Annotated in this window: 47 protein-coding genes (2 of these 47 running past the window's edge); 31 read left to right on the forward strand and 16 right to left on the reverse strand. The window is 64.0% G+C overall.

Annotation, left to right across the window (positions count from 1 at the left end; genetic code table 11):
• Together ACYQ01_RS17095 and ACYQ01_RS17100 are read right to left on the reverse strand one after the other, a co-directional pair.
• Positions 1-2,238, reverse strand: partial view of a pyruvate carboxylase gene (locus tag ACYQ01_RS17095; protein WP_459935026.1) — the 5' portion only. Its footprint begins 1,458 nt before the window's first position; only the first 2,238 of its 3,696 coding nucleotides appear in the window; its start codon is at positions 2,236-2,238; the stop codon falls past the left edge of the window.
• Positions 2,239-2,271: 33 nt separating this feature from the next.
• Positions 2,272-3,255, reverse strand: a complete 984-nt coding sequence (locus ACYQ01_RS17100; RefSeq protein ID WP_459935027.1) for a biotin--[acetyl-CoA-carboxylase] ligase — start codon at positions 3,253-3,255, stop codon at positions 2,272-2,274.
• Between ACYQ01_RS17100 and ACYQ01_RS17105 the strand changes: the two genes are divergently transcribed.
• From ACYQ01_RS17105 to ACYQ01_RS17170, 14 genes are all read left to right on the forward strand, one after another.
• Positions 3,254-4,465: a tRNA nucleotidyltransferase/poly(A) polymerase-related protein gene (locus tag ACYQ01_RS17105; protein ID WP_459935028.1), complete on the forward strand. Its 1,212-nt coding sequence runs from the start codon at positions 3,254-3,256 to the stop codon at positions 4,463-4,465. The genes ACYQ01_RS17100 and ACYQ01_RS17105 overlap by 2 nt on opposite strands.
• Before the next feature lie 358 nt (positions 4,466-4,823).
• Positions 4,824-5,585 (forward strand): tRNA lysidine(34) synthetase, encoded by a 762-nt coding sequence (locus ACYQ01_RS17110; protein ID WP_459935029.1) that lies wholly within the window; start codon positions 4,824-4,826, stop codon positions 5,583-5,585.
• A gap of 12 nt (positions 5,586-5,597) precedes the next feature.
• The gene (locus ACYQ01_RS17115; protein WP_459935030.1) at positions 5,598-6,482 is read left to right on the forward strand and encodes a M23 family metallopeptidase; all 885 of its coding nucleotides are present in this window, start codon (positions 5,598-5,600) and stop codon (positions 6,480-6,482) included.
• 345 nt (positions 6,483-6,827) lie between these two features.
• On the forward strand, positions 6,828-7,601 hold the full coding sequence (gene fliR, locus ACYQ01_RS17120; protein WP_459935031.1) for a flagellar biosynthetic protein FliR: 774 nt from the start codon (positions 6,828-6,830) through the stop codon (positions 7,599-7,601).
• A 10-nt stretch (positions 7,602-7,611) separates the two neighbouring features.
• On the forward strand, positions 7,612-8,682 hold the full coding sequence (gene flhB / locus ACYQ01_RS17125) for a flagellar type III secretion system protein FlhB (protein ID WP_459935032.1): 1,071 nt from the start codon (positions 7,612-7,614) through the stop codon (positions 8,680-8,682).
• A gap of 17 nt (positions 8,683-8,699) precedes the next feature.
• Positions 8,700-10,799 carry a flagellar biosynthesis protein FlhA gene (gene flhA, locus ACYQ01_RS17130; protein WP_459935033.1) on the forward strand — a complete coding sequence of 700 codons (2,100 nt, stop codon included), beginning with the start codon at positions 8,700-8,702 and terminating at the stop codon, positions 10,797-10,799.
• On the forward strand, positions 10,789-11,883 hold the full coding sequence (locus ACYQ01_RS17135) for a flagellar biosynthesis protein FlhF (protein ID WP_459935034.1): 1,095 nt from the start codon (positions 10,789-10,791) through the stop codon (positions 11,881-11,883). Before flhA ends, ACYQ01_RS17135 begins: the two co-directional genes overlap by 11 nt.
• Positions 11,884-11,898: 15 nt before the next feature.
• Positions 11,899-12,726 carry a MinD/ParA family protein gene (locus tag ACYQ01_RS17140; protein WP_459935035.1) on the forward strand — a complete coding sequence of 276 codons (828 nt, stop codon included), beginning with the start codon at positions 11,899-11,901 and terminating at the stop codon, positions 12,724-12,726.
• On the forward strand, positions 12,668-13,462 hold the full coding sequence (locus tag ACYQ01_RS17145) for a FliA/WhiG family RNA polymerase sigma factor (protein ID WP_459935036.1): 795 nt from the start codon (positions 12,668-12,670) through the stop codon (positions 13,460-13,462). The genes ACYQ01_RS17140 and ACYQ01_RS17145 overlap by 59 nt, the downstream gene beginning before the upstream one ends.
• Positions 13,463-13,514: 52 nt before the next feature.
• Positions 13,515-13,898 (forward strand): chemotaxis response regulator CheY, encoded by a 384-nt coding sequence (locus ACYQ01_RS17150; RefSeq protein WP_459935037.1) that lies wholly within the window; start codon positions 13,515-13,517, stop codon positions 13,896-13,898.
• A gap of 28 nt (positions 13,899-13,926) precedes the next feature.
• Entirely contained in the window at positions 13,927-14,676 is a 750-nt protein-coding gene (locus tag ACYQ01_RS17155) for a flagellar basal body-associated FliL family protein (protein WP_459935038.1), read from the forward strand.
• 21 nt (positions 14,677-14,697) lie between these two features.
• The gene (locus ACYQ01_RS17160; protein ID WP_459935039.1) at positions 14,698-15,027 is read left to right on the forward strand and encodes a hypothetical protein; all 330 of its coding nucleotides are present in this window, start codon (positions 14,698-14,700) and stop codon (positions 15,025-15,027) included.
• 4 nt (positions 15,028-15,031) lie between these two features.
• Complete coding sequence (locus ACYQ01_RS17165) at positions 15,032-15,451, forward strand: hypothetical protein (RefSeq protein WP_459935040.1); 420 nt, start codon at positions 15,032-15,034, stop codon at positions 15,449-15,451.
• 111 nt (positions 15,452-15,562) lie between these two features.
• Entirely contained in the window at positions 15,563-15,757 is a 195-nt protein-coding gene (locus ACYQ01_RS17170; RefSeq protein WP_459935041.1) for a hypothetical protein, read from the forward strand.
• A 483-nt stretch (positions 15,758-16,240) separates the two neighbouring features.
• Here ACYQ01_RS17170 and ACYQ01_RS17175 read toward each other — a convergent pair whose 3' ends face one another.
• From ACYQ01_RS17175 to ACYQ01_RS17195, 5 genes are all read right to left on the reverse strand, one after another.
• Complete coding sequence (locus tag ACYQ01_RS17175) at positions 16,241-16,765, reverse strand: single-stranded DNA-binding protein (protein ID WP_459935042.1); 525 nt, start codon at positions 16,763-16,765, stop codon at positions 16,241-16,243.
• A 376-nt stretch (positions 16,766-17,141) separates the two neighbouring features.
• A complete protein-coding gene (locus tag ACYQ01_RS17180) occupies positions 17,142-17,492 on the reverse strand; it encodes a hypothetical protein (protein WP_459935043.1) in 351 nt (116 codons plus the stop codon).
• Positions 17,492-18,142 (reverse strand): biotin attachment protein, encoded by a 651-nt coding sequence (locus ACYQ01_RS17185; protein WP_459935044.1) that lies wholly within the window; start codon positions 18,140-18,142, stop codon positions 17,492-17,494. The genes ACYQ01_RS17180 and ACYQ01_RS17185 overlap by 1 nt, the downstream gene beginning before the upstream one ends.
• Before the next feature lie 11 nt (positions 18,143-18,153).
• Positions 18,154-20,412 carry an acetyl-CoA carboxylase carboxyl transferase subunit alpha/beta gene (locus ACYQ01_RS17190; protein ID WP_459935045.1) on the reverse strand — a complete coding sequence of 753 codons (2,259 nt, stop codon included), beginning with the start codon at positions 20,410-20,412 and terminating at the stop codon, positions 18,154-18,156.
• 38 nt (positions 20,413-20,450) lie between these two features.
• Entirely contained in the window at positions 20,451-21,857 is a 1,407-nt protein-coding gene (locus ACYQ01_RS17195) for an ATP-binding protein (protein WP_459935046.1), read from the reverse strand.
• A 235-nt stretch (positions 21,858-22,092) separates the two neighbouring features.
• Here ACYQ01_RS17195 and ACYQ01_RS17200 point away from each other — a divergent pair, with 235 nt between their 5' ends.
• Positions 22,093-22,914 (forward strand): purine-nucleoside phosphorylase, encoded by an 822-nt coding sequence (locus ACYQ01_RS17200; protein ID WP_459935047.1) that lies wholly within the window; start codon positions 22,093-22,095, stop codon positions 22,912-22,914.
• A gap of 40 nt (positions 22,915-22,954) precedes the next feature.
• Here ACYQ01_RS17200 and ACYQ01_RS17205 read toward each other — a convergent pair whose 3' ends face one another.
• On the reverse strand, positions 22,955-24,313 hold the full coding sequence (locus ACYQ01_RS17205; RefSeq protein WP_459935048.1) for a chromosomal replication initiator protein DnaA: 1,359 nt from the start codon (positions 24,311-24,313) through the stop codon (positions 22,955-22,957).
• A gap of 526 nt (positions 24,314-24,839) precedes the next feature.
• Positions 24,840-25,862, reverse strand: coding sequence for a glycosyltransferase family 2 protein (locus ACYQ01_RS17210; RefSeq protein ID WP_459935049.1), 1,023 nt, complete (start codon positions 25,860-25,862; stop codon positions 24,840-24,842).
• Between the two features lie 102 nt (positions 25,863-25,964).
• Here ACYQ01_RS17210 and ACYQ01_RS17215 point away from each other — a divergent pair, with 102 nt between their 5' ends.
• Positions 25,965-27,665: a bacteriohemerythrin gene (locus ACYQ01_RS17215; protein ID WP_459935050.1), complete on the forward strand. Its 1,701-nt coding sequence runs from the start codon at positions 25,965-25,967 to the stop codon at positions 27,663-27,665.
• A gap of 37 nt (positions 27,666-27,702) precedes the next feature.
• Here ACYQ01_RS17215 and ACYQ01_RS17220 read toward each other — a convergent pair whose 3' ends face one another.
• Positions 27,703-27,966 (reverse strand): hypothetical protein, encoded by a 264-nt coding sequence (locus tag ACYQ01_RS17220; protein WP_459935051.1) that lies wholly within the window; start codon positions 27,964-27,966, stop codon positions 27,703-27,705.
• Between the two features lie 290 nt (positions 27,967-28,256).
• Between ACYQ01_RS17220 and ACYQ01_RS17225 the strand changes: the two genes are divergently transcribed.
• Positions 28,257-29,717: a beta-barrel assembly-enhancing protease gene (locus tag ACYQ01_RS17225; RefSeq protein WP_459935052.1), complete on the forward strand. Its 1,461-nt coding sequence runs from the start codon at positions 28,257-28,259 to the stop codon at positions 29,715-29,717.
• Positions 29,718-29,722: 5 nt separating this feature from the next.
• On the opposite strand, the gene ACYQ01_RS17230 is transcribed toward ACYQ01_RS17225, so the two are convergent.
• Both ACYQ01_RS17230 and ACYQ01_RS17235 read right to left on the reverse strand, forming a co-directional pair.
• Positions 29,723-31,141, reverse strand: a complete 1,419-nt coding sequence (locus tag ACYQ01_RS17230) for a sensor histidine kinase (protein ID WP_459935053.1) — start codon at positions 31,139-31,141, stop codon at positions 29,723-29,725.
• Positions 31,113-31,796, reverse strand: a complete 684-nt coding sequence (locus ACYQ01_RS17235) for a response regulator (RefSeq protein ID WP_459935054.1) — start codon at positions 31,794-31,796, stop codon at positions 31,113-31,115. The genes ACYQ01_RS17230 and ACYQ01_RS17235 overlap by 29 nt, the downstream gene beginning before the upstream one ends.
• Before the next feature lie 314 nt (positions 31,797-32,110).
• On the opposite strand from ACYQ01_RS17235, the gene ACYQ01_RS17240 reads away from it, so the two are divergent.
• The 5 genes from ACYQ01_RS17240 (at position 32,111) to ACYQ01_RS17260 (ending at position 40,179) form a co-directional block, all read left to right on the forward strand.
• The gene (locus ACYQ01_RS17240; protein WP_459935055.1) at positions 32,111-32,290 is read left to right on the forward strand and encodes a hypothetical protein; all 180 of its coding nucleotides are present in this window, start codon (positions 32,111-32,113) and stop codon (positions 32,288-32,290) included.
• Between the two features lie 464 nt (positions 32,291-32,754).
• A complete protein-coding gene (locus tag ACYQ01_RS17245; RefSeq protein WP_459935056.1) occupies positions 32,755-33,894 on the forward strand; it encodes a M20/M25/M40 family metallo-hydrolase in 1,140 nt (379 codons plus the stop codon).
• A 702-nt stretch (positions 33,895-34,596) separates the two neighbouring features.
• The gene (gene treS, locus ACYQ01_RS17250; RefSeq protein WP_459935057.1) at positions 34,597-37,851 is read left to right on the forward strand and encodes a maltose alpha-D-glucosyltransferase; all 3,255 of its coding nucleotides are present in this window, start codon (positions 34,597-34,599) and stop codon (positions 37,849-37,851) included.
• Complete coding sequence (otsB, locus tag ACYQ01_RS17255; protein ID WP_459935058.1) at positions 37,848-38,660, forward strand: trehalose-phosphatase; 813 nt, start codon at positions 37,848-37,850, stop codon at positions 38,658-38,660. Before treS ends, otsB begins: the two co-directional genes overlap by 4 nt.
• Complete coding sequence (locus ACYQ01_RS17260) at positions 38,650-40,179, forward strand: alpha,alpha-trehalose-phosphate synthase (UDP-forming) (RefSeq protein ID WP_459935059.1); 1,530 nt, start codon at positions 38,650-38,652, stop codon at positions 40,177-40,179. The genes otsB and ACYQ01_RS17260 overlap by 11 nt, the downstream gene beginning before the upstream one ends.
• 340 nt (positions 40,180-40,519) lie before the next feature.
• On the opposite strand, the gene ACYQ01_RS17265 is transcribed toward ACYQ01_RS17260, so the two are convergent.
• Positions 40,520-40,906, reverse strand: coding sequence for an SEL1-like repeat protein (locus ACYQ01_RS17265; protein ID WP_459935060.1), 387 nt, complete (start codon positions 40,904-40,906; stop codon positions 40,520-40,522).
• Entirely contained in the window at positions 40,903-43,845 is a 2,943-nt protein-coding gene (locus tag ACYQ01_RS17270) for a glycosyltransferase family 39 protein (RefSeq protein ID WP_459935061.1), read from the reverse strand. The genes ACYQ01_RS17265 and ACYQ01_RS17270 overlap by 4 nt, the downstream gene beginning before the upstream one ends.
• Before the next feature lie 284 nt (positions 43,846-44,129).
• Here ACYQ01_RS17270 and ACYQ01_RS17275 point away from each other — a divergent pair, with 284 nt between their 5' ends.
• The 3 genes from ACYQ01_RS17275 to dsdA all read left to right on the forward strand — a co-directional run bounded on the left by ACYQ01_RS17275 (position 44,130) and on the right by dsdA (position 49,465).
• On the forward strand, positions 44,130-45,599 hold the full coding sequence (locus ACYQ01_RS17275) for a glycosyltransferase family protein (RefSeq protein ID WP_459935062.1): 1,470 nt from the start codon (positions 44,130-44,132) through the stop codon (positions 45,597-45,599).
• A gap of 126 nt (positions 45,600-45,725) precedes the next feature.
• Positions 45,726-47,894 carry a hybrid sensor histidine kinase/response regulator gene (locus ACYQ01_RS17280; RefSeq protein WP_459935063.1) on the forward strand — a complete coding sequence of 723 codons (2,169 nt, stop codon included), beginning with the start codon at positions 45,726-45,728 and terminating at the stop codon, positions 47,892-47,894.
• A gap of 170 nt (positions 47,895-48,064) precedes the next feature.
• Entirely contained in the window at positions 48,065-49,465 is a 1,401-nt protein-coding gene (dsdA, locus tag ACYQ01_RS17285; RefSeq protein WP_459935064.1) for a D-serine ammonia-lyase, read from the forward strand.
• Positions 49,466-49,717: 252 nt separating this feature from the next.
• Here dsdA and ACYQ01_RS17290 read toward each other — a convergent pair whose 3' ends face one another.
• The gene (locus ACYQ01_RS17290) at positions 49,718-50,359 is read right to left on the reverse strand and encodes a lactate utilization protein (RefSeq protein ID WP_459935065.1); all 642 of its coding nucleotides are present in this window, start codon (positions 50,357-50,359) and stop codon (positions 49,718-49,720) included.
• A 279-nt stretch (positions 50,360-50,638) separates the two neighbouring features.
• On the opposite strand from ACYQ01_RS17290, the gene ACYQ01_RS17295 reads away from it, so the two are divergent.
• The 5 genes from ACYQ01_RS17295 (at position 50,639) to ACYQ01_RS17315 (ending at position 56,464) form a co-directional block, all read left to right on the forward strand.
• Positions 50,639-52,051, forward strand: coding sequence for an MFS transporter (locus tag ACYQ01_RS17295; RefSeq protein WP_459935066.1), 1,413 nt, complete (start codon positions 50,639-50,641; stop codon positions 52,049-52,051).
• Positions 52,052-52,204: 153 nt separating this feature from the next.
• The gene (locus ACYQ01_RS17300; RefSeq protein ID WP_459935067.1) at positions 52,205-52,927 is read left to right on the forward strand and encodes a cysteine peptidase family C39 domain-containing protein; all 723 of its coding nucleotides are present in this window, start codon (positions 52,205-52,207) and stop codon (positions 52,925-52,927) included.
• Positions 52,928-52,931: 4 nt separating this feature from the next.
• The gene (locus ACYQ01_RS17305; protein ID WP_459935068.1) at positions 52,932-54,401 is read left to right on the forward strand and encodes a RimK family ATP-grasp domain-containing protein; all 1,470 of its coding nucleotides are present in this window, start codon (positions 52,932-52,934) and stop codon (positions 54,399-54,401) included.
• Positions 54,398-55,639, forward strand: a complete 1,242-nt coding sequence (locus ACYQ01_RS17310) for a carboxylate-amine ligase (RefSeq protein WP_459935069.1) — start codon at positions 54,398-54,400, stop codon at positions 55,637-55,639. The genes ACYQ01_RS17305 and ACYQ01_RS17310 overlap by 4 nt, the downstream gene beginning before the upstream one ends.
• 42 nt (positions 55,640-55,681) lie before the next feature.
• On the forward strand, positions 55,682-56,464 hold the full coding sequence (locus ACYQ01_RS17315) for an N-formylglutamate amidohydrolase (RefSeq protein ID WP_459935070.1): 783 nt from the start codon (positions 55,682-55,684) through the stop codon (positions 56,462-56,464).
• A gap of 86 nt (positions 56,465-56,550) precedes the next feature.
• Here the strand turns inward: ACYQ01_RS17315 and ACYQ01_RS17320 are convergent, their stop codons facing one another.
• Complete coding sequence (locus ACYQ01_RS17320) at positions 56,551-57,075, reverse strand: putative molybdenum carrier protein (protein ID WP_459935071.1); 525 nt, start codon at positions 57,073-57,075, stop codon at positions 56,551-56,553.
• 514 nt (positions 57,076-57,589) lie between these two features.
• On the opposite strand from ACYQ01_RS17320, the gene ACYQ01_RS17325 reads away from it, so the two are divergent.
• Positions 57,590-57,671: the start of a molybdopterin-dependent oxidoreductase gene (locus ACYQ01_RS17325; RefSeq protein WP_459935072.1), read on the forward strand. It continues 2,624 nt past the right edge of the window; the window shows 82 of its 2,706 coding nt (coding positions 1-82); it begins with the start codon at positions 57,590-57,592; its stop codon lies off the right edge, out of view.

Raw genomic sequence — 57,671 nt, forward strand, 5'->3', positions numbered from 1 at the left:
GTCGGGATATTTCTTGCGGATCGCGGTCACCAGGGCGCTGATGAACCGGGGCGGACACACGCCGGCCATGTCCTTGAGACCCAGCATGATGACCTTGCACACCTTCCTCTTCGACATGCCCGAGGTCTTGGAGCAGTTGTCCAGGATGGCTTCCAGGACGCCCATGTAGTGCGCAACATCAAACCCCTTGGCCCAGGAGACCGAAATGGCCGGCTGGTAGACGACGCCGGGGTTGGCCAGGGCCACCTCGGTGAACGGGGTCATATTGTCGATGTCGTTCAGGAAGTCGAAGTTGCGGATGATGTCGAAGTGTTCGCAGATCATCTCGCCGGTCAGGCGCATGAGGTTCTTGGGCTGGGGCTTGTAGCCCAGCACGTTGGTGGAGCGGATGAGGATCTGCTTGCAGGTCTTGGGCGCGAAGCGGTTCCACTCCTGGGCTTCGGTGAAGGGGTAGGTCATGTTGGCCATCATGGCCACGTGGAAGTGCGCCCCGCCGCCGGTTTCCAGGGAGAAGAAGCCGCAGTTGTCCAAATAGGGCCCCACGAGCTGGTCTTCCGCCAGGCGGAAGCGGTTGCCCGAGTTGGACTGGGTGATGTCGCGGGTGGTGGTGTCGGCGAAATGCACGATGCCGGAGTCGCGCACCTGGTCGAGCAGGGCCAGCCTGTCGCCCCGGGGATAGGGCGGGGTCCAGGCCTTCTGGTCGAGCACGGGCATGACCACCTTGAAGCGGCCCAGGCGTTTGTCGGCCCGGCTGCGGTATTCACCGAGCTGGACGTAGTTGTTGTAGCCCTTGGCCGCGATCTCGCCCACCAAGCGGCCCAGACGGAAGCTCTCGGGCTCCACGTCCTGGTAGCGCAGAAGCTCGGGCGAGTTGGCGATGAAGTTGGTGTCGTAGGTGCCGGCCCTGAACAGCGGGTGGCGGACCACCTGCAAGTGGAAGGGGATGGTGGTCTTGACGCCGGACACCACGTATTCGCGGAGCGCCCGGTCCATGACGCCCATGGTCTTGTCCCAACTGCGGCCGTAGCTCATGAGCAGGGCGCCGGCGGAGTCGTACTGCGACGGGAAGTCGTAGCCGGCCGACAGGCAGGAGTCCAGGCGCACGCCCTGGCCGCCGGGAGAAATGTAGCGGGTGATGACCCCGGCGTTGGGCGAAAAGCCCATCTGCGGGTCTTCGCAGTTGATGCGCACCTGCATGGCCCAGTACGAGGGCTTGCAGTTGGTCTTGTTGAAACGCAGCTTGGACCCGAAAGCGATGGCGATTTGCTCTTCCACCAGGTCGATTCCGTAGCGACATTCCGTGATCCCGTGTTCGACCTGCAGGCGGGTGTTGACCTCGATGAGATAGGGAGTGCCGTTGGGCTCCACCAGGAATTCCACGGTGGCCAACGAGTGGTAGCCCACGTGCTTGACCAGCTTTTCGGACCAGGCTTTGAGCTTGTCGCGCAACTGGTCGTTCATGCCCGGCCAGGGAGACGGCGTGATCTCGACGAGCTTCTGGTGGTTGCGCTGCACGGTGCAGTCGCGTTCGTCAAGGGCCAACACGTTGCCGTGCTTGTCGGCCACCACCTGCACCTCGATATGGCGCACGCTGCCCAGATATTTCTCCACGAACAGGCGCGGGTTGCCGAACGAGGCCAAAGCCAGGGCCGAAGCCTTGGAGAACGCCTCTTCGAGCTGCCTGGACTCATGCACCACGTAGATGCCGCGCCCGCCGCCGCCGCCTTCGGCCTTGAGCATGATGGGAAAACCGATCTCCCGGGCGACCTCGCGCGCTTCGGGAATGCTCACCGACCCGCCGGAGCCGGGCACCACGGGCACGTCGAGTTGCCTGGCCAGCTTGCGCACCTCGACCTTGTTGCCGAGCAGACGCATGGCTTCCGCCGTGGGTCCTATGAAGAGAAGCCCGGCCTTGGCGCATTTCTCGGGAAACGTATGGTCTTCGGAGGCGAAACCCCAACCGGGATGAATGGCCGCGACCTTGGCGGCTTTGGCTTCCCGGATGATGAGATCAAGATCGAGGTAGGCCCTGGGGTCCTCGCCCAGAAGAATCAACTCGTGGGCGCCGCCCACCGCGGGGGAGCTCATGTCCACCTTGGTGGCGGTGAGCACCGGCACGGCCTGCAGACGCTCCCGGATGGAACGCAGGACGCGCCGGGCGGAAACACCCCGGTTTGCCACGAGAATCTTCTTGCCGTTGATTTCTTCGAGAACGTCCTGAAAGGTCTTGACGCCCATGAGGGCTCCTTTATGTGGTGGAAGTGAAAAAAATCATTCCGGCCCAAGCGGCCATATGCTCCCGGACACGAGTCGTATTGCCGTGCCGTAGCCGTCCTCTGGCACCAGACGCAACGCGCCGTCCGGATCGATTCCCGACAGCCGGCCCCGTCGCGGGGGATCGCCCCCGTCGAGGACCTCGACAAGCTCTCCCCGCCAGGCGAGAGATTGTTCTATTGTATAGGCCAAGCTTTCGGCCGTGTCGATCTGGAGGCATTTTTGGTAACAGTTTCTCACGAAATTCACAAGCTCCAGCCAGAGCCCCAGAGGGGTCGGTTCGGAGATTGTCGTGGAAAGCACTCCGGCCGGTATGGCGAAGCCTTCGCGAAGACGCGCGGCGGGGGGGGCGCTGACCAGATTTATTCCAATGCCGGCAAGCAGATGGCCCCTTCTCTCCTCCACCAGCACGCCAGCCACCTTGGCGTTGTTTTGCAGGATGTCGTTGGGCCACTTGAGCGCCACGCCGCTCCCCCGGGAACGGAAGTATTCGGCCAGACAATGCCCCACAAGCAGGGGAACAAGCGTGTCGAAACGTTCCGGCGGCTTGGGAAGCACCATGGCGGCGTAAAGATTGCCGGCGGGAGACTCCCATCGGCGACGCAGTTGCCCCCGGCCGGCCCACTGTTTGACGCCGAGCACCGAGTCCCAGGCGAAGCAGGCCCCGCACTCGGCCAGGGGCCGAATCACGTCGAGAACCGAGGAGCACGGACCGCACACCACCACGCTCGAACGCACGAGCCGGGCGCTGGTCGGGGAGATCCACCACGATTCGGCCGAACACCCTTCGGGCCACGGGCGCAAAATTTCTTGCCAAGGGGCCAAGGCGTGAGCATCCTTGGCCCAGGCGAGATGAAAAGCCGCCAAGGATTCGGGGTCCACCGGTTCGGCCAGACCTTCGCGGCCGCCGGCCCACAAAATGACCCCAGGGCCGGGAACCAACTGGTTGCCCAGCACATGAGAGGAACACGCAAACGACATGCACATCTACCTGGTTGGAGGGGCGCTTCGGGATATGCTGCTCGGCAGGCCGCAGGGCGATCGGGATTATCTGGTCGTCGACGCTACCGCTGAACAGTTTTTGGCGCGCTACCCCGGCGCTCGTCAAGTGGGAAAGTCCTTTCCCGTATTTATTTTGGACGGCTGCGAATACGCTTGGCCCCGGGGCGGCACCCTGGACGCGGACCTGGCCCTGCGCGACCTGACCGTGAACGCCCTGGCCATGGGCGGCGACAACGGTGCGCAAGCCGGGCTCATCCACGCCCATCCCCGGGCTTTCGCGGATTTGCAGGCCCGGATACTGCGTCCGGCTTCGCCAACGGCCATGGCCGACGATCCGGTTCGGGTGTTTCGGGCGGCGCGCTTCGCGGCCCAGTTGCCGGACTTTTCCGCAAGCCCCGAACTTCTCGCCCAGATGCGGGCCGTGGCCGCTTCCGGGGCGCTGGCCGAACCCGCGGCGGAACGCATGGGCGCGGAGGTGCGCAAGGCCCTGGCGGCTCCCAAGCCCTCGCGCTTTCTCGAACTGCTCCACCGGGCCGGATGCCTTTCCCCCTGGCTTGGCGAACTGGCCGGAGCCGGCGAAATTCCCGGCGGTCCGCCCCAATACCACGACAAAAGCGTGCTCGGGCACACCTGCGAGGTCATGGACAAGCTGGCCGGCGATCCCCTGGCCGTGTGGATGGCCCTGGTCCACGACCTGGGCAAGACCCTGACCCCGCGCGAAGTTTGGCCCAAGCACCACGGACACGACACCGCCGGCGAACCCCTGGCCCTGGAGATGGGCTGGCGTCTGCGCCTGCCGCGCACCTTCATAGACGCGGGAGAGCTGGGCTGCCGCTACCACATGCGCACCAAGGAATATCCCACCCTGCGCCCCCATACCGTGGTGGACATGCTCATGGCCCTGGAAGCCAAGCGCCTGACCTCGAAGCTCTTCAAGCTGGGCCTGGCCGACTCCCGCTGGGACCGCTGGCCCCAGGCCCGGCACGAACTCAAGGTCATCAAGGCCGTGCGCCTGCCCGAGGAAAAAATGAACCAGGGCGAAGACTCCGGCCGCCTGCTGCGCCAACTGCGCTGCGACGCCCTGGCCGCCGACCGACAGGCTCGCGCCGAAATCAACGCCGAACTGGACCGGAAGGCGGATCGGCAAGGAGAAGGACGCCCCATAGCGGCGGGCAAAGAGGAAGAATGAAGAGGAAGACGGGGGCGCCGCTCCCCGCCCCCCGCCCGAGGGGGTGACCCCCTCGGGCCGCCCCGGGTGCCTGCGCGGGCGAGGACGACCGCGTGCGAGCCCGGTCAGGCGCGGGCGAAGGGAACAAAAATATCGGGGCCTGTCTCCGGCCTTGCCGGAGACAGGCCCCGCTTATTCCTCCAATTCTCCCAGGCTTGTACATTACTTCGCGCCGTCGCATCGCGTCCGCCCGCATGTGCGGGGGTCGGGGGGCGGGCTCCGCCCCCAGCGGGGTCCAGGGGCGGCGCCCCTGGGGCCTTTCCGACGCCCCCTGTCCACTGTGCTTGTCTCCGGTCGCGCCTCGGGCTATGCCCAGCGCATGGAATACAAACGCGTCAAGGACGAGCGGTCCACCTACGCCCAGAAGATGTGCGTCGGGCGGGCGGGCAAGCTCATGCGCACCCTGGGCATGCTCCACGCCGGAGCCCGCGTGGGGGTGGCGGTTTCCGGCGGGGCGGACAGTTTCGTTTTGCTCAACGTGCTCAGGCTTCGCCAGCGCATCAATCCCTTCGCCTTCGATATCATGGCCCTGCACATCAACGCGGGTTTTGCTCCGCTGGGACACGCTCCATTGATCCAGTGGTGCGCGGACCACGGCGTGGCCCTGCACGCCGAAACCACCGACCACGGACCGCGCGCCCATTCCGACGAGAACCGCAAACGTTCGGCATGCTTCTTTTGCGCCATGCTCCGGCGCAACCGCCTTTTTGACTTGTGCCGGTTCTACGGGCTGACCCATCTGGCCATGGGCCACAACGCCGACGACCTGAACGTCACTTTTTTCATGAACATTTTCCAAACCGGCAAGGTGAGCGGACTCTCCCCGGACGAACCCTTCTTCGAAGGCAAACTGCGCATGATCCGTCCGCTCCTCGGGTTGGAAAAGACCCACATCAACCGGGCGGCCAAGCAGTGGGGCCTGCCGGTGTGGAAAAACCCCTGCCCTTCCGCCGGCCATACCCGCCGGGCCGACTTCGAGGACTGGCTGGGCGAACTCTACGCCCGGGACAAACGGTTCCGAGCCAACACCCTGGGGGCCATCGGACGCTGGCAACTTGACCCGAACGCGCGCCGGCCGTAGGAAGCCCCCTCCATGCCCCACTCCTCGGGTTTCGAAATCTTCCGCGACGAAGCGAACCGCTTTCACCGCGCCACGGTCAAACGCTGGCCGGTGGCCGTTTTTCTGGCCGCCCTCGTGTTCGTGGGCGCGGCCAACATCTGGTGGTACGCGTCCGTCTCCTCCCTGCCGGCCATGGAAGAGGAAGTGGCCGGATCGGACAAGTCCAAGGCGCGCCTGGCCCAGAACGTGGAACGCCTGGACGAAATGAGCCAAGAAATCGCCACCGGCGTGAAGCGCCTGCACGACGCGGACGCCAAGCTGCGCGAAATGATCAGCCTGGACAAGGAAGCCAAAACCGCCGCCCAAAGCGACGACGCCGTGTCGGAGGTCAAACGCGAAAGCGACCTGCAACTCACCCGACTGGAAGTCCAGGAAGCCTACAGCCGCCTGCTCTCCGAATCGACCCGAGCCGAAAGGCTCGACGCCGCGCAGGCCCGTCTCCTGGGCGCCGACCCCGGACTTCTTCTGGGAGAAGCCCCGGACGCCTGGCCCGTGGAAGGCGTGATCTCCTCGGGATTCGGGGTCAGGCTCTCCCCCTTCGCCAACCGGGAGGAATTCCACAAGGGCGTGGACATCATGGCCCCGTCGGGCTCCCCCGTACGCTCTCCCGCCCCGGGACGCGTGATTTTCGCCGGACAGGACGCCGAAGGCGAACTCGCCGTCATGCTGGATCACGGCGGAGGATACGTCACGAGTTTTTCCCATATCCAAGATCTGGCCGTGCGGTACGGAGACAAAATCGAACGCGGACGCACGCTGGGCCTCGTCGGACAAGACGGCCGCTCCACCGGCCCCCACCTGCACTACGAAGTCCGACTGCGCGGCGCGCCCGTGGACCCGCGCGTCTACCTGCCGTAAAAGGCGAGGGAGAAGAAGAGGAGAGAAGAGCCTCCGGCGTCTGGGGGCGGAGCCCGCCCCCAGCCCCCCGCGCGTGCGGACGGACGCGATGCGACGGCGCGAAGCAATGTACAAGCCTGGGAGAGTTGGAGAAATAAGCGGGGCCTGTCTCCGGCAAGGCCGGAGACAGGCCCCGGTATTTTTCGCCCCTCCCGCGCCTGACCGGGCTCGCGCGCGGTCGTCCTCGCCCGCGCAGGCACCCGGGGAGCCCCGAGGGGGTCACCCCCTCGGGCCGCCGGAGGCGATTTGTCTTCCCTCCCCCTCCCCCGTCATGGGCGCTGGCCCGCGTTTTGCTAGGAACGAGGCATGGAGCTTTTCAATATCAGCGCCCCGGTCTTCTTCAGCTTTTTTCTGACGCTCGTGCGCATAAGCCTGGTGGTGTTCATGCTGCCTTTTTTCGGGGCCGGAGCCATTCCCAACTCGATCAAGGGAGCCTTGTGCATGGTCATGAGTTTGGCGCTCTTTCCCAAGCTCAGCTTTCCGCCTTCCATGCTGCCGCTCAACACCATGGGACTGACGCTCATGCTTCTGGGCGAGGTGCTCCTGGGCCTGGTGCTCAACATCCTGGTCAACTTTCTGTTCGCGGCCATCCAAACGGGCGGGTACATCATCGGCTTTTCCATGGGATTTTCCATGATGAACGTACTCGACCCCATGACCGGCACGTCCGAGTCCATGACCGCCCAATTCTTCTACCAATGTACCGTGCTCATCTTTCTGGGGCTTAACGGCCATCTCTTCATTTTGCAGGGCCTGTGCGAAAGCTTCTCCCTGGTGCCGCCCGGCGGGCTGCTCATCACGCCGGCTCTGGGCGAATCGATACTCAGGTTCGCGGCCAACATCTTCGTCATCGCCATCCGGGTCAGCGCGCCCATCATGGTTTCGCTGTTTTTGGTGGACCTTTCCTTGGCGCTCATCTCCCGGGGAGCGCCCCAGCTCAACGTGTTGACGTTCGGATTTCCCATCAAGATTCTGGTGGGGTTTCTCTTCATGACCCTGGTGTTCGCGTCCCTTTCTCAATTCGTGAACCGATACCTGGTGGACCTGGGCTCCATGTTCACTCTGGTCCTCAAGCACTGAGGGGGAAGCCATGGCGGAGCGCGATCCGAGCAGAACAGAAACTGCGACCAAACGCAGGCGAGACCAGGCCAGAAAGAAGGGCTCGGTTCCCAAGAGTCAGGAACTCACCAAGGTGGCGGTGCTGCTGGCCGGCATGCTGGCGCTCAAGTACACCATTTTCATTTTCGACGAACAGCTCACCATGCTGTTCCGCTGGTTTCTCAGCCACGGCGTGCAGACGCAGGTCACCCAGACCCGCGTGCTCTCCCTGTTAACCGACGTTTCGGTCAGCCTGGCCAAGATGCTCCTGCCGGCCCTTGTCGCCTTGTGCTGCATGAGCTGGCTCATTTTGCGCCTGCAAGTGGGCAAGCTCTGGGCCCCCAAGTTCGAGCTGAATCTGGGGCGGATGCTCAACATCATGGCCGGTCTCAAGGCCGTGCTTTTCGACGTGAAGGTGTTTGTACGGCTGGGACGCCAGATGTTGCAGGCCATCGCCATCGGCTTTGCCCCCTACATCCTGTTGCGCCAGGAATTTTCCAACATGCTGCCGCTGTTTTACGCCGACGCCCACACCCTGGCCGCCTATATCCTGAACACCAGCATGACCATGCTCTGGTACGCCATGCTGCCCATGCTCCTCATCGCCGCCGCGGACACCTGGTACAATCGGTGGGACTACGAGGAAAACCTCAAGATGACCAAGGCCGAAGTCAAGGACGAGCAGCGAAACGTCGAAGGCGACCCCGAGGTCAAGATCAAGCAGCGCCAGAAGATGTTCGCCATCATGGGCAAGCGCATGCTCAAGAACGTGCCCCAGGCCGATGTGGTCATCACCAACCCGACCCACTTCGCCGTGGCTCTGCAATACAATCCCCTGGTGGCCCCGGCCCCCATCGTGGTGGCCAAGGGCGCGGACCACATGGCCCAGCGCATCAAGGAAATCGCTCGCGAGCACGATGTTCCCATCAAGGAGAACAAGGTACTGGCACGAGCCTTGTATAAGGATGTCGAGGTCGGGGAAGTAATTCCCGAATCCTTGTTCCAGGCGGTGGCCGCGGTGCTCGCGCAGCTCAGCAAGTTCCGCTCCCGGATGCAGCGTTAAACGAAGGTGTCAATATTATGGCGACAGCGTCCAAAACGATGGAGTTCGATTACGCCAGGTTCAGCAAGCAGGGCGACATCATGCTGGCCGCCGGCGTGGTGCTCATTCTGTTCGTCATGCTGGTGCCCATGCCCACCATCATCATCGACCTCATGCTTTCGCTGTCGATCTCGGTGAGCATGGTGGTGCTGGTCACCTCGATGTTCATGAGCTCGCCCCTGGAATTTTCCATCTACCCCTCGTTGCTTCTGGTCACCACCCTCATGCGCCTGGCCTTGAACGTGGCCTCCACCCGTTTGATTCTGCTGCACGGCGACGAAGGCACCGGCGCGGCCGGTCAGGTGATACGCGCCTTCGGCGAGTTCGTGGTGGGCGGCAACTACATCATCGGCGTGGTGGTCTTTCTCATTCTCTTCTCCCTCAACAAGACCGTCATCGTCTCGGGCACCACGCGCATCGCCGAAGTGGCCGCCCGTTTCACCCTGGACGCCATGCCCGGCAAGCAGATGGCCATCGAGGCGGACTTGAACGCCGGCCTCATAGACGAACAGGAAGCCACCCTGCGCCGCAACAACATCCGCAAGGAAGCCGACTTCTACGGAGCCATGGACGGCGCGGGCAAGTTTGTTTCCGGTGACGTGAAGGCCACCATCATGATCACCGGCATCAACATCGTGGGCGGTTTTCTCATCGGCGTTCTGCAAAAGGGCATGAACTGGAAGGACGCCGCCGCCACCTACACCATCCTGACCATCGGTGACGGACTGGTTTCCATCATTCCCTCCATCATCATCTCGACCTCGGCCGGTCTCATCGTGTCGCGCGCCGCGGCCGAAGCCAAGATGGGCGAGGAATTCATCGCCCAGCTCACCAACCATCCCAAGGCCCTCAAGCTGGTCAGCGCCATCCTGCTGCTCTTCGGACTGGTGCCGGGCCTTCCCCTGGTGCCCTTCACGGTGCTGTCGGTTCTGCTCTACGCCCTGTCGCGCGTCAGCCAGAAGCAGCAGGACATCCTGGCCGAAGGCCAGAAGCCCGAAGCCGCCAAGCCGCAGGAGCTGGAAACCCCGGAAGAGGTGCAGCAGCTTCTGCCCCTGGACTCCCTGGAGCTCGAAGTGGGCTACGGCCTGATCCCCCTGGTGGACGAGGACCAGAACGGCAACCTGCTGGCGCGCATCCGCTCCATTCGCCGCCAGTTCGCTCTGGACATGGGCGTCATCATTCCGTCGCTGCACCTGCGCGACAACCTGCAACTCAAGCCCGGACAGTATACCGTGCTCATCAAGGGCAACGAGGTGGCCTCGGCCGAAATCCTCATCGACCACTTCCTGGCCATGGACCCTGGCGACGTGAAGCACCGCATCCAGGGCGTGGACACCCGCGAACCGGCCTTCAACCTGCCCGCGCTGTGGATTCCCGAAGCCAGCAAGGAAGAAGCCATGCTCGCCGGCTACACCGTGGTCGATCCCGCCACCGTGATCTCCACGCACCTTACCGAGGTGTTCAAGCGCAACCTGCACGAATTTCTGGGTCGCCAGGAAGTGCAGACACTCCTCGACAACCTGGCCAAGCGCGCCCCCAAGGTGGTGGAAGAACTGGTGCCCGGCATCCTGAGCCTGGGCGCGGTGCAGAAGGTGCTCCAGAACCTGGTGAAGGAAGGCGTGTCCATCCGCGACATGCTCACCATCGTGGAAACCATGGCCGACTTCGGCGTCAACATTAAGGACCCCGACCAGCTCACCGAATACGTGCGGTCGCGCATGGGCCGCACCATCGTGAAGCCCTTCCTGGCGGCGGACTCCACCCTGCCCATCATGAACCTGGCGCCCCAGGTGGAAAACGCCGTACAGGAATCCATCCGCCACACCGAGCACGGCTCGTACATGGCCATGGACCCCGGCGCGGCTCAGCGCCTGATCCAGAACATCAACCAGAACCTCGAACGCGCCCAACTGGCCGACGGCCAGCCGGTCCTTCTGGTGTCGCCGGTCAGCCGGCCCCACTTGGCCCAACTCTTGAATAGGTTTCTTCCGACGCTGCCGGTGATCTCCCAGGCGGAAATCCCGGCGGAAATCCGGTTGCAATCTTTGGCCACAATAGGACTGAACAATGCGGGTTAAAACATTTCGAGGCGCGAACGCCACGGCTGTGCTGGCCCAGATCAAGAAGGAACTCGGTCCCGAGGCCGTGATCCTGTCCAACCAGACCAAGCGCGAAAACGGACGCAGCGTGTGCGAAATCATGGCCGCCGTGGAGCAGGACACCCCGGTTTCCACGCCGGACCGCGCCCCGCGCGAGACCGCACCCGCCCAGTCCCAGGGACCGGAATCGGCCCATTGGCTCCGGGAATGGTCCGAGATGAAGGAGCACTTGGGAGCGCTGCTTCGTCCGCACATGAACTACGACAGTCTGACGCCGCGTCAGAAGCTCGCCATGCAGCACCTGGAACGCGAAGGCGTGGACCAGAGCATCCTGCTCGGCCTGTACCGCGAGCTGACCCGGGGACCCAACGTGTCCCTGCTGGCGGAGCTGGGTCGCATCGCCCGGATCAAGCCCTTCGACGCCGCCTGGTCGGAAAAGCTCCACCTGGTGGTCGGTCCCAGCGGATCGGGCAAGACCACGGTGCTGGTGCGCATGGCCCTGTCCTGCAAGCGGCTCGGCAAGGATCGTCGCATCCTGCTGGTCAACTGCGACGGCCACGCCAGCAAGGGACGGGTCATGCTCAAGCGGTACGCCGACCTGGCTGGATTTTCCTACATGGAAGCCGAAGGTCCCGAAGAGTTCACGCACGTGTTGTTGCAATGCCGGAATTTTGACAATATCTACGTGGACCTTCCGAGCCTGCCCGTGGGTCAAAACCTTGACCGCTGGCTCGAGGAACGCAGCATCGCGACGCGCGACGACGTGGCCGCGCACTTGGTGTTGTCCCCCCTGTACGGGAACCGACAGTTCGAGGCCTACTGGGAGCGCTTCCGAAGCCCCCAGGTGAAGAGCCTCGTCTGGACGAAACTGGATGAAGCCTGTAGCTTCGGCGCCATGCTCAACGTGGCGGCCATGACGGGCCTGCCCGCCTCGGCCCTGGGTTTCGGCCCGGCAGTGACCGGCGGCATGGTTCGGGCGCAAGCCCAGGCCCTGTGGAAGCTGGTGTTCACCCGTCAACTTCCCGCCGCACGTTCGGCGCAAACCGTGGAAATGGCCGCGTAAACGGAACCGACCCCTATGCAAGACAAGCTTCCCCTGGTGTTTTCCGTCACTTCCGGCAAGGGTGGCGTGGGCAAAACCAACATCGCGGTCAACCTGGCCGTGTGTCTCACGGCCATGGGCAAGCGCGTGGTGCTGCTCGACGCCGACCTGGGCCTGGCCAACGTGGACGTGCTCCTGGGCATGACGCCGGAACTCAATATTTTTCATCTGTTCAACCAGGGCATGAACCTGCGGAAAGTGCTCTTCAAGACGCCCTACGGCTTTCACATTCTGCCGGCTTCCTCCGGGGTGGAGGAAATGCTGTCGCTTTCCACCGGACAAAAGCTCGACCTGCTCGAAGCCATGGACTACCTGGAAGGCAAGATAGACTACCTCATCACGGACACGGGCGCGGGCATCGGCGACAACGTGCTCTATTTCAACCTTGCCGCACGCGAAAGGCTTTTGGTTTTGACAACCGAGCCCACTTCGCTTACCGACGCCTATGCGTTGGTGAAGGTCATGCATGTCAACCACGCCGTGAACCGTTTTCGGGTGGTGGTGAACATGGCTCCGAGCGAAAAAGCGGCCAAACAGGTCTTCAGCAAGCTCTACGCCGCCTGCGACCATTTCCTCGATGGAATTTCGCTGGATTTCGTCGACTTTATCCCGCATGATACAACGGTCAGGCAGGCGGTAATCAAACAGATTCCCTTCTGCCACATGGCTCCGAATGCGCCGGCAAGCAAGAAGCTCGTGGAGATAGCGCGAAAAATCACCACCTGGGACATAGACGCGCACCTCGATGGCAATATTAAATTCTTTTGGAAAAGACTCCTCTTCCAAGAACAGCCCGTGGCTTAGCTTCGAATCGGGAGCGACCGCGTGGCAGGAGTTCAACGAATCCGACCGCAAGGAGATCGTCAGGCATTATTCGCCAAAGATCAAATTGCTGGCGCTTCGACTGAAAGCCAAGCTCCCGCCCAGTGTGGAGCTCGGGGAACTGCTCAGCGCCGGAGCGCTCGGCCTCATGGAGGCCCTGGGACGCTTTCGGCCGGAACTGGGCATCAAGTTCGAGACCTTCGCCGAGACGCGCATCAAGGGCGCCATGCTCGACGAGTTGCGCAAGCTCGACTGGTTCTCGCGCGGACAGCGCCACCGGGTGCGCGTGGTGGATGATGCGGTGCGCCGGCTGGAATCCACTCACGGACACACCCCCAGCGTGGACGCCCTGTCCGACGCCACGGGGTTTTCGCCCAAGGAAGTGTCCCAGGCCCTGGAAGCCATGCAGAGCCAACTCTGTCTGTCGCTCGACGCCATCACCGAAAATATCACTTCGTTCAAGAAGCAGCAGCTCGACAACGAACCCTACAAGTCCACGGCCCTCAAGGAAATCGTGGACAAGCTGGCGCTTCTGATCGACGAACTGACGCCCAGGGAAAAGCTGGTCCTTTCCCTGTACTACGTCGAAGAACTTAACATGCGTGAAACCAGTGAGGTCATGGGCATTACCGAAGGACGCGTCTCGCAGTTGCACTCCCAGGCGCTGTCCAAACTGCGGACCAAGTTTCACGCCCAGTACGGCATTGTGGACGCATAGTCCAAAATCGTGTAGCTCGTTTGCGAGCACTAGGCTGAAAAAGGAGACCCCCATGCCCTACAACAAAGACATGCGTGTCCTCGTGGTTGACGACTTCTCCACCATGCGCCGCATCATCAAAAACATTCTGCGCCAGCTGGGCTTCACCAATATCATCGAGGCAGACGACGGCAGCACCGCGTGGGAGACCTTGAACAAAGAACACATCGACTTCATCATCTCCGACTGGAACATGCCCCAGATGCCCGGCATCGAACTCCTGCGCAAGGTCCGCGGCAGCGAGGCCTTCGCCAGCCTGCCGTTTCTCATGGTTACCGCCGAAGCGCAGCAGGAGAACATCATCGAAGCCGTGCAGGCCAAGGTGTCCAACTACATCGTGAAGCCCTTCACCGCCGAGACGCTGGGACAGAAGATCGACAAGATATTCGACAAATAGCCGATAACCCCAAGGCAGGCAGCCAGGAATGACCCCCCCGCCCGGCCCGGACGATCCCTCCGGCCTGCCCGGCGCGCCGGGCACGCTCGATCTGGACGGCCAAGACAACGCAAAGGCCAAACTCGACGACGCCGAGCTTTCCCCGGCTTCGTCGCGGGCCATGCAGAAGGTCGAACTCGACCTGGATGACGCCCCGTTTCTTGAAGAAGAAACGGTAACCGAATCCCCGCCCGTCGAAGAAGTTCCGGCGGCCGCGCCTCCGGGCGAGCTTCTCGAACAGCCCAAGCCCCCGCTCTGGAAGCGTAAAAAATTTCTGCTGCTTCTGGGGGGGCTTGTTCTGCTTTTGGGAGCCGGGGCGGCGTGGTTTCTCCTGCGCAAACCCGCGCCCCCGCCTCCGCCGCCCGAGCCGGAACCGGCTCCCGAGCCGGCGCCGCCCCCTGAACCGGCGCCGCCCCCCGAACCGCCCAAGCCGCCGGAACTCACCACCCTGCTCGCGCCCTTTCTGGTGGAAAAGACCGATCCCTCGGGGGTCACGCGGCTGCTCACGGTGCGTATCAAGCTCGTCTACACAGACCCTTCGGTCGGCGCGGAGATCAAATTCAAGCTGTTCTCCATTCGAGACGGCCTGTATTACAACCTGAAAAATAAACCTTTCGGTCTTTTTGCCGATACGGACAATACCGATGCCCTGCGCGAAGAGTTGCGCAGCGTGGTCAACAACTACCTGACCCGGGGGCAGGTGGACAAAGTGCTTTTCGACGAAATCCTGGTCAAATGACCCCGGAACATGGTGGACGGGATGAGCGACATCAATATCACCGCCCTGATCGCCCAGATGCCCTACGTGCAAACCATGGCCAACACCCATGTGCTCATGCCCGAGGCGCAACAGTACTTCGCTTCGCACATGGCCCAGCAGGTGTTCAAGCAGCAACAGGAACAGGTGCAGAAGGCCGAAAAGCAGGACGCGTCCCAGGCCGTGCGCAACGAAAGGGAAAGCCGCCAGAACTCCGGCTCCAGGCAGCAAGCGCAAGGACGCCGCCCCGCCCCCAAGGAAATCGAGGAGGAAACCCCGTCCGATGACGCGGCCTCCCCCTGGATAGGACATCTCGTGAACAAGAAGGTTTGAGTCGATGCCCCTTCATGAATGGCTGTTGTTCGTGCTGACCGCGAGCGAGCTCGTGTTGCTCCTGCTCGTGGTGGTGTTTTTCGCCAGGCTGCGCAAATCCGAAGATCTGCTCACCAACCTGCGCGCCAACCAGGCCGGACTCATCACCAAACTCGAACAGAACGCCAGGCTCGAACGCGAACTCGTGGAGTCGTTCGAAGAACGACAAGCCGAACTGCTCGCCCTGGACGACAAACTGCAAAAACGCCGCGAGGAGCTGACCCAACTGCTCAGCCAGGCCGAAGAATATACCCGTTCGCCCGAATTCTTGCGTCATGTGATCCTCACCGGACACAAAAAAGGACAGCCCGTCAAAGCCCTGGCCCGCGCCACCGGCCTCTCCGTGGACGAAGTGGAACTCATTCTCGACCAGGAAGGAAGCTAGGCGATGCGCATAAAAGGCCAGGGAGCGTCCTCCGGAGGATTTGGGCAAAGCTCCCGCGACAACTCGCGACGACGCGAAAATTTCCGACGCTCCCACCGCGCCGGACAACGCGTGCGCGGACGCATTCTCGAATGGCGCGGACAGGACCTGGCCTGGGTCGAAATCGACGGGCACGGCCTGCTCGCCCAGGTGGCCCGCAACTCCACTCTGGGCCTGGAACGCCGCTTCCTTATCGTCAGCCTCGAACCCGAAATCGTACTGCGCGAACTCACCATGCAGGAGGGGCGGTTCGATATTCATGTGTAGAAAACATGAACATGACCAGTCGATGAACGCCATGAGCGGTTAAAAAAAGTCCTTGCCACCTACACGACGAAGATCACTGCCAGCCCGGCGGACGCCCGAAACGCCTTGATTCGCGAGGGTATCTACAACGAGGCTGGAAAACTGAACACGAACTACACCCAAAATGCGGCCGAAAAACGTTGAGCAGACTGCACACTTCTTTCGTTCTCGACTACCACGGATGCTTGAAAACGACCGGCGAAAAAATTCTCGCCGGTCGTTCTTTTTTTGAACCCAGTGAAAATGACTACGATTGGCTTGGACCAGGGGGCTACTTCTGGGAATCGGCCCCTTCGACACCGTGCGCGGGCTGTTCACCGAAGGCGGCCCACTCTTCCCTGGCAGCGGGTTTCAGGCCAAGACCCACATCCAAACCGCGGTGCGGACGCTGCCCAGCATCAAAGGGGTGTTCCGAAATTCCGGCCCACCCTTTGATGGCGCGGCCTAGAACGGCACGTCGTCCATGCCCGAGGCTTCGGAGGGAAAGGCCTCCGGGCCGGGGTCCTGGCTGGGGCGCTGTTGGCGCTGCGCGGGCGCGCCGCGTTGACCACCGCCCTGGGGACCGGAACGCGGGCCGCCATAACCGCCCTGCTCGTATTCCGAAGGCGCGGCCGAGGCCCCGCCCCGGGAATCGAGCCCCTGGATGGTGTGGCCCGGAGCGGACACCACCACCTCGGTGATGTAGCGTTTCTGGCCCTGCTGATCCTCCCAACTGCGCGTGCGCAACTGGCCTTCCACATAGACCAGGCGTCCCTTGGAAAGATAGTTGCCGCAAAACTCCGCCGAGCGCCCGAACACCTTGACCCGGTGCCACTCGGTCTGCTCCACCTTCTGCCCCTCGCGGTTCTTGTACGATTCGTCCGTAGCCAGGCTGAACTCGGCCACCGGGGCGCCCGACGGCAGATAGGTGAGCTTCGGGTCCTGCCCCAACCTCCCCACAAGTATCACCTTGTTGATGCTGCCCGCCATGTCTGCCCTCCCCCTTGGTATGGTATGCTTCAGGCTCGCGCCCGCTTGGTTCAAGACAAGAAAAAGATGAAGCCGCGCTGGGGCTCCGCCCCCGCACCCCCGCCCGAGGGGGTGACCCCCTCGGGGCTCCCCGAGGGCCTTTTGCTCGGCGGGCCAAGGGAAACCTTGGCCCGCCGAGCAAAAGGCGTCGAGAAACCTCAACAAGACACTCTCCCCTCGTCCTCTCCTCTCCCGCTAAACTCTCTTGGCCGATTCCGGCCAGGGCCGGAATCGGCCACTTGCGGGGGGCCGGGGGCGAGCTTCGCCCCCGGTGGGGTCCAGGGGCAAAGCCCCTGGCCGCCGGAGGCCTCTTGCTCCCCTTCCCCCCTCTTCTTCCCTACAATGCCCGAATGCGGCCTTCAAGCGCGTCGAGGGCGTCTTCCAGGGTATCGGAGAGACGATTGGCGGTGGAAGCGTCCCACCGGGAGAGCGCTTCTTCAAGCTGTTCCTTGAGGGTCAGGATCTTTTGGGCATCCGGCAGATAGGCCTTGCGCGCGGCTGGGGACACGTCCTGGCCGTAGCGCAGTCGTTCCTCCAGGGCGTCGACCAGTTCCAGCACGCCGCGCGGGGCCTTGGCGTAGTCGTGGGCGTGGGGCCAAGCCAGCTCCACGAGTTGCGGCCAGGCCCGTTCCGCGCCGACCAAGTCCACGGTGACGGCCGACACGCGAATTTGGAGGTAGCGTCCCATCAGGCGTGCTCTTCCCAGTCGCTCTGCACGCGGTTGACCACGTCGCGTATGACATCCATCTGGTCCTCGGGGCAGACGCTGATGAGCGGTTGTCCGGCGTCCACGTTCTGGTTGTGGGTGAAGTAGACGGCGTAGATGATGCCTTCGGGCCCGGTATAGGCCAGGGACTTTTCACGCTTCATGCGCGAAAGGATGAAGAGATCCATGCCGTCCTTGACCTTCATGCTCTGGGGCCCCGTGACCTTGATCTTCTTGTCCGCCTCGGGGCTGAAGTAGTACTTGGCCCGCTCCGGGGCATCGAAGAGATAGAGCACCCGTTTGAGAATGGCGGCGATGACTTCGTCCTTGGTAAAGAAGTGGCGCAGCACGAGCAGCGGGGTTCCGGCTTCCACGAAGGCGCCTTCCAGACTGGTATGCACGGCCTTGATCTCGCCATTGCGTTCGCAGTGGATGGGCTTGGGATTGCGTTCACGTTCGAGCACGGCCAGAAGGGTGCCGGGTTTTTCCTTGTACGTGCCCGAAGGGGCGAACACCTTGGAGCCCGGCTCGCCGCACTTGAAGCGCACCACCCCGGTGTGGGGGGCCAGCACTTCGACTTCCTCGTAGGGCGAGGCCTTGATCTCTTCAAGGATGGTTTTGACGTCCTGCACGGCGATGGTCCTTAGCGGTAATAGAGGTTGCGCCCGCCGATGGTCTGGAAGGCCTGCACCAGGTTCTTGCGTATCTCGCGCCGATCCCAGATGCCCTGGATGTGTCCACGGGCCAAGGCGTAGTAGGCCAGGTGGTACTTGGGCGGCACATCGGAGCCGGTGGTTTCGGCGATGACGCCGGGTCCGGCGAAGCCGATGTTGGCCGAGCGCACCGAGAACTGGTAGGGCGAACAGCCCAGAAAGCTGGCCACCGGTCCGGCGAAGGAGTTGGTGTCGTAGAGCACCAGGTAAAGCCCGCCGGCCTCGATGTAGCGACGCACGGCCATGGTGATGCGCGGCATCTGGATGACGCCGTTGGTGCCTTCCTGGATCCGGATGCCGGCGGTGCCGTGAACGTACGCCAGGAAGGGGTAATGCTTCTTGCGGGCCCTGGCCAGGGCTCGAATGAACTTTTCGCCCTCGGCCGCGCCCACGGTGCCGCCCCGGAAGGGAGCCACCAGCATGCCCACCACCATCTTGAGGTTCTCGATGGAGGCTTCGTAGGTCACGCAGGAACTCTTGAGCCCGGTCTTACGCTTGGCCTCGGCGATCTTTTCGTCGAATCCCGGATAGTCCAGGGGATTGCCGGCTTCCACGTTCTCGTTGAACTCGATCATGGAGTCCTTGTCCAGCACGTTGTTGAGGAACCACTGGTATTCCATGGGGAAGTGGTGTCCGCAGTACTGGCAGACTCCGGCGAAGTCGCCGTAGAGGTCGGGGGCCCAGAGATCGAGACAGCCGTGGGTGGCCGCGTTGGGGCAGGTGACGGCCTTGTCCTCGCGGGCCTTGGGGCTCACGTAGCCCTCTTCCCAGGTGCAGTCGAGGCAGGCGCCTTCCTCGGGCCGGGAAAGCTCGGTGAGCATTTGAATGGTCTCGGTGTCGACCTTCTTGACCCCGCGCCCGGAAAGGCTCTTGAGCGGGGTGAGCGCCCGCCCGGCGGCCACGCGCAGTTCGCCTTCGGCTTCCTCCATGAGGCTTTTCACCTTCTTGCCGAAGCCGCGCAGGAAGTCGTAGCGAAAATAGGCGTAGGTGGACCACGACGCCTGCTTCACCGATTCGCTCATCTTGTGGGAGAGCGAGGTCTGTTCGAGCATGGCCTGGCGCGAGATGCGCCGGAATTTCAGGTAACGCCGCCAGACCAGGCGTTCCCGGTCGCCGTCGTCCAGGGTCCAGCGCACGAGTATGGATTCCACGTCCGCCGGGCCGGCGGCCTTGTGCTTGCGCACGGCCATGGACCGGAAGAACTTGATGCCCTTTACGGCCAGCACGGCTTCGTCCGTGGCCAGGATCATCTCCTGGCGCAGGCGCTTGAAGAAATCGTAGTGGAAAGGCCTGGCGCCCATGGGCGGTTCCTGGATGACGCGATCGATGTTGCCCATGCGCAGGTTGTCGTCGGCCGTGATCTTCAGGTTCTTGGCGCAGGCCTCGGCCAGGTCGGCCGGGGCGCGCTGGCCCTGACGGATGCCCGATTCAATGGCCGCCGCGCCCTCGGGCGAGATGACCGAATAGTAGCCGTGGGAGAGCATGAGCCGGGTATCGGCCAGGGAGATGGCCTCGGCTCCGCCGGAACCGCCTTCGGAAAAACAGGCGATGACCGGCACGGTGAGTCCGGCCATTTCATAGAGGTTGCGGGCGATCTGCTGGGCCGCGCCGGGCCAGTCCTCAATGGGAAAGGCACCGGGCGTGAACACGTAGGTGTGTATGGGAATGCCTTCGGTCTGCGCGACCTTCATGTACTGCGCGGCCTTGGCGTTGCCGAACGGCTTGACCGATCCGCCGTTGCGGAACTCCTGCCCATGGCCTTTTTCCTGCCCGATGACCATGACCGGCAGGTTGTAGACCTTGTCCCCGCGCCTGCGGGTGATGTAGGCCCGGGCGATGACCATGCTGGGGTCCAGAGAGTATTCGTCCTGGCTGCCGATCTCGGTGTAGTTGTCGTAGCAGAATTCCAGGATGTCCTTGAGGGTTATGCGCTGAGGATGGCGGACGATGCGCACCTTGTCCATGGGCGTGAGCTCGGCGTCGAGCTTTTTTTCCACGAACACGAACAGGTCGATGAGCTGGGCCAGCATACGGGCCTTGATCGCCGACGGAGCGCCGGCCTCGCGCTCGCGCAGTTCCGCCAGCTTGCTTTCGAGAAGGCTTATTTCTTCCTTCTCCTTGCCGGCGAAGATGTCGCGGATGTACTGGAGCCGGTCGCCTAGCTCCTGAAGGTCTTTTTCTATATCCATCTCGGTGGGACTCGCGGGGGTGTCGGCTCGCCTGGTTTTCAGAAGACCAGGATGCCGGGGGTTTTCTCTTTCAGAAACGCGATGTTCGACTTCATGGGAGCGCCTTCCTGGTTTTGGCCGTCCAGGACCAGCCTGTCCAGAAAATCCAGGCCGCGCTGTTTGGCCTGGTCGAGGCTCTGGCCCCAGACAATGGCCAGGGCCAGGTTGGGGTCGAACTCCGTGGGAATGGTGTAGGGCTCGTGGCGCGGAACCTGCGAGTGCACGGCCAGCCAGGGCTCTTGGGGCGGGACGAACCGGTCGATGCGCCCCACCCAGGGGGTGAAGCGGTTGGCCGGATCTTCGGCGATCAGGCGGTATTCGATGCCAACGCCCTCGAACGTGATGTCGGACTGCGCGTAGCCCATGGGCTCGCCCAGGCCCAGGCGGATCTGCTCGGCCACGATGTCCACGCCGCCCTGGCCCTTGATGCGCGAGATGGCCGCGGACACGCCGTTTTCCACCTGGATGCGGGTATTGACTTCCATAAGAAAAGGCTGCCCCGCCGGGGTGACGATCCACTCCCAGGTGCCCACGTTGTCGTAGACCACCTCCTTGGCGATGGCCAGGGAATGCCGCGTGATGTCTTCGAGCACCTTGGCCGCGTCGAACTTGTAGCGGATGTCGCCCGGGGCGAAACCCGGCGCCACTTCCAGGCGCTTCTGGCGCCCCGTGGACTGGATGGAGCAGTTGCGCGTGCCGAAGTGGACGATCTGGCCGTGACGGTCGGCCACGATCTGCACTTCCAGGTGGTTGAAGGTGTTGATGCGCTGCTCGATGAGCACGCCCTCGTCCTGGAACTGGCGTTTGGAGTAGTTGCGGATGCGCCGATACACGGTCTTGAACTGGTCGATGTTCATGACCTCTTCGATGCCCATGCCCCCGCCGCCGGCCGAGGCCTTGACCAGGACCTTGGCGCTGTCGATGCCCTGTTCGGCCTGGAAGCGAAAGAGCGAATCCGCGATTTCCTCGGCTTCGATCTCTTCGTACACCGGCCGGTCGGAGCCTGGTACCGTGGGCACCTGCAGGCTTCTGGCCAACCGCTTGGTGTTGATTTTGTCGCCCAGGGTGCGAATGATGCTCCAACTGGGGCCGATGAACACCATGGGCCTGGTGCGTTCGCTCACCCGCCTGGCGAAACGGAAGTCTTCGGCGAAGAATCCGTAGCCGGGGTGTACGGCTGTGGCCCCGGTGTGGTCGGCCACGGCCATGAGTTCATTGGCGTCATGGTAGGAGCTTATGCGCACGGCTTCGCCGCCAAGCTCGCGGGCCAGGGCCAGATGTCCGGACTGACGGTCCTCCCGGGTGTGCACGCAAACAAAATCCAGGCCCAGCTTGTGACAGGCCTGGATGATGCGCATGGCGATTTCGCCCCGGTTGGCGACCAGTACTTTATGTATCTTCTTCACTGTCTGTCTTGGTTCCATATGGGAGTTTTCGATACCGGGAAGCTCCTCCGGCCCCATTGCGCGGAGCCGGGGAACATCGTTCTAAAGCAGCAATTTTTCTCTCTGTCAACCGCCCGGACCGCCCCGAAAAAGCGCCGTCTTGCCGGGAGCGCCCGGCGCGGATAGAACGGCGGTCGCCTTTCTTCCCGTTTCTCGCGGCCGGCCCGCGCCTGTCGCCCAACCGAAGGAGCAACGCATGGACGTGGTCCGCACCGTCGAAACGGCCGTCGCCTGGCTGCGCGAACGTCTGCCCGCCGATTTCTCCCCGGCCTGCGCCGTCACCCTGGGCACGGGGCTGGGGGGGCTGGGTCAGGCCGTGGAGTTGGTGACGAGCATACCCTACTCCGATATTCCAGGATGCAAAACCCCCACCGTGGACAGCCACGGCGGAACCCTTCTGGCGGGAACCCTGCACGGACGGCGCGTGCTCTTCTGGCAGGGACGCTTTCATCTCTACGAAGGGTTCAGTCCGGCGGAAATCGCCTTCGGCGTGCGGGTGTCGGCCCTGCTGGGGGCCAAGGTCTTCATCGCCACCAACGTGAGCGGAGCCATCAATCCACAGTTTTCCACCGGCTCCATCATGGCCATCACGGACCACGTGAACCTGATGGGGCAAAGCCCGCTCACCGGCGACAACCACGAGGCCTGGGGCCCGCGTTTTCCCGACATGAGCCGCGTCTACAGCCCGCGCCTGATCGACCTGGCCCTGCGCAAGGGGTTGGAGGCCGGACTGCGCCTGGAGCGCGGCGTGTACGTGGGCGTGCTCGGGCCGCAACTCGAAACCCCGGCCGAAACCCGGTTCTTTCGCGGACTGGGCGACGCCATCGGCATGTCCACCCTCATGGAGGTCATCGCGGCCAAGCACATGGGGTTAGAAATCCTCGGACTGTCCTGCCTGGTGAACAAGAATCTGCCGGACTGCATGGGCGAGGTTTCGCTGGAAGACATTCTGGCCGAGGCCGTACGCAGCGAGAAGGCCCTGTCCACAGTGGTGGAGGCGGTGATCCGCGACCTGTGAACGCCGCCGGGGTCGTCGGCCCCCGGCGCGGCGCCCCGAACTACTGGGAGAGCCGATCGATGGTCTGTTCGAGTTGTCTGCCGATCGGGGTCTGCAGGGAGAGGTGACGTTCCACGGTGGTGATGCCCTTGACCACGGTGGAGTGGCGGCGGTTGAAACGCTCGCCGATGGCTTGCAGGGAAAGCTCGGTATGCTTGCGGGCCAGGAAAAAGGCGGTATTCCTGGCCAACACGAGTTGACGCTTGCGGCTTTTGGACACCAACTGCTCGTTGTTGAGGTCGTAGGTGGAGCAGACGTACTCCACGATCTGGTCCAGACAAATGCCGGGGCTGTCGAGATTGTAGTTCTTGAGCACGTCCCAGGCCATGTCCAGGGAAATGCCCCGGCCGAGGATGCGGGCCTTGAGAACCAGATTGTTCAGGCAGCTTTCCAACTGTCGAATGTCGGTGCGAATGCGCCCGGCCAGCAGTTCGGCCACCTCTCCGGGCAGCATCACCTGGTGCACCCGGGCCTTGGATTCCAGAATGTTGCGCCGGGTCTGGAGGTCCGGCGCCTCGATGGTGGCCAGAAACCCGGCGCAAAGCCGGGACACCAGTTGGTTGTCCACCCCGGAGAGTTCCTTGGGCAAAAACGAGCTGGTCATCACCACGCGGCAACCCCGGGTTTGCAGGGCGCTTATGGTGTTGAGCAATTCGTCTTGCAGCTTGGGCTTGCCCTGGAAAAAATGGACGTCCTCCAGGATGAGAATGTCGACGTTGTCGCGAAACCGGGTCTTGAAGCGCTCCATCTCGCGCATTTTGAGGGCCAGAATCAGGCGCGAGGAAAATTCCTCGGCCGTGACGTAGACCACGCGGGAGCGTTTGCCCTTCTCGGGAGCGGAAAGCTTCTGCCCCATGGCCTGGGTCAGATGGGTCTTGCCCAGGCCCGGACCGGCGCTGATGAAGAGTTGGTCGCCCTGAAGGCTCTCGCGGCACAGTCCCAGGGAGGCCTCATAGGCCAAAGCGTTGGACGGACCCACCACGAACTGGTCGAAGGAAAAGCGAAACACCTGCTCGGCGGCGCGCGCTTCGGTTTCCGCCGGGCGGGGCCGAATCATGCGCGCGGGCGCTGTAGCGGGCGCGGGAACGGAGAGGATCTCCCCCGCGGCGCAAACGGCTCCGGACGATGACGCGACCACCACCCGCAGGGACGGAGATTCGCCCATGACTTGGGCCGCCGCCTCCACCACCTGGGAGGCCAGACGCTCGCGCACCCAGGAGGCCACGAACTCATTGGGAGCCGTCAGCGTCAGGTTGCGTCCGTCCACAGCCGCCTGCAAGGGTTTGATCCATACCTGGAAAATACCGGGATTGAGGCTGCGTTCGAGAATATGCTGGGTTTGGGTCCAGAGTGCGTTCATGGAAAATGGGATGCGCTTTGGGTCGGAAAATCTCAACCCGGAATACCGCCGGCCCTTCCGAGGCGAACGCCGGATTATCCAAAAGCTAACACCTTGAAATAAAAGGAATGCATGGAAAGCGACGGGCGGATGCAGCTTCTTTGGCTTTGCCTGGGAAAGCGCCGCTCACCAAGGGTTTTCTCCGGGGGCCGGTCAAGTTATCAACACCATGTGGATTTTTTTTCAACAGGGTAATCTTTGAATAGCGACGTTTTTCAGCGAGAGAGTCGGTTTTTAATGTTCCGTTCGGAATACTTCCACTCAACTTTTATTCTATACTCCACTAACTGGGCCTCACGCCAGGAAAAACCCCTTTTTCTGGCTGTCGCTTCTTTTAGCGTAAAGGCAATAAATTCAGAAAGTTAATTTTTCTCCCCCCCCCTGCCCGATCTCGAACCGAAGAACGGACCTTCGAAGTCATGCGTGAATATCGGGAGATTCTGCCATAATTGACGATTATCGGTGACCTGTCATCGATTGTTCCGGCTCAGGCCGCCAGCACAAACCCTCGACCGGGCAAGAATCCCTGCCCCCGCAACAGGGCGTCTATGCGCCTCCAGGCATCGGGATTGGACACATAGGAAACCACGAAACACGCCTCGGGGCCCGGGCATTGGTCATGACGCAAAACGGGACGCCCCCCCCGCAGGGTTCCCACCTTGCGGGGATCGACGTCCAGATACGCCTTCACGCGCACGCCATGGGCGCACAGGTATTCGGCCCTGCGCCGGCTCACCCGCCCCGCTCCCACCACGTAAACGTCCGGGTGAAAAGGATTGTTCGCGGCCAGCCACCGGGCCAGGCTCCCGGCCTTGAGCCGGTGGAACGCCTCGGCGTCGTAGCGGGAATCGCTGCGCGAGAGCCGTCCGGGCGGGTCGTTCCAGGTCAAAAGCTCCAGGGGCAGCTTGGCCAACCTGGCCCCGCCCTCCAGCCAGCGCAGCCACAGGTCGTAATCTTCGGGAAACGGCCCCTGCCGGTAGGCGCCGAATCGTTCGAACGCCTGGCGACGCACCATGACCGAGGGGTGCGCCAAGGGGGCGTCGCGAAACACTCCCAGGGCCATCTCCTCGTGCGTGCGCAGCCCGTTGAGCCAATCCACGTGCCCGGCATAGCCCGGACAGCGCGCGCGGTCGCCACCGAACCGCACCAGGCAGCCCACCACGTCCACGTCCGGGTTGCGTTCCAGAAACCCGGCCTGGAGCCGAAGCCTATCGGGATGGCACATGTCGTCGGCGTCCATGCGGGCCACGAACCGGGCCCGGGACAGGTCCAGCCCCCGATTGAGCGCCTGGACGATTCCGGCGTGTTCCAAACGCACCAGGCGCAATCTGGAATCCCTGCCGGCAAAGGCTTCGAGGGTGTGCAGCGTGCGCCCGTCGTCCGAACCGTCGTCCACGGCCACGACCTCGAAATCCTCGAAGGTCTGGGCGAACAGGCTTTCCAAGGCCGGGCCGATGGTGTCGGCGGCGTTTCGCACGGGCAACAAGACGGAAATGGATGGATTCTTCATGAGGGTCGTTTCGGTTGCGACATTCCTGAAATTTGGCCAAATCATACACATGTTGATATCGATTTGGTTTTGCTATAGCTTGCCTTCGCTCCTGGAGGAACCATGAACATTCGTCATATATTACTTGGAGTTCTGGCTGCGGCTTGCGCCCTTTCCCTCTATATCCTGGTCTGGTCCGTCGGCCAGGCCGACGGTCCGGCCATCGCGGCGGGCGGACTGTTCTTTCTTCTGGCCGCGGCCACGCTGATCCAATCCGCGTTCGTCTCTTCCCCCCTGGGGAAGCTCCTGGCCCTGACCCGGGAGGCTTCGTCCAACCAGTGCCTGGTGCACGAAGCCAAGTACTCCGCCCCCGGAGAACTCAACGCGATCTTTACCTGCCTGTACGACCTGACCGACTGCAAGGCCCGTGACGAGGTCGCCGCCCGGGAACGCGAGGCGCTCCTCGTTTCGCTCAAGACCAGTTGCGACGACTCGATCCGCCAGGCCCAGGCGGCCTCGCGCCTGGCCGAACGTTCCCGCTCGGACAATCTCGTGTCGGCCTCCTCGAAGCTGGAGGACATGGCCAAACGGGTCCTGGCTTCGGCGGAAGCCCTGTCCACCCAGATGGAACGCATCTCCGAAGGCGCGGACATGCAGCGCCAGCGCATGGAGGAGACCGGCAATTCCATGGGCGAAATGAACAGCGCCATCCTGGACATTTCCAGCAGTTCCTCGGATGCCTCGGTCAGCGTCGAGCACTCCAAGGAGTACGCCGGACAAAGCGCGGGCATCGCCGAAGAGGCCGTCGGGGCCATCGCCAAGGTCAACGCGGCCACCACCGCGCTCATGCAAAACATGGGGCAACTCGGCGACCAGGCGAAATCGGTCGACCGGGTGATCAACGTCATCAACGAAATCGCCGATCAGACCAATCTGCTGGCCTTGAACGCGGCCATAGAAGCGGCCCGGGCCGGAGAGGCCGGGCGCGGATTCGCCGTGGTGGCCGACGAGGTGCGCAAGCTGGCCGAAAAGACCATGCTCGCCACCAAGGAAGTGGGAGAGTCCATCGTGGCCATTCAGAAGGCCATCCACGACAACGTGAGCAGCATGGAGCATGCCGTGGCCCGGGCCGACGAGGCCGCCGAACTGGCCGGAAAGGCCGGCCAAGCCGCCGGCGAAGTGCTGCGCTACGCCGAGGACAACACGGGCAAGATCCACGCCATCGCCGCCGCCTCCGAGGAGCAGTCCGCCACCTCGAACCATATCAGCCAGGCCATCGCCGAGGTGCGGGAGGTGACCAGCGAAATCGCCGACGGCATCCACGACTCCACCCGGGCGGTGCTCGAACTCTCGGACCTGTCGCGCGAGCTGTCCGTGCTCATCGCCGACCTCAAGGCCGGCGTGGACTCCGACGTGCTCATTCCCTGGACCAGCGACCTGGCCACGGGCGTCAAGATCGTGGACACGCAGCACAAGGTGTTGCTCGATCTGGTGAACAAACTCTACGTGGCCATGCGCTCGGGACAAGGCAACGCCGTTATGGCCAAGCTGCTCGACGAGCTGGCCAACTACACCGTGATGCACTTCGGCACCGAAGAAAAGTACTTCGACCAGTTCGGCTACCCGGAAACCGCCTCCCACAAGAAGATCCACAAGGACCTGACCGACCAGGTGGTGGCCTACATCAACCAGTTCAAGTCCGGCCAGGCGGCCATGTCCATGGACATGATGAACTTCCTGCGCGACTGGCTGGTGAACCACATCGCCAAGACGGACAAGCGCTACTCAACGTTCTTTCTGGAACACGGCTTGGAAAAAGCCTGAAAAACTGGGGCCGCAAGGCCCCGTTTTGTTTCGGCCCCTACTCCAGGGTGTATTCGCGCCAGAGAAAACCGAAAAACGGCCGGTCGCTTATGGTGTCCACCAGCTCCTGGGGGCCGTGGAAGACCGGCTGTCCGGCCGCGTCCGGCGCGAGCAGCACCAGCGGCACCTCGGGAAAAAACGGCTCCAGCGCGTCGAGTTTGGCCTGACGCTTGGCCGGATCGTTCATGATCTCCTCGGTGACGACGAACACCGCAAAGGGGCCGTCTTCATGCTCTTCGATGATGGTTCCCTGAATCCTCACAGCGCGCTCCCCGCGCCGGCATCCTCCCTCGGGAAGACCCGACGTCTGGTTGTCGTTTCGTAACGTTTTTTCCGAAGTCGCGACATTGAAAAACAATCCCGCGTTTTTCAAGAGGGAACATGGTCCTTGCCGATCGCAGGCGGGTGACTCCCCGACACGGGAAAAACGCTTTGTCCCCCCGGCCCGGCCGGGCGGGGCGCGCGCGTGCGCGTGCGCGTGCGCAACGCACGCCGAGCCCGCATTCGGCCCGGCCATTTGCCTCCCGGCAAAAAGGGATTATAGGGAGAACCATGCACGCCGCAAAACGCGCCCCAAAGACCGTCGTGCGCCTGTTGGCCACGATCCTCGCCGTCCTGATGCTTTTTCCCGCGCCCCTGGTCACGACTTCCGCCAAGGCCAGTGTGTTCAACTTCGGCATCAAGGACGAAAAGGAACTGGGCGACAAGTTCAACGTGCTCGTGCGCTCCAAGCTGCCCATGATCGAGGACAGCGAAATCGTGGACTACGTGCGCGGCATCGTCGACCGCCTGGTCCGGCAGATGCCGCCCCAGCCCTTCGTCTTCAAGACCGCCGTGGTGCAAGACAACGCCATCAACGCCTTTGCCGCTCCGGCGGGCTACGTGTTCGTGTTCACGGGACTTCTGCTCAACATGGACCACGAATCCGAAGTGGCCGGCGTGCTGGCCCACGAATGCGCCCACGTCACGCAACGCCACGTGGCCAAACGCATCGAGCAGTCGGCGGCCATCAGCATCGCGTCCCTGGCCGGCGTGCTGGCCGGGTTCGTGCTGGGCCAGGCCACGGGCCAGCGGGACGCCGGCGCGGCGCTCATGATCGGCTCCCAGGCCGGCGCCACCCAGGCCATGCTCAACTACTCCCGCACGGACGAACGCGAAGCCGACGAAGTGGGCATGAACTACCTGGTGGCGGCCGGATACCCGCCGCGCGGCCTGCCCATGGCCTTCGACGTGCTCAACCGTATGCGCATCTTCACCGGCTCGGGCTCTCTTCCGACCTATCTTTCCACCCACCCGGGTCTGGCCGAACGCGTGGGGTATTTGAACGAACGCATCGCGCGCATGCCCAAGAACGTGGCCAACCGCAAGGACAACGACGAACGCTTCCTGCGCGTGCAGACCATCCTGCGCTCGCGTTACGGCAAACCCGAAACGGCCATCGCCTACTATCGCAAGAAGGGCGCGGCCATGACCAAAATGGACCGTCTGGGATTGGCCGTCGCCCTGGGCCGCACCAACGACACGGCCGAAGCCAAGCGGGCCTTCGAACAGGCCCTGGCCGAAAACGGCTCGGACAGCTTGTGGGCCCGGGAGGCCGGGCGCTTCTACATGAAGCTGCGCGACTTCAACCGGGGAGGCGCGTTGCTCAAACAGGCCGTGAACGCCAATCCCAAGGACATGGTGGCCTCCTACGAATACGCGGACTACCTGTCGCAGGAAAACCAGTACGCCCAGGCCATGGCCCTTATGGCGAAAGTGGCGCAAAGCGCCCCCGAAGCCCCGGAAGTGTACTCCCAGTACGGACGCATCTGCGGCGCGGCGGGCGACTACTTTCACGCCTACCTGAACATGGCCTACGCGGCGGTGTACGCCAACGATCCTCGGCAAAGCCGCATGCGCATGGAAAAGGTGCGCGCCATGACCCGGACCGAACCCCAGCGGCGCGAATACGACAGGCTGGAACGCGTCTACAAGGAACGCAGCGAGTACTGGCCCAGGCACGGCATGATGTGATGTGATCAGGCGGGCCCGGAAAGCCCCCCGGCCCCCGGCAGGGTAAAGGTGAAACACGACCCCCGGCCCACCTCGCTCTCCACGCCGATTTCTCCGCCATGGGCCTTGAGCACGGCCCGCACCAGGGAAAGCCCCAGACCCAGCCCCCGATGGGTGCGGCTCTTGTCGCCGCGAAACAGACGGTCGAAAATGCGCGGGATGTCCTCCGGCGGGATGCCTTCGCCCTCGTCGCGCACGCTCACCCGCACGTCCCCCCCTTCCAGCCGTCCCCGAAGCTCCACCTTGCCCCCCGGACAGGAATACTTGAGCGCGTTGTCAAGCAGATTGGCCAGGACCTGGCGGATGCGCGTGGGATCGGCCATGGCGAAAAGCCCGGCCGGCGAATCGGTCACCAGGGTGACTCCGCGTTCCTGGGCCAAGTCCTCGTAGAGCTCGGCGCTTTCCTCGATCAGGTCGGCCACGTCGAGGCGCTCCTTGTACAGGCGCATGGTCCCGGTCTCGGCCTCGGAGATGTCCATGAGGGCGGTGAGCATGGTCATGATGCGCTCGGTTTCCTCGGCGCAATCCATCAGGGCCTCGCGCAGGGCCTCCTTGTCGTCTCCCGACTGCGCCAGGGCGGTTTCGATGACGGCCCGGGCGCGGGTGGCCGGCGTGCGCAGATCGTGGGCCACGTTGTCCAGGGCGTCGCGCATGCCCCGTATCAGGGTCGAAATGCGGTCGAGCATGGAGTTGAAGAGCCGGGCCAGCTCCACGAGTTCGCTTTCGCCCTGGCGCATGGGCACGCGGGCGTCCATGCTGCCCAGCTCGATGGACTGCACCGTGGCGATGAGGTCGCGGATCGGGGACAGGGCCCGGTTGGCCAGCAGCGCGCCCACCACCAGGCCGATGAACACCACGGTGACCGTGATGCCGGCGAAAATCTTCTGGAACTGACTGAGCAGGTCTTCGCGCTCCTTGGCGTCGCCGCCCACGAACAAGACCACCCCGTCGGGCAGGCGCTTGACCGCGAACTCGTAGAAGTCGCTGGCGTCCTTGGGACGCCACTGCACCCACTGGAACCGTTCGCTGGAGCGCTTGTCGAACAGGTCGGAGGGCAAGGGCTTCCAGCCTTGAGGAATCAGGACAAAAAGCTCGGCTCCCGAGGGGCTTTCCACCCGCACGAAGAAATCGGAATCCTCGTCGTCCTCGGCGTCCCGGCGGACGAAATCCACCAGGGCCGAAGCGCCGCGATTTCTTTCTATATAGCTGTATTCGTTTATTTTTTCAAGAAGCAAGCGTCTATCCTGCTCCCTGACCACCCAGGAAAGCAGGACATACGCGATGATGAAAAGCAGAAGGGAACTGAGGCTGTAAAGAAACGTGTAGCGAGCGGTGAGGCGAAAGGCGGTCTTGCGTTTAAGGCGCTTTAGAGGCTTTGAGAACATAGCCGACTCCGCGCAGGGTGGTGAGCATCTTGGGCTCGAACTCGCGGTCGATCTTGTTGCGCAGGCGGCAGACCAGCACATCCACCAGGTTGGTCTGGGGATCGAAGTTGTAGCTCCAGACGTGCTCCATGATCATGGTCTTGGAAAGCACCTTGCCCGGATTGCGCAGCAGAAATTCCAACAGGGTGAACTCACGCGGCTGCAAGGTGATGCTTTGGCCGTTGCGCACCACTTCGCGGGTGAGCAGGTTGAGAGACAGATCTCCGACGGAAAGGGTGGTGGCCTCGGTGGTGCTGGTGGAGCGGCGAATCAGGGCCTGAAGCCTGGCCAGAAGCTCGGCAAAGGAAAAGGGCTTGGCCAGGTAGTCGTCGCCGCCGGTCTGCAACCCCTTGATGCGGTCGTCCACCGAGCGTTTGGCCGAAAGGATCATCACCGGGGTGTTCACCCGGCCCTTGCGCATCTCTTCGATGAGCTTGAGCCCGTCCAGGCCGGGCAACATGATGTCGATGATGCAGGCGGAAAAGTTTTCGGTCAGGGCCAGATGCAACCCGTCCTGTCCATCGCTCACGTGGTCGACGCTGAAACCGTTCTGCTTGAGCCCCGAAGCGATGAAGGCCGAAATTTTGGGGTCGTCTTCCACCAGGAGAATGCGCATACCGTGCGGCTCCTTGCCATGAATTTGGGACGCTAGTCCCGGCCGGCGTCCATGTCAATCATGATACATATGTGATTTCAAGTTGTTGAAAAGTTACGCCCCCTCCGGCGCCTTTCAAACGTGTAATGTTAGGGTAAGAGTTCAGTAATTGAGGCTTCGGTAAAGGTTTGGGCGTCGAAGCGAGGGATCGCCGATGCCACGCAGGGATGATTTTTCGCCTCGACCCAGACGTGAAACCCGACGTTTCGACGCTGGATGCTCAATGGATGCAAGGCAATCGCATTTACACAGAATAACCCGTGAGGAGATTCATCATGAAAAAGATCATCATGCTGGCTCTGGCTTCCTGCTTCCTGTTCAGCTCCATGGCTTTCGCTTTCGAAGGCAAGTCCACCGACACCTCCAAGAAGTCTTCGTATGTCGAGATGATGAAGAAGAAAAAGGCCAAAAAGAAGACCAAGACCGCCGCCCCCGTGGCCGCTCCCGCCAACTAGGCTTGGTTCCTGTCTGTTTCAAGGAGGCCTTCGGGCCTCCTTTTTTTTGCCCACAGCCCTGTACTCGAAAGACACCCCCGCCTGGGACGCGTTTCGGGTGATCCGAACAAACACCGACGCGCTTTTCCTCGTTTTTTCTTGCCCCGCGCCCTTTCGTCCCTTTCACATGACAACCGCGTCCTTGCGCAAGCGGTTGCCCCCGACAGCGCCCGCTTTCCGCAAGCCAAGCCGGCGCGTCTTCGAATTCCGCTTCGCGCCTTGACACTCTTTCGCGGCTTGCCAGCGTTTTTTGAACAGGCCGCAAGAATCGACTCGCCCAAGGCCCAGTGACGCGACGCCCTGCGCCCTCGCCTCCCCCCGGATTGGACTTGCCGCGCGCCTCGGGCTATGTGGGTTCCATTCCCGCGTTTTCTCCCACGGGGTTCACGCGCTGATTCGACCCTCGCCAACCGGAGTTTTTGCTTATGATCGACAAAAAGCGGTTGCTTGAGCGTTTTTTCCATCTGGTGCGCATCGCGTCGCCCACGGGCGACGAACGGGCCGTGGCCGACGTGGTGATCCAGGAACTGACCCGTCTGGGACTTTCGGTGGACGAAGACGACGTGGCCGAAACAATCGGCGGCAACACGGGAAACCTGTACGCCTTCCTGCCGGGGACGCTTCCCAACGCCCCCAGGATCATGCTCAACGCCCACCTGGACACCGTGGAGCCCGCTACCGGCATCCAACCCCGACTCCAAGACGGAATCATCACCTCGGCCGGCGACACCATCCTGGGTGCGGACTGCAAGTCCGGCCTGGCCGCCATACTCGAAGCCCTGACCGTGCTCGTCGAAAGCCGCGCTCCCCATGGCGATGTACAGGCGGTATTCACCGTGGCCGAGGAAGGCGGAGTGAACGGCTCCAAAAACCTGGACCCCGCCAGACTGCGGGCCGACCTGGGTTTCGTGTTCGACACGGACGGACCGCCGGGCCGGGCGGTGGTTTCGGCTCCGGGCAAGGACCGCCTGGACGTGACCATCCACGGCAAAAAGGCCCACGCGGGCATCTGCCCGGAAGAGGGCGTCAACGCCATCATGGCCGCGGCCACGGCCCTGGCCGGGCTGCCCATGGGACGCATCGACTCCCAAACCACCGCCAACGTGGGCTGCATTCGCGGAGGCCAGAGCGTCAACGTGGTGCCGGACGCGGTATCCTTCCGCCTGGAAACCCGAAGCCGCGACACGGACGCCCTCACCGCCTTGACCGACTCCATACGGCAAAGCATCGAACGGGCCGCCGCCGGTTGCGGGGCCCAGGCCGTCATCTGGGTTACGCGCGAGTACGCGCCCTATCGGTTGCCCGAAGGGGCTCCCCAACTCGTCCTGGTGTCCCGGGCCATGGCCGACGTGGGACTCGAACCCGTGTTCGCGGCCACGGGCGGAGGCAGCGACGCCAATTTTTTCAATGCCTTCGGACTGCCCACCGTGGTCTTGTCCAACGGTATGACCAAAGCGCACACCCTGGAAGAGTCCCTGAGCGAGCGCGACCTGTACAAGACCGCGGAACTCGCCCTGGCCCTGCTCCTGACCGCCGCCAAGACGGATCGCGACTCGCTTTCCTGACCTGCTCGACCCCTGGGGCGACCTGAACGCGCCAGCGAGAAACTCCGCCCGCGGCCGGGCCTGAACCCCGCGGGATTCACGCCCGCTTGGCCCCGTCAGCCCGATGCCCACGGCGTCCCCGCCGCCGTTGCGAGAGGGGGAGACGAAACCCTTCATGAACAAAAGTTCACCCCGGCTTCATCTTCCCTCGCCCACGGCTCTCTTTTAACCCCTCAAGTTTCAATATTTTTTCAACAAGCGCCCCAAGTCCAGCCCGCCTTGACCCACGCCGTTCTCTTGCGTACTGATTTTGATAGAGCACGACTCCCATAATTATAAATTGCGCATTTTTCTCTCATCAACCAACAACGACCGTGTATATGAAGATGCATTCCATCGATTCTTGTCGCATTGCCAAAATCCGGCGCACCCCGCTGCGTTGGACGCCGCCCCGCTCGGCGTTCACTAAAGAAGCTCCCCTGGCAACTACCAGACGTCGGGCAACGAGGCGCGTCCCGTCACGGTCATGCGGCGTCACGTTCCAATTCGAAATCCGTCATGCGCGGGCCGTAGCCTTCCGGCGAAGACGCTTCGTTTTCGCCGGCCTCGTCCGAACACTTCGCGCCGGCCTGTTCCGGTCCGGCTTCAGTCAGGCGTCCCCCTCCCGCCCGTGTCTTTTTCCCCCTCACCGCTTGTGCGACATCCAATATCCGACGGTACATCATGTGGTATAAACAGACGATACTGTACGAATTGCACGTCCGGTCCTTTTCCGACGGCGACGGCGACGGTGTGGGCGATTTCAAGGGCCTCATCGGGAAACTCGACTACCTGGAACGCCTGGGCGTGGGCGGCGTATGGCTTTTGCCATTCTACCCCTCCCCCCTGCGCGACGACGGCTACGACATCGCCGACTACACGTCGGTGCATCCGGACTACGGCACCTTGAGCGACTTCAAGCGCTTTCTGCGTCACGCCCACGAACGGGGCATCAAGGTCATCACCGAGTTGGTGCTCAACCACACTTCGGATCAGCATCCGTGGTTCCAGCGCGCCCGGCTAGCCAAACCCGGTTCCGTTCACCGGGATTTCTACGTCTGGAGCGAAACCCCGAACAAGTACCGGGAAGCTCGCATTATCTTCAAGGATTTCGAGCAGTCCAACTGGGCCTGGGACCCCGTGGCCAAGGCCTACTACTGGCACCGTTTCTACGCCCACCAGCCGGACCTCAACTACGACAATCCCGCCGTGCGCAAGGCCATGCTCAAGGTGGTGGACCATTGGCTGGGCATGGGGGTGGACGGCCTGCGCCTGGACGCCGTGCCCTACCTTTTTGAACGTCGGGGCACCAACTGCGAGAACCTTCCGGAAACGCACGCTTTTCTCAAGGAATTGCGCGCCCATGTGGACGCCCGCTATCCCGGACGCATGCTCCTGGCCGAGGCCAACCAGTGGCCCGAAGACGCGGTGCGCTATTTCGGCGACGGGGACGAATGCCACATGGCCTTTCACTTTCCGGTCATGCCGCGCATCTTCATGGCCCTGTGGACCGAAGACCGCCATCCCGTCGTGGACATTCTGGAACAGACCCCGGAAATCCCCGCCACATGCCAGTGGGCCACCTTCCTGCGCAACCACGACGAACTGACCCTGGAAATGGTCAGCGACGAGGAACGCGATTACATGTACCGGGCCTACGCCTCGGACAAGCGGGCGCGCATCAACCTGGGCATCCGCAGACGCCTGGCCCCGCTCATGCAGAACCATCGACGCAGGATGGAGGTCATCAACTTTCTGCTGTTCTCCTTTCCCGGAACGCCCATCATCTACTACGGCGACGAACTGGGCATGGGAGACAACTACCACCTGGGCGACCGCAACGGTGTGCGCACCCCCATGCAGTGGAGCCCGGACCGCAACGCGGGGTTTTCCACGGCCAATCCCCAGTCGCTCTATCTGCCCGTGGTCATCGATCCCGAGTACCACTACGAGGTGGTCAACGTGGAGACCCAGGAGCAGAACCAGACCTCCTGGCTGTGGTGGATGCGCCGGGTGATCGCCATGTACAAGTCCCTGCCCGCCCTGGGCCTGGGACGACTGGAATTCGTGCGCTGCGACAATCCTAAAATCCTGAGCTTTTTGCGCATCCACGAGGAAAACAGACTCCTCGTGCTGGTCAATCTGTCGCGCTACGCCCAGGTGGCCGAACTCGAATTGGGGGAGCTTGCGGGCTCCATTCCGCACGAGGTGTTCGGCGGATCGCGGTTTCCCACCATCGGCCAGACTCCGTACGTGGTCACCCTGGGGCCGCACGACCACTTTTGGCTGCACCTCGAACAGCTTTCGGCCACGCCGTCGTGCCCCGTGAAACCCGTGGACCCGGGACGGCTCTTCGCCATCAACGCCGGAGCGCTTTCGAGCCGGACGCTCAGCGAGGAGGTGGCCCGCATTCTGGCCGCGTCCCTGGCCGCGACCGGCGAAGAGGCCCACTCGCCGGTTCGTCCGGCCGAGATTCGCAGCATCGACGCCGTGCGCCTCGGCCCCCGGGCGGACTCGCCCATCCTGGCCCTGGCCGACGGACGCATCGGCGAGGACCAGCCCGCCACGCGCTTTGTCATGCTCGCGCCCCTCTTGGGCGACGACCTGAGCAGGCAAGAGAGCGAATTCCCCGAGGCCCTGCTGGCCAGGGGACTGTTGCGCGGACAAAACGCCGGCCTGGCCGACGGGTTCGAGGCGCCCACCGCCGTGGCCGCCCTGGCCGAATTTCTGGCTTCGGGAAGATCCCGGCGCGGGGAAGAAGGCGAATTCGTGGTCATCACCTCGAGACGCAAGGCCGCCAGGGCGGTTCGTGAAGCCGGACTGGCGCCCTGCCGCCTGCTCAACAACACCCCCCACGCGGCGTGCTGGTCCCTGGGCGATCACGCCCTGCTCAAGATTTTCCGCCAACCCGAACAGGGAACCCATCCCGAACCCCAGATGCTCAACGCCCTGACCAAGGTCGGCTTCAGCGCCTCCCCGGAACTGCTGGCCGCCCTGGTCTACGAACGCCCGCGCGTCCAGGACACGGTCCTGGCCGTGGTCCAGCAATTCCTGCCCGACTCCGAAAACGGACAGGCCTTTGTCGAACAGAACCTGCAAACCTTCATCGACCGCGCCCTGGCCGCCGGGTTTCCTTCGACCGCGTCCCAGGAAGCCTCGATCTTCAGCGCCTACGGTCCCACGTCGGACGAAGAGGACGTGCTTGGCCGCTATCCGCTCGACTTCTTCCGCCGGTTGGGCCAGCTCACGGCCGACCTGCACATCGCGCTCTCCCGGGTCGCGGGGCAGGCCTTCGCGCCCGAACCCTTCACCGGACTCTACCGGCGCGCGAGTTACCAGAACCTGCGCAACACCGCCCACCACGCCGCCATGTCCCTGGCCCGGGTCTCCCAAGGCCGAAATGGCCCGCCGCTCACCCTGCCCCTCACGGCGACGCTCTACCGGCTTCAGGCCATGCAGCGCCCCATTCCCGCGGGCAGACGCATACGCATCCACGGCGACTACCAGCTTGAAAACATCCTGCACAAGGGCCGGGACCTCTTCGTGGTGGACTTCGACGGCGACGTGCGCCTTCCCCTGGGCGAGCGCTTCATCAAGCGCTCACCGCTTCGCGACGTGGCGGACATGCTGGTTTCCATCGCGGTCAGCGCCCGCCGCCCCCGCACCCAACCCGGACTCGCTCCGGCCGACGTCTCACGCCTGGAAGACTGGACCACGGTCTGGTTGCGCTCCTGTTCCAGCGCGTTTCTCTCGGCCTATTTCGAAACCATCGACCCCGAAGGGCTCGTCCCTCCCGCCGCCGAGGACAGAAGGACTTTTCTCGACGTCTTTTGCTTCGAACGCATCCTGCGCCGCATGATGCACGACGCCGGCGAAGGAGGACAAGAATGCCCCCACCTGCTCAACCTGCTTGAAACTCTCTTGAAGGCTCAGCCATGAACACATCGCCCATGACACTCAGCCATCTGCTCGACAACCCCCTGGCCCAGGAGGTCTTCGCCCGCAGACGGCCCTGGATACTGGCTCTTGACTACGACGGAACCCTGGCCCCCTTCCGGGAGCGGCGCGACCTGGCCTACCCGTACGCGGGCATGCGCGTGGTGCTCGACCGCCTGCCCACCGAAGGCCCCAGCCGTTTCGTGGTCATAAGCGGCAGGGAAGCGGCCAACGTGGCCCGGCTGCTCGACGTGCATCCCGCCCCGGAAATCTGGGGCTGCCACGGAGCCGAGCGCCTCTCCCGAAAGCGGACCCCCTCGGAACCGCAAATGTCCCCGACCCAACGCCAGGCGTTGGAGCGAGCGCGCCGAATTGTCGACGATCCCGAACGCCTGGAAACCAAAAACTACGCCGTGGCGGTCCACTGGCGCGGCCTGACGCCCGATGCCCGCACCGAACTGGAGGCCGACATCAAACCCAAGCTCTCGGAAATAGCCCGGGAAGGCGACCTCAACCTGTGCGCCTTCGACGGCGGCCTGGAGCTCAGGCTGCCCGGACACAACAAGGGGGAGGCCATGAAAACCCTGCTCGCGGAAAACCCGGACGCCGTCATTTTCTACCTGGGCGACGACGCCACGGACGAAGACGCCTTCGCCGCCCTGCAAGGGCGCGGGGTGGGCATTCTGGTGTCCCAACGGCCCAGACCCACCAAGGCCTCGTTCTGGATCAAGCCTCCCCAGGAGGTATTGACCCTGCTTGGCCGTTTCGTCGTGCTCAACCCGCAAAAAAGGAGCATCATACGTGAATCCTGATACCGACAGGGAAAGCAGGCTTCTGGTGGTGTCCAACCGTCTGCCCGTGACCGTCACACGCGAGGGCGACACGCTTCGTCTCAAACAGGGCGCGGGGGGGCTGGTCACGGCGATGGCCCCGGTGCTGCGCGACCGGGGAGGCGTGTGGATCGGATGGCCGGGTTCCTCCGAAAGCGGCCTGGGCGCGGTGTGCCGGGAATTCTCCCGCCAGGCCGGCTACCTGCTGCAACCGGTGGAGCTCGACGACGACGACGTGGCCGGATTCTATCAGGGATTTTCCAACGAAATCATCTGGCCGCTGTTTCACGAGTTCCTGCTGCCCTGCCGGTTCGTCCCCAGCTACTGGGAAGCCTATGCCCGGGCCAACGCCAAGTTCACCCAGGCGGTGGCCGGCGTCGTAAAGCCCGGAGACTTTCTCTGGGTGCACGACTACCATCTCATGCTCATGGCCAGCCAAATCCGGGATCTGGGCATCAAAAATCGCATGGGCTTCTTTCTGCACATCCCCTTTCCCCCGGCGGACATCTTCCTCAAGCTGCCCTGGCGCAGACAGGTGCTCGACTCGCTCATGAGCTTCGACCTGCTGGGCTTCCAAACCCCGCGCGACCGTCTGAACTTCGCCGAGTCGGTGAAACGGCTCCACAAGGACGCCAAGCAGCGCGGACGGGGCCAGGTGGTCTCCCTTACCGCCGGAGGACGCCAGACCCGCGTCGGCGCATTCCCCATCAGCATCGATTTCAAGGCCTTCAGCGAGGTGGCCCTGCGCCCGGCGGCCGTGGAAAAATCCCGCAAACTGCGCGAAGCCTTCGCCACCGAACACATCATCTTCGGCGCGGAACGCCTGGACTACACCAAAGGACTGGCCGAACGCCTGGACGCCTTCGCCCTGCTGCTGGAAACCAACCCCGAACTGCACAGACGGGTGAGCCTGGTGCAGATCATGGCCCCAAGCCGCGAAGACGTGCCCATGTACAGGGAACTCAAAGCCACCCTGGAACGCATGGTGGGCGAGATCAACGGCCGCTTCGCCTCCCCGGGTTGGACCCCCGTGCACTACATTTCGCGCGGCGTGCCCATGGAGGAACTCATCCTCTACTACCTGGCCGCCGACATCTGCCTGGTGACCTCGCTTCGCGACGGCATGAACCTGGTCGCCAAGGAGTACGTGGCCTGCAACGTCCGCCGCTCGGGCACGCTCTGCCTGAGCGAATTCGCCGGCGCGGCCATGGAGTTCCATCGCCACGCCACCATGATCAACCCCTTCGACATCCAGGGCATGGCCACGGCCATCAAGGAAGCGCTCACCACCCCGGACAAGGAAAAACGCCGACACATGCGGGCCATGCGCGACCACGTTCGACGCTTCGACATCTTCCACTGGGTGGACGCCTTCCTGCTGGCCAGCTTCTCCAGACGGCTGGGAGACTTTCCCACCCAGGGCACGGAACTGGCCCAGGGGTGCGGCCAACTCATGGGGCCGCCCTGGAACCTGGGCGAAACCAGCATTCCCGAACAATAGCCGCATCCCGGGCTTTGGCGAAAAGAAAAGAAAAGAACTGGGGAGGGGAGCCCCTTTTTTTCAAAAAAGGGACTCCCCTCCCCTCACCCAAAAACTTTCCCCTTGTCTACGGCTCAATGCCGACGCGTAACGCGCCAGGTCGTTTGAAACACACAATCGAAAGGCCAGCGCGCCAATGCCTCACCCCAATAAAAGTTTTTTGGAGGATGGGGGTTTGGGGGAAGGGACCTTTTGTTCACAAAAGGTCCCTTCCCCCAACTCTTCCCTTCTTCACTCATCACTCTTCCCTTCTTCACTCATCACTCTTCCCTTCTTCACTCATCACTCATCACTTATCACCCTACTTTCCTCTCGCCGCTTTCGCCTGGTCCAGCCAGCCTTGCGCCATGGCGCGTTCCTGTTCGGTTATCCCGAGGTGGCTGAGGGCCTGCTCCAGCCAGTAGGTGGCCCAGAAGGTATTTTTCGGCACCCCCAGGCCGTTCAGGTACAGATAGCCGGTCAGGGCCTGGGCTCCTTGGGAGCCGGCTTTGGCGGCGCGCAGCAGGTGCCTGGCGGCCAGGGTGAAGTTGCGGTCCGGCGAAGGCGAGAACGCCCGGTAGCCCAGGGCGAAGTCCTGTTCGGGGGCCGAGAGCGCTTGCGCCCAGAGCGGTCCGGGCCAGAGCGCGCACGCGAGCGCGCACGCCGACACGGCCAGAAGCCTTGGCAGCACGCGAAATTTTCCGGTCATCGGGGCGTCCTCGCGGGGAAAAAAAACATCCGCGCCCGGGGTGGTCCCTGCTCCAGGGGAACAAAGGGGGCCCGTCCGGGCGCGACGGGCAACTCCCAGGAACCTTCCAGCTCGAATTCCAGAGTGAAAGGCTCCAAGGGACTGACGCGCAGGATCGACTCCTCGCTGGTCATCTCCAGACGCACGTAGACCAATCGACTGGGCTTATCCAGGGTCGTCCGCGCGATCATGCGCCCTCCGCCGTCCCAGTCGAGCAGACGCGGACCGGAAAAGACGGCGATCCGCCGGTAGGCGTTGCCATCCGTGCTCAAGGAAAAGGCCAACTCGTTGGGTTTGGGACTCAGACTGGAAAGAAAGGGGTGATAGACGATCTCCACCCGCTTGGCCGGCCAAGGAAGGGTGAAGGCGTAGGTGGCGAAACAGCCATCCCCGGTCCGACACCGCAGACACGGCGAAAAGCCGTCGTAGTCGGCGTTCAGGTTCTCGGCCAGGTAGGCCTGGTCCAGAGCCTGGTCCGGGCCGGTCATTTGCAGGCGCACCCGAACGGGTTGCCCGGCCTGGGCTCGCAACCGGGCCTTTGCGGGCAAATCCGTGTCCAGCGTCGACGCCTCCCGCCCCAAATGCACCCTGGCGGACGCGGTCAAGCCTTCCAGCTTCACGACAGCCGCCGCGTCGCCCAGGTACAGGACGCGCTTTCCCGGAGGCAACCAGGCATGATCCAGGGCCGGATCGTACAGGGCCACGGCCGGCGCGCCCCGGCTGTCGGTCCACACGGCCACGGGGGCGAGACCGGGCCAGACGTTTTCGAATTCCCGCCGGGCGTTGGCGTTTTGCAGTCCCAGCGCCAGACAGCCGGCGGCGCGGTCGTCGTCCAGGGAAAAGGCGTACACCGAACGCTCGGCCAGCCGCATGGCGTCAGGAGTCCACGTGCGCAGCGCCCCTGCGGCGGCCAGGTTGGCGAAGCGCTTTTCCAGGCCGCCCGACAGGACGACTCCCCCCGGCCACTCCAGGGAAAAATCGCACAGGCTCAACGCGCCATGACGGGTTCCGGGCTCCAGTTCAAAGCGCAGCTCCACTTCCTGGCCTTGGACAACGGGTTCGGGCAAGGGGAAACGCAGGGCGAGATTCTGGTCGCCGGAGTCCGCCGGGGGAAAATCGGCCTGGGTCACCACGCGGTCCAGCACGGGTGGCTGGCCGGCGACGCCCAGAACGATGCGCACCGAGGCGTCCGGGGGGGCCACCCGGGCCGTGCGTTCCAGGCGCAGCCGACAGGACAGGGCGATTCCTTGGGGAAATCCCTCCGCCGGGCTCTGAAACCGGTAGACCGCGAACCCCTTGCGCGACGGATCGAACGGGGCCAAGTCGCGCCGGTCCGTGTCCGGTCCCGCGTTGCGCCAATCCGCGGCATCCTCGTAAAACCGGAGAGAGGAAAAATCCTCGCGATAGGGGCGATCCAGCACCACGGGAGCCTGGCGCAATAGGCCCTGGCGATGCACGGTCAGGTCGTTGAAACGGACAATTTCCGGCGTCCGGGCCGCCGCGTCCTTCTCGCTCACCAGATAGCAACGCAGGTAGGGAGCGGCCGGGGAGTCTCCAAGACGTTGGTACAGGTCGTCGGGGACCAGCCATGCCGTGGTCACCTTCTGGTGGTGATTGCGGTGAAAGATCAGGGCGTCCACGTTGTCGCGGTTGTCGCGCAGCCAGGAGCAAAGGGCTTCGATCTCGGTGAAGGACGGTCGACAGAAGGCAGGATAGACCAGAAGACCGGGCAGACCGACCAGCAGCGCCAGGGCCAGGGCCGCGCCCGCACGCGCGGACGCCGGGACGAAGCGGGGCAAAAGCCCGGCCAGGGCGTCCGCCAAAACGCCCCCGGCCACGGCCACAAGCACCACGGCGCACACGAGGTAGCGGGCCGGAATCTGGCCCACGAACCGGGCCACAACGGTCACGGCCAGGCTCATCCCCACCCACAAGACGAACAGCAGGGCGCCGCGCCAGTTGCGGTACGCCGCCATGGCCAGTCCGGCGAGCAGGGCCAGAGCCACGAACGCCAGGGGAAGATCGGCCTGAAGCCCTTGGGCCACGTACTCCTTGAGCAGGGAAGCCGGGTCGAGGCCCGGCGCGCCCATGCCTGTGGACAGGCCCTGGATCATGCGCAAATGGTACATATGGCCGGGCAGCCAGGGCAGGTACAGCGCCAGGGCGGCCAGACAGCTCGCGCAAAATCCGAACAGGTAGGCCCGTCCGGCCCCGGGAGCCGCGCGGCGCGAGGCCAGCCAGTCCACGAGCACGAACAGTCCCTGCCCGGCCAGGGTGGCCGCGGCCAGATACGAGGAGTAGAACATGGCCGCCACGCACAGCGCGTACAGAGCCCAATGCCGGGGCCGCCCCGAAGCCCTTGCCTTGAGCAGGAGCCATAGCGACCAGAGCGCGCAGAACAGAAAGAGCGAATACGGCCTGAGCTCGCGACTATAGTGGATGTGAAACAGGTTGAGGGTCAGGACCAAGGCCGAGGCCAGTCCGGCGGTGCGACCAAAGAGCGTCGCGCCGAGAAGTCCCACGGCCAGCACCGCCCCGGCCCCGAACACGGCGCTCGGGACCTTTATCCAGGAATCGTGCACTCCGAAAGCGAGCAGCCCGTGGGTGAAAAAATGCAGAAGAGGAGGGTTGGAGTCCAGCCAGCCGTCGTTGGGGGCCTGGTTGGCCAGGCTGTTCCAAAGGCTCGCCGGGGGCAGCGCGGCCCGGGACAGCGTGACGAACTCGTCCCACCAGAGATGGGCCTCTCCCAGGGCGTGGAGACGAAGGGCCAGGGCCGCCAAGCTCACAAGGATCAGGGCGACGAAAACCGGGCGTTCGATCACGGGCAACGGCAAGCCCGGCACGGGAAACGGAGGGCGCTTTCCTCCTTGCGACGGATGGAACCATGAAAAAAAAGACATGCGGGATGTTTCCTCGAAGCGAGTCCTTGACGCCCGGGTCATGCGCGGCGCAGGCGTCAAGCATGGTGCGTTGAAGCCCTTCTGGGGAAAGGGGGGACCACTCGACGGACGACAGCGTACGTGTTCGGAGCCTGCGCTGTCGTCTAAACCAGATGCCCCGGGCCCGCAAGCACACCACGGCGTCGACTCCGGGCCGAGTTTGCCGTAGAAACGCGGTGCGTTCCGGTTCGGACTTGGTGGCGCGCCCACTCCCGGCCCGGTGCGACTTCGCGCAAAGGCATGCCATGTCCAGACCGTCACGCCCGCTTCGCCTGAAGGACGAACTCGGTGTTCCCAAGACCCTGGTCCAAGGCCACGATCTGGCCAGACCCGCCCCCGGCTCCCGGTGGCTGGTGCTGGGTTTGGGCCCCAACCCGGCGTCCCTGGCCGCGAGCCTGCCCCCGGACGCCACAGTCGACTACCTGGAATGTCCGGCCTTTTTCGACCAGGCAGGACCGGCCTGGCGCGAGGCCATACCCCAGCGATGGAACCGGCTCGAACGCCTGAACGACGCTTCGAAAGCCAACATCCTGATCTACAAATGGGCGGTGCGGCTTTTTCCCAGTTTCTGGGGGCCGGTCTGGGCCGAGCTCACGCTGCCCCACCCGGCCGACCCCGATGTTCGGGCCAAGCCCTCGGTCCTTGTCCCGGCGGAGTCTTCGCGCCTTGTGGTCCCGGAAGTCATTCAGGCTCTGGGCGAGGAAGGATTCGCCGTTCGCCGGACCCACCCGCGGGAGCTGGCCGGAATTTTGTCCAGCGAACGCCCGCGCCTGTATTTCTCGATCAATCTTTCCGAAATGGACTCCAACGGACTGGCCCTGGCCCTGCTCGCCCGGGCCGAAGTCCCGGTGGCGGTCTGGTTCGTGGACAATCCCTTTCACTGCCTGTCGGGCATTCGGTCCGACCTCTGGAAAGCGGCCCACCTCTTCGTCACCGATCCCTGGTTCGTCGAGCCGCTGCGTTCGCTCGGAGCCACGAGCGTCCACCATCTGCCCCTGGCGGCCAGTCCGACCTTTTTTTCGGCCAAACCCGAACATCCCGAACTGGCCGAGGCCATCCTGTTCGTGGGACGCAGCGCCTTTCCCGGCAAGGACATGTTCTTTTCCGGCCTGACCCTGCCCGAAGACCTCCTCGACCAGGCGCGCGCGATGCTGCAACGCGGGGAGCGGCCCCATTTCGGCTGGTGGGCCGAGCGCCTGGGCGTGAAACGGTTCTGGCCGGGACGCCAAGCCCGGCGGGCCGGATACGGGGCCGAACAGTCGGGCCAGGCCCTGCGCGCCCTGACGCTTGCCCAGGCGGCCCGGACCGGCCCCCTGGTCGTACACGGCGACCCGGACTGGAAAGACCTCGTGGACGCGCCCTTCACCTTGCTCCCCGAGGTGGACTACTACGGCCCCCTGGCCGGACTCTACGCCTCGGCCCGCTACGTGCTGGGGACGGTGAGTCCGCTTTTGCCCCACGGCCTGACCCAGCGCCATTTCGACGTCTGGGCCGCCGGCGGCTGTCTGCTGACCGACTCCACACCCGGCCTGGACCTCTTTCCGGCCGAACTGACCCGCCCCGTCACCTACCGCGCGCCGTCCGACATCGCCGGCCTGGTCCGCGACATGGCTTTCGTCCGTCAGGACCTGATCCGGGCCTGGCGGGAACTGCTCGTCTCCAGACACACCTACCGCCACCGCGTGCGCACCCTGCTGGACCGCGCCGGAGTCTGAGCGAAACGCCGCCCCGCCCCGCCCCCCTTGCGAGACCCATGCCGCGCTTTCGTCATCCAGCGCGGAACCGGCCCATGCGGCGACAGGGACGATTGCTTTTTTTCCAATCCGAGATAGGATGCTGGAATGGAAAAAGCCCCCGCCACGCTCACCACATATGGTCAGCCCCTGCGCACGAGAGTCTTCATCCTCGTGTCGGGATCGCTCCTGTCCCTGATCCTGGTGGCGGGTTGCATCGTGGCCCTACGGGTCCTGTATGAAGAAAAGCTCACCGAAACCCAGGCCCAGTTGCAGCGGCTCTCCCTGGCCCTGGCCGAACAGACGGCCCTGGCCATCTCGGAAACCGATTCGATCATCCGTCAAACCCGCCAGAACTACCCCTTCGGCCCCGGGGGAACCCAACCTTCAGCCCGGGTTTTGCATCGTCGACTCCATCAGCTTTTCCAGGACCTTCCCCAGGGGCAGGCCCTGTTGATCTTCGACGCCGACGGCGCGATGATCGCCCACTCCCGGGAATATCCCACGCCCAAGATCACGGTCAGGGACCGCACATATTTTCAGGTCCACACCGCGGACGAAAACGACTTCCTCTATCTTTCCGCCCCGCTGCGCAACCGGGTCAACCACAACTGGATGATAAGCCTTTCCAGGCGGCTAAACGCCCCGGACGGCGCCTTTGCCGGAGTGGTCATGGCCGCCGTGGACATGAATTATTTCCGTCAAGTGTACCACGCCCTCGACCTGTCTCCCGAATCGCGCATCACCCTGACCCGGGACGACGGCACCATTTTGGTCAACTATCCCTTCGACGAATCTCAACTGGGAAAGACCTTTTTCGGCTGCATGAAGACCCCCGATCAGGTCAGCGCCCAGAGTCCCATCCCTGGATTCGCGCTCACGGTTTGTCTTTCCCAGCCGCACGCGACGGTGTTCAAGAACTGGCGCAGAATGGCCGGCGCAGTCGGAGCCGGCACCCTCACCGCCGTGGCCGGCATAGCGGCCCTCACCGCCTGGCTCCTCGTGCTGGTGGCGCGCGACCAGAAGCGGGCCAGACAGTACCAGTCCGACCTGGAAAAGCTGGTGGCCACGCGCACGGCCCAGCTCGAAGCCGCAAAGGACCAGGCCGAACTGGCCACCAAGGCCAAAAGCGCGTTCCTGGCCAACATGAGCCACGAGATACGAACTCCGCTCAATGGGGTTCTGGGCATGCTGCAACTGCTCGAAACAGAACTGCTGTACGCGCCCCAGCGCGAATACGTCACCATGGCCGCCCAGGCGGGCAACAGCCTGCTGGTCATTCTCAACGACATTCTCGATCTTTCCAAGATCGAGGCCGGCAAGATGGAAATCATCGACGCTCCCTTTTCCCCCAGGGAGCTGCAACAGTCGGTGTGCGCCATCTTCCAGCCCCAGGCCAAGCGCAAGGGACTGCAGATGTTCTGCGGCGTGAGCGACGCCTTGCCGCCCATGGTGCTCGGCGACGCGGCCCGTCTGCGCCAGGTGCTCTTCAACCTGCTGGGCAACGCGCTCAAGTTCACCGAGACGGGTCGGATCGATCTGTCCATCTCCCCGGAGGAGTCCGGGCGGCGGATTCGCTTTCAGGTGAAGGACACGGGCGTGGGCATTCCCGAAAGCAAGCTCTCCATGATCTTCGATCCCTTCACGCAGGCCGACAACTCGCACTCGCGCAAGCAGCACGGGATCGGACTGGGACTGAGCATCGTCAAGCGTCTGGTGCGCCTCATGGGGGGTGACGTGACGCTGCAAAGCGCTCCCGGCCAGGGGACCACCATCCTTTTCGACATCCCCTTGCGGCCGGTGGAGGTCAGTCCCCCGGTCGAGCAGCATCCCGACGCCGTGGCCTGCCTGTACAGAATCCGCCTGCTCCTGGCGGAAGACGACCCGGTCAACCAGATCGCTGTCCGGCGCATGCTGGAAAAGCGCGGCCACACGATCCTGTGCGCCGGAAACGGCCGCGAAGCCGTGGATCGTCTGGCCCGCGAGGACGTGGACGCCGTGCTCATGGACGTGCAGATGCCGGTCATGGACGGCCTGGAGGCCATCCGCCGCATCCGTTCGGGAGAGTCGGGGGAAGACAAGCGGCACATCCCCATCGTGGCCCTGACCGCCATGGCCATGAAGGGCGACCAGGAGGCTGTTCTGGAAGCCGGATGCGACGCCTATCTTTCCAAGCCCTTCGAATTCCATGTCCTGGTGAAAGCCCTGACCGGCTTGTTCCTGTCCTCGCCGTTGCCGCGCCAAGCCGACGCTTCCCCTGGCCCTGGCGGCCAATAGCCCAAGGCGCTTCGATACCGGCCTGGCCTCCCCGCGCTTGACCGCGCGAACAGCTCCGCGCACACTTACGCGGACGCACTGCCCCGGACGAACGCCCCACGGGCGAAACCGATCCGGGACACCGGGCCGTGCGGCGGCGGCCCTCTGAAAAACCGTGACGAGTTGACACCATGAGCGCTCCCCACCCGAAAACATCTCCCGAATATTGGACGCACGACCCCCTGCTTTCCGCCATGGCGCGAGCCGAGCCCGTCTGTTGGCCCAATCCCCTGCGCGCCAACGTCGAAGACGCCCTGAAAGACAACCCGTTCACCCGCGACGACGTTGCGCAAGCCGCCGCCCGGCTCGAACGGTTCGCGCCCGTGCTGGCCCGGGTGTTTCCCGAAACCGCCCGGACCGCAGGCCTGATCGAGTCGCCCCTGGCGGCCATACCGTCCATGCGCAAACGGCTGTCCCGAATTTGGGGCCGCCCCGTGCCGGAACGGCTGCTCCTCAAGCTGGACAGCCATCTTCCCGTGGCCGGGTCCATCAAGGCGCGAGGCGGTTTTTACGAAGTGCTGGTCCTGGCCGAACGGCTGGCCCGAGAACGCGGCCTGATCCGGACCGGCGAAAGTCTCGCGTCCCTGGCCGGCCCCGAAGCCGGGGAGATTTTTCAAGAGCACTCCCTGGCCGTCGGGTCCACGGGCAACCTGGGGCTGTCCGTGGGGCTCATGGGACGGGCCCTGGGATTTCGGGTCACGGTCCACATGTCGGCCGACGCCAGGCAGTGGAAAAAGGATCTGCTGCGCGCCCATGGAGCGCGCGTGGTGGAACACGCCGCCAACTACGCCCAGGCCGTGGCCTCCGGCCGGGCCGAGGCCGAGGCCGATCCGCGCTGTCATTTCGTGGACGACGAGAATTCGCGCCAGCTCTTTCTGGGTTACGCCACGGCCGGCGCGCGCCTGAAGGCCCAACTCGACGCCATGGGCGTGGTCGTGGACCGGAACACTCCCCTGGCGGTTCATTTGCCCTGCGGCGTGGGCGGCGGCCCCGGCGGAGTGTGTTTCGGGCTCAAGCTGGCCTTCGGGGAGGCCGTGTCCTGCTTTTTCGCCGAGCCGGTCCATGCGCCGGCCGTGACCTTGGGCCTGGCCACCGGGCTTAACGACGCGGTGTGCGCCGCCGACCTGGGGCTAAGCGGGCGCACCGCCGCGGACGGACTGGCCGTTTCCCGGCCGTCCGGTCTGGTCTGCCGGGCCGTACGCCGCATGGTGGACGGCACGTTCACCGTGGTTGACGACGAGCTTTTCGCCCTGCTCCACCTGCTGGCCGAAACCGAGGGGATACGCCTGGAACCCTCGGCCCTGGCCGGCTTTCCCGGCGTGCGGCGTGCGCTGGAAGGGGTCCTGGGACATCCGCGTCGCCTGGAACAGGCCACGCACGTGGTCTGGGCCACGGGTGGGAGCCTTGTCCCCGTCGAAGAATGGGCCGAGTATGACGCGCGCGGGGCCAAACGGGCCAACAGAAAACGCCGCGTCCGCGAAGCCTCCGCTGAAACGCCCGAAACAGCGCCCCGCCGCGACGTTTTGCGTTAGCGACCCGGCCGCGCCGTCGCCGGACTGTGGCGGCAAAAGCCCGCCCGGCCCAGCAGCCTCTTAATGAAAAATCCTTGCTGGCTGCGTTGCTGCGAAAAACGCAAACCCTCAACGGATGCCAACTCCGCCTCAGGCTTGACTTTTTCTCGCGTCTTGCCAGCACGTTTTTTGAACAGGCTGCAAGAATCGACTTTTTGGGCGGGCTGCTAGCCCGTGGCGAAACCGCCGGCATGGCCCGGCACGCGCGAACGGTCAGAACCCAAGCACCTCGCCGACCAGCACCACATGCATATCCGTCAGCATGGGCCGGCGGTGCAGGATGGTGGTCACGTTGCAGATGCGACTCTCGGTCTTGCAGTCCACGCATTCTCCCAGGGCCACGCAGGGATTTTTCGTGGCGAGCCGTTTGTTGTTCATGGGCGCGGCATGGGTCCTGATGCGCCGGTCGGCCTCGTGGACATCCCGCACGATCTTGTTGACCCCAGCCACCACGAGCACCTTTCCCGGACCGAAGATCATGGCCGCCACCCGGTTGCCGATCCCGTCGCGGTTGACCAGTTCCCCGGTCAGGGTGACGGCGTTGGCTCCGGTCAAAAACACGTCGCACGTGAGTTGCCCGCGCCGGAGAACGTCCTTTTCCTCCAGGGTGAGCCCGGGGGCGTTGTGGTCGAGCACCGTGTTCCCGCGCGCCGCCAGGGCGGAAGACAGGCCCAGGTCGGCCAGGGTTCTGGAACCGCCCACGCCCACCGTGGCCCCGGGAGCAATCCGGTCCAGGACATAGGCCAGGGCTTCGGCCCGGCCGGAACAGTAAACCGCGGTGAATCCGTTGCCGTTCAGGGCTTTCGCGGCGCGGTGTCCGATCACGTCCCCGCGCCAGGTTTCCAACTCGTTCATGACAGGCTCCCGTGAGGATCGTTTCTCGCCCGGCGCGCCGGAACGCCCGGTCGGGCGGTTTCGCCGTCCGCAAGGAGGATCGACCCCCCCACTTTGCGGCGTGGTTTTTTCGCCAAAAGCGCGAACGCGCCGTGCGGTCCCCTGGTCGCCCACGCGCAAAGCAGGCGTCAAGCGAATTCCCCCAACCGCCCGGCTCGGGGAGGGCTTTTGCTTTTGCGAACAAAGGTCTAGTGTGCCGCCTGCCCGCCAAGGCTTCATTTCTTCCCTGTGAGCGTCCCCATGGCAAAAGCCAAGAAAGTCTCCCGTCTGGCCGTGCTCTTCACCGTGTGCTCGGCCCAGTTCATGGTTCCCCTCATGCTGACCGCCGTGGGCGTGGCCTTGCCGGTCATGGGACGCGAATTGCACGGCACCGCCCTGCACCTGGGACTGGTGGAGCAACTCTATACCCTGTCCCTGGCCATGACCATGCTCGCCTTCGGACGGTTGGGCGACCTGGTGGGACGACGCAAGGTCTTTCTGACCGGGTCGGTTTGGTTCACGGTCGTGACCTGTTCCCTGGGCTTCGCCAAAAGCATCGAGGCGGTCATCGTGCTGCGCCTGTTGCAAGGCATCGGGGCCTCCCTGCTGCTTTCGGGCAGCATGGCGTTGGTGGCTTCGGTGTTTCCCTTCGAGATGCGCGGGCGCGCCTTCGGCATCGTGGGCGTGTTCACCTACTCGGGCCTCACCCTGGGGCCGGTGCTGGGCGGACTCATCACCACCCATTTCGGCTGGCGCTGGGTCTTTCTCATGGCCGCCCCCCTGGGCGCCCTGGGATGCCTGCTCTGCCTGACCCGCATGCGCGGCGAATGGCGCTCGGACCAGCCCGGCGGCATGGACTGGCTGGGCGCGGCCGTATACGCCGCATCCCTGGCCTGCATCATGCTCGGGGCCTCGCACCTGAGCGACGTCCGCGTGGGCGCAACCATGATCGCGGTGGGACTCGCCCTGCTGATCGGCTTCGGCGTGCTGGAAACCCGGCTGAAAGACCCCCTGCTCGACGTCGCGACCTTTCTGGCCAACCGGCTTTTCAGCCTGAGTTGCCTGGCGGCCATGGGCAATTACGCCTCCACCTTCGGCGTGACCTTCTTCATGAGCCTGTACCTGCAATTCGTCCTGGGTCTGCCGCCGCACCAGGCCGGACTCACACTGCTTTTGCAGCCGCTGGGCCAGGTGCTGGTCTCGCCCTTCGCCGGAATCCTGGCCGACCGCCTGCGCCCCACCCTTCTGGCCAACATCGGACTGACCCTGAGCGGCTGCGGGCTGCTGCTGGCCGCGCTGTACGTCGGCCCGGGCACCTCCCTGTGGCTGATCGCCGCACTGCTGGGGCTCATAGGCCTTGGCGTCGGCATCTTCATCACGCCCAACACCGTGCTCATCATGGGCAGTGTGGAGCCGGGACAGTACGGCGTGGCCTCGGGCATGGTGGGAGCCATGCGCACCCTGGGCATGGCCACCAGCATGACCGTGGCCACCCTGGTCTTCTCCCTGTTCATGGGCGGACAAGCCGTTACGCCCGAGTCCGTGCCGGGATTTCTCTTCAGCATGCGGCTTTGCCTGGTGGTCTTCGCCGCCTTCTGCGGCTGCGGCATGCTGGCCTCCCTGGTGAGGGGCCGCCAGTACCACGCTCCCGGCATGCCGAAATCCCCTTCCTGAAGTCGACGGAAACGCGTAAACGATACGCAGGAGACGACAAGGCGAAAAAAAGCCGCAGCCGGTCGACTTTTCCTCCCCCCGCCGTCTTGCCCTCGACCCGAACCAGGCTTACATTGACTTCACCGAGTTTTTCCCGGCCACGGACACCCAGTCATGGTTACTCGCCTTCCCTTCGCCATTCAGCCCCAACCCGACGACACCACCTGCGGCCCCACCTGTCTGCAGGCCATCTACAACTATTACGACGACCACATAGACCTGAACCGCGTGATCGACGAGGTGCCCAAGCTCGACGGAGGGGGAACCCTCGAAGTGCTGCTTGGCGTCCACGCCCTGAAGCGGGGCTATCAGGCCACCCTGTACACGTACAACCTGCACGTGTTCGATCCCACCTGGTTCTCGCCCAAAGGCGTGGCCCTGCCCGGCCTGACCGAAAACCTGGCCCGGCAGAACCGGGTCAAGTCGTCCGGCAAGCTGCGCTTGGCGGCCAAAAGCACCATCGAATTCCTGCGCTTGGGCGGCCAGGTGCGCTTTCAGGACCTGACGCTCAACCTCATACGGGGTTTTCTCAAGCGTTCCATTCCCGTGCTTTGCGGCCTGTGCGCCACCTACCTCTACCGCACGGCCCGCGAATGGGGACCGAACCAGGACTACGACCCCATACGGGGCGAGCCTTCGGGCCATTTCGTGGTCATCTGCGGCTACGACCAGGAAGAACGCAAGGCCCTGGTGGCCGACCCCCTGCTGCCCAATCCCATGGGCGGAGGCGCGTTCTACAGCGTGGACTTGAGCCGCCTCAACTGTTCCATAATGCTTGGCATCGTCACCTTTGACGCCAGCCTTCTCATCATAAGCAAACCATCCGCAACGGAGTGAACCTGTGCCTGTCTATGTCGTTACCGACAATCCCGAAGACCTGGACCCCCTGCCACGAGTGACCATCCTCTCGGCCAGGGCCTATCTTGCCGACCCCCGCCTGGCCCACCTGCGAAACGCGCGGGTGCTCAACCTGTGCCGCTCCCATCGGTACCAAAGCATCGGCTACTACGTGTCGCTTCTGGCCGAGGCGCGCGGGCACAAGCCCCTGCCCTGCATCACCACCATGCAGGACATGAAGTCCCAGAGCATCATCCGCCTGGCCTCGGACGAGTGCAAGGCCAGCCTGGACCGCTGCCTGGAGCCGGAAAAAGACGACAAGCTTTCCTTCAACATCTATCTCGGCCATACCCCGGAACCGGGACGCGAACGCTTGGCCGCCAGCGTGTTCAAGCTCTTCTACTCGCCCTTTCTCCGGGCCTCGTTCACCAAAAGCGACGGCTGGCACCTGCAAAACGTTTCCCCGCTGGGACTGGCGGACATTCCGCCCAACGAAATGGCCTTCGCCCGCGACGCGTTGGCCGAATACGCCGAGGGACACCGATTTTCGCCCCAGCGGCGCACTCCGCCCCACTACCACCTGGCCATCCTGCACAACCCGGACGAGGCCCTGCCGCCCTCCTGCCCCAAGAGTCTCAAGCGCTTCATCCGGGCGGCCGAAGACCTGGACGTGGCGGCCGAACTCATCACCCGCGAGGATTCGCGCCGCCTGTCGGAATTCGACGGGTTGTTCATCCGCGAGACCACGGACGTGAACCACCACACCTACCGCCTGTCCAGCCGGGCCGTGGCCGAAGGGCTGGTGGTCATAGACGATCCCGAGTCGATCTTGCGCTGCTCGAACAAGGTCTACCTGGCCGAAAACCTGACCCGTCACGGCATACGCACCCCCAAGACCCTGGTGCTGCATCACGCCAACCTGGAGGAAGCGCCCAAGGCCTTTTCGTTTCCCTTCGTGCTCAAGCAGCCCGACAGTTCGTTCTCGCAGGGCGTGGTCAAGGTGGCGGACCAGGCCCACTACGAAACCGAGGCCAAACGCCTGCTCAAACGGTCGGAAATGATCATCGCCCAGGAATTTCTGCCCACGGCCTACGACTGGCGGATCGGGGTGCTGGACCGCAAGCCCTTGTTCGCCTGCAAGTACTTTATGGCCCGCAAGCACTGGCAGATCATCAACAACCAGAAAAGCGGCCGCAACGCCAACGGGCGGGTGGAGGCCGTGCCCTTGGAAAGGGCCCCCAAAAACGTGGTCAAGACCGCGCTCAAGGCCGCCGACCTGATCGGCGACGGCCTCTACGGGGTGGACCTCAAGGTGGTGGGACGCAAGGTGCATGTCATCGAAGTCAACGACAACCCCAACATCGACGCGGGCATGGAGGATTGCGTGCTAAAGGGCGAACTCTACTCCCGGGTGATGGAGGTGTTCGTGAAGCGCATGGAAGCCCACAAGCTGGGCTGCGGAGCGCCAAAATGACCCCGCGCCCCCTTGGACTGTTCGAAGCCGTGGGTGTGGAGATCGAGTACATGATCGTCTCCGCCGACACCATGGCCGTTTTGCCCGCCGCCGACCGGGTGCTGCAGGCCGCCGCCGGGGAGATCGTCTCCGAGGTGGAGATGGGCGCGCTTTCCTGGTCCAACGAGCTGTGCCTGCACGTGCTCGAACTCAAGACCAACGGGCCGGCTCCGGGGCTTGACGGACTGGCCCAGGCGTTCGCGGCGGACGCGGCCCGGGCCAACGCGATTCTTGCCCCCCTGGGCGGACGGCTCATGCCGGGCGGGGCCCATCCCTTTATGGACCCGGCCCGCGAGACCCGGCTCTGGCCCCACGAATACAGCCCGGTCTACGAGGCCTTCAACCGCATTTTCCACTGCCAGGGACACGGCTGGTCCAACCTGCAAAGCGTCCACCTGAACCTGCCCTTTGCCGACGACGAGGAGTTCGGTCGACTGCACGCGGCCATTCGCCTGGTGCTGCCGTTTCTTCCGGCCCTGGCCGCCTCCACCCCCATTCTGGACGGACGGCCCACCGGCTTTCTGGACAGCCGCATGGAGGTCTACCGCAACAACTCGCGGCGCGTGCCCCAGGTGACCGGACGTGTGGCGCCCGAGCCGGCCTTCAGCCGCGCCGACTACGAACGCATGATCCTGGCCCCCCTGTACGAGGCCATCCGCCCCCTGGACCCGGAGGGCGTTCTGGCCCACGAGTGGCTGAACGCGCGGGGAGCCATCGCCCGGTTCGAGCGCGACGCCATCGAAATCCGGGTGCTCGACGCCCAGGAATGCCCGAGCGCGGACATGGCCGTGGCGCATCTGACCATCGAGACCCTCAAGGCCCTTTGTTCCGAACGCTTCACGGACGTGGCCTCGCAACAGGCCTGGGCCGTGGCTCCGCTGGCCGAGCAGCTCGAACGCTGCGTGAAGGACGCCGACCAGGCCCCGGTAACGGACCGCGACTTGGCCCTGGCGCTAGGCTACCGCGGTCCCCTGCCCTGCACCGCCGGCGACGTGTGGCGCAACCTGGCCCAACTTCTGCCTCCCCCCCCGGATGGCGCGGCCAGGGCCCTGGATGCGATTCTCGGCCAGGGATGCCTGGCCAGGCGTCTCATGCGCTCCCTGGGCCCGGCCCCGGACCGCCAGACCCTCCTGAAGGCCTGCCGAACCCTGTGTCGCTGCCTGGAGACCGACCGTCCCTTCACGGGGCTGGAATCCTGACGCCCGATCGCGGCAACCTGTCCGGCACGGCGGAGTGAACGCATGGCTGACACCGGCGAAAACGACAACCCGACAGGGCAAGCCCCTGTGCGCGACCCGGGGGCCGGTCCGTTCGTCTGGAACGGCCGCCCCCTGGCCGTGCTGATCACCTGCGAACACGCCGGCAACCGCGTGCCGGAAGAGCTTTCCCCACTCTTCGCCGGCCAGGACGATCTGCTCGCCAGCCACCGGGGCTACGACGCCGGAGCCATGGAGCTCGCCCGCGCCCTGGGCCGGGAGTTCTCCGCGCCGATCCTGGCCACCTTCGTCACCCGCCTGGTGGCGGACTGCAACCGCTCGCCAGGACGCCAGGGGCTCTTTTCCACCTTCACCAAATCCCTGCCCGTATCCGAAAAGCGTCGCATTCTGGACATCCACCACTCCCCCCACCGCCGCAGCGTGGCCGAGGCCGTGGCCGCCAACCGGGAACGGGGACTCACCACCCTGCACGTGGGGGCCCACACCTTCACCCCGGTGCTTGGCGACCAGGTGCGTCGAGCGGACGTGGGCCTGCTCTACGACCCGGCCAGGCTGGCCGAACGCGAACTCTGCGCCGCCTGGCGGCTGGCCCTGCTGGCGCGCGCGCCTGGCCTTGCCGTGCTGCGCAATTCCCCCTACCGGGGCGCAAGCGACGGGTTGACCACCTGGCTGCGACGCGCGCACCCTGAAAGCGCCTATCTGGGCGTGGAACTCGAACTCAATCAAAAGTATCTGGCCGACTCGGCCGGCTGGACCGGTCTGGTGCGCCACGTGACCCTGGCCCTGCGCGCCGTCCTGCACGGCTGAAGGCGCGCCCGGCCGGTCCCGAAACCGCGATCCGGGCGCCCGGAAGGGCGCGACGCCCGCGTCCCCCCCCTCTCTCGCGCGCCGTTTCAAGTGTCCAGCAGGGCGAACACCCCTTCGAGAAAGCGTCTGGCCTGGGCGTAGATGCCCGGTTGCAGGCTCTCGCGCGAACCGGCCACGTTGAGCCGGAGCACACCCGCCAGGCGAATCCAGCGGAGCACGGCCGCGGGGCCGGTCTGGCCCAAGCGGGCCACGAACAACGGCCGTCCCATCCGCCTGGCGCACAGCGCGGTGCGTCTGGTGCCGCCGCCGAGCGCTCCCCTGGTCAGGATAAGGGTGGCGCAGGCATCGCGAACGTTTTGCCCGGTGCGCTGCGTGTAGCCGGAGGAATCGGTCTCGGTGAGGGCGTAGCGGCCCGGCACCGCGCCGTCTTCGGCCAGGCGACCGCGCGGACACCACCCGGCCACGGGCATGTCCAGGGCGAGCGCCGCATCCAGGGCGGCCCGGTCCACCCCGGTTTGTCCGCCCGAAATCACCAGCAACCGGTGCGGCGGCCGGGGAGCCGGCCAGTGGGCAGGAATGTCCGTGGATTGAACCAGGGGCAGGGGGAACACTGTCGAACGTGAGACGGCTTTCCCCTCCCCGAGGGCCACGCCACCGGCTTTGCGGACGGAAGCCGGCCCCTCTTCCGGCACGGGAGCGCGTGGGAGGGAAGATCCACCGGGAACGGGTGCGGCGGGGTGCGAAGAATTTCGCTTTGGCCCCTGCTTTTCCCGATCGAGAACAGACGGTGTGCTCATGCATACGTCTATTCCACATTTCTTTCGAAAAAACAACATGAAATATAGTATGATTCAATATCCGAGATGGCAAATCGACAACAAACCACAAGTGCCGAACACCACAACACACCATTTCCCGCATGATCCACAAAAACGCTAGCTACATCCTCTATAAAAAATGCGTCTTTACGCTTCCTTTTTCCACCGCATCGGCACGGAAAGGACGTTTGACAAAGCCCGCCAATTTTACAAATTTGGAAATCAGTCCGGCGCGCAAAGTCCCGCCGACCCCATGCGCCGCGAGCCGGAACATCCCGAACCCTTGCCAGACGAAAGGCCTTGCCCCATGACCCAGACCACCCGCCTTGTCACCACCTGCACCCGCGACTGCCCCAACACCTGCGGCCTGGTGGCCACCGTTACGGACG

It is taken from the genome of Fundidesulfovibrio butyratiphilus, from assembly GCF_054657235.1.

Bases quoted from the DNA above. Each gene is read 5' to 3' on its own strand.
- ACYQ01_RS17265 (WP_459935060.1), bottom strand. From the start codon at position 40,906: ATGACCGGAAAATTTCGCGTGCTGCCAAGGCTTCTGGCCGTGTCGGCG.
- ACYQ01_RS17295 (WP_459935066.1), top strand. From the start codon at position 50,639: ATGGCAAAAGCCAAGAAAGTCTCCCGTCTGGCCGTGCTCTTCACCGTG.
- ACYQ01_RS17230 (WP_459935053.1), bottom strand. From the start codon at position 31,141: ATGTTCTCAAAGCCTCTAAAGCGCCTTAAACGCAAGACCGCCTTTCGC.
- dsdA (WP_459935064.1), top strand. From the start codon at position 48,065: ATGAGCGCTCCCCACCCGAAAACATCTCCCGAATATTGGACGCACGAC.
- ACYQ01_RS17225 (WP_459935052.1), top strand. From the start codon at position 28,257: ATGCACGCCGCAAAACGCGCCCCAAAGACCGTCGTGCGCCTGTTGGCC.
- ACYQ01_RS17210 (WP_459935049.1), bottom strand. From the start codon at position 25,862: ATGAAGAATCCATCCATTTCCGTCTTGTTGCCCGTGCGAAACGCCGCC.
- ACYQ01_RS17110 (WP_459935029.1), top strand. From the start codon at position 4,824: ATGGAATACAAACGCGTCAAGGACGAGCGGTCCACCTACGCCCAGAAG.
- ACYQ01_RS17215 (WP_459935050.1), top strand. From the start codon at position 25,965: ATGAACATTCGTCATATATTACTTGGAGTTCTGGCTGCGGCTTGCGCC.
- ACYQ01_RS17135 (WP_459935034.1), top strand. From the start codon at position 10,789: ATGCGGGTTAAAACATTTCGAGGCGCGAACGCCACGGCTGTGCTGGCC.
- ACYQ01_RS17200 (WP_459935047.1), top strand. From the start codon at position 22,093: ATGGACGTGGTCCGCACCGTCGAAACGGCCGTCGCCTGGCTGCGCGAA.
- ACYQ01_RS17115 (WP_459935030.1), top strand. From the start codon at position 5,598: ATGCCCCACTCCTCGGGTTTCGAAATCTTCCGCGACGAAGCGAACCGC.
- ACYQ01_RS17280 (WP_459935063.1), top strand. From the start codon at position 45,726: ATGGAAAAAGCCCCCGCCACGCTCACCACATATGGTCAGCCCCTGCGC.
- ACYQ01_RS17155 (WP_459935038.1), top strand. From the start codon at position 13,927: ATGACCCCCCCGCCCGGCCCGGACGATCCCTCCGGCCTGCCCGGCGCG.
- ACYQ01_RS17300 (WP_459935067.1), top strand. From the start codon at position 52,205: ATGGTTACTCGCCTTCCCTTCGCCATTCAGCCCCAACCCGACGACACC.
- ACYQ01_RS17180 (WP_459935043.1), bottom strand. From the start codon at position 17,492: ATGGGACGCTACCTCCAAATTCGCGTGTCGGCCGTCACCGTGGACTTG.
- ACYQ01_RS17240 (WP_459935055.1), top strand. From the start codon at position 32,111: ATGAAAAAGATCATCATGCTGGCTCTGGCTTCCTGCTTCCTGTTCAGC.
- ACYQ01_RS17270 (WP_459935061.1), bottom strand. From the start codon at position 43,845: ATGTCTTTTTTTTCATGGTTCCATCCGTCGCAAGGAGGAAAGCGCCCT.
- ACYQ01_RS17190 (WP_459935045.1), bottom strand. From the start codon at position 20,412: ATGGATATAGAAAAAGACCTTCAGGAGCTAGGCGACCGGCTCCAGTAC.
- ACYQ01_RS17160 (WP_459935039.1), top strand. From the start codon at position 14,698: ATGAGCGACATCAATATCACCGCCCTGATCGCCCAGATGCCCTACGTG.
- ACYQ01_RS17310 (WP_459935069.1), top strand. From the start codon at position 54,398: ATGACCCCGCGCCCCCTTGGACTGTTCGAAGCCGTGGGTGTGGAGATC.
- ACYQ01_RS17175 (WP_459935042.1), bottom strand. From the start codon at position 16,765: ATGGCGGGCAGCATCAACAAGGTGATACTTGTGGGGAGGTTGGGGCAG.
- ACYQ01_RS17105 (WP_459935028.1), top strand. From the start codon at position 3,254: ATGCACATCTACCTGGTTGGAGGGGCGCTTCGGGATATGCTGCTCGGC.
- ACYQ01_RS17205 (WP_459935048.1), bottom strand. From the start codon at position 24,313: ATGAACGCACTCTGGACCCAAACCCAGCATATTCTCGAACGCAGCCTC.
- ACYQ01_RS17150 (WP_459935037.1), top strand. From the start codon at position 13,515: ATGCCCTACAACAAAGACATGCGTGTCCTCGTGGTTGACGACTTCTCC.
- ACYQ01_RS17290 (WP_459935065.1), bottom strand. From the start codon at position 50,359: ATGAACGAGTTGGAAACCTGGCGCGGGGACGTGATCGGACACCGCGCC.
- flhB (WP_459935032.1), top strand. From the start codon at position 7,612: ATGGCGGAGCGCGATCCGAGCAGAACAGAAACTGCGACCAAACGCAGG.
- ACYQ01_RS17245 (WP_459935056.1), top strand. From the start codon at position 32,755: ATGATCGACAAAAAGCGGTTGCTTGAGCGTTTTTTCCATCTGGTGCGC.
- treS (WP_459935057.1), top strand. From the start codon at position 34,597: ATGTGGTATAAACAGACGATACTGTACGAATTGCACGTCCGGTCCTTT.
- ACYQ01_RS17140 (WP_459935035.1), top strand. From the start codon at position 11,899: ATGCAAGACAAGCTTCCCCTGGTGTTTTCCGTCACTTCCGGCAAGGGT.
- fliR (WP_459935031.1), top strand. From the start codon at position 6,828: ATGGAGCTTTTCAATATCAGCGCCCCGGTCTTCTTCAGCTTTTTTCTG.
- ACYQ01_RS17100 (WP_459935027.1), bottom strand. From the start codon at position 3,255: ATGTCGTTTGCGTGTTCCTCTCATGTGCTGGGCAACCAGTTGGTTCCC.
- flhA (WP_459935033.1), top strand. From the start codon at position 8,700: ATGGCGACAGCGTCCAAAACGATGGAGTTCGATTACGCCAGGTTCAGC.
- ACYQ01_RS17315 (WP_459935070.1), top strand. From the start codon at position 55,682: ATGGCTGACACCGGCGAAAACGACAACCCGACAGGGCAAGCCCCTGTG.
- otsB (WP_459935058.1), top strand. From the start codon at position 37,848: ATGAACACATCGCCCATGACACTCAGCCATCTGCTCGACAACCCCCTG.
- ACYQ01_RS17145 (WP_459935036.1), top strand. From the start codon at position 12,668: ATGGCAATATTAAATTCTTTTGGAAAAGACTCCTCTTCCAAGAACAGC.
- ACYQ01_RS17235 (WP_459935054.1), bottom strand. From the start codon at position 31,796: ATGCGCATTCTCCTGGTGGAAGACGACCCCAAAATTTCGGCCTTCATC.
- ACYQ01_RS17165 (WP_459935040.1), top strand. From the start codon at position 15,032: ATGCCCCTTCATGAATGGCTGTTGTTCGTGCTGACCGCGAGCGAGCTC.
- ACYQ01_RS17275 (WP_459935062.1), top strand. From the start codon at position 44,130: ATGTCCAGACCGTCACGCCCGCTTCGCCTGAAGGACGAACTCGGTGTT.